The following is a 56,507-nucleotide window of genomic DNA, read 5'->3' as shown; positions in this document are numbered from 1 at the left end:
CGCTGGAAATAGCCGGGCAGCACGCGGGCGAGCGGCACTTTTTTCGTGAAAAAGATGACGCCGCCGATACACAGTGTCCGGTAGCCTTCCGCCGCAAGTCCCGACACGAGATCCGGCGTGTCGAACAGCCACGTATGCGGATGCGTCTTCAGGCCGGTGTTGCGGGAATGGAACAGCCGGATATGCGAAGCTTTGTCCGGATCGGCGGGCGTCGGAAGAAATCCGCCGAAGAAAGCGTGATGCGCCGCGTACGTGAAGCTGCCGGGCGAATGGCGTTTCTCCCACGAACCGCTGCCGCACAGATTGGGGCAGTTGGCTTCTTCCAGCACGGCGGCGTCGTAGCGCAGCGTGTCGAGCGTAATCATTAACAGGTCGTGCGTGCCGACGACTTCGTTCATATTGACGGAACGCCGGGAAGCGGAGTCCCGGGCGTCAATGTCGACGGCATGGGGGTCGTGATTCATCGGAATTCTCCTCTCGGCGCGGCGCCGCTTGCCGCCGCAGCCCGCCGGCTCCACAGCTGCATCTGCCAGGCGTACGGATCGAGCCCGTCAACTTCGACGCGGCGCAGCAGGTCGCCGAACGGGTTGACGTCGGCGATATACGGGCGGCCGGTAGTGCGGTCGGTCAGCACGTCGATGCCGGCCGAAGCCGAGCCGGGAAAAGCGCGCAGCGCCGCGAGGGCTTCGCTGCGCGCCGCTGTTAGCGCGTGATCCGGCAGTCCGGACGCGCCGGGCGACAGCCGGCGGCTGCGCAGATGCAGATTGGTCATCGGCGACTCTCCTGCGCGCACGACCGAATGACCCGCTTCGCCGAAAGCGACGAGCTGCCGCAGGTCGAGCGGCCGGCCTTCCAGCGAAGCTTTGGGAATCCAGCGCTCCGCGTGGACGCCGTGGCCGCATAAATAGTCGATCAGCGTCCGGATCCGCTCCGGATCGGTCAGCGTGCGAACCCGCCTGGAGTTGTAAAACACGCCGGGACGCTGGATATACACTTCGGCGTCCAGCGTGGTCGTCGCCCGCTGCGCGCCGGTGCGCGGATTGATCTGGTACGCGATCACGCCCGACGCGGCGGAACCGAACGCAAGCTTGAGGAATACCCGGTGCATGTGCCGGTCCAGCATGAGCTGGCGCACCGCTTCGTAGCTCGTCAGAAGTTCGGGCTGCGCCAGCAGGTCGGGCACCGAGACGCCGGCGTCGGCCAGCTTGCGATGGCAGGCCCGCTTGTCGAACATGACGGCGATCTCCGCCGGATCGTTCCAGAACGACGCCGTCGGCCAGGCGTCGGCCGCTTCCCGGCGCACGCGCGCCAGCAGCCGGCAGAAGCCGCGGAACCACTGCGACGGGTGCATCAGCCGCACGGGACGTTCCGCGAGCGCCAGCGCGTGCGCTTCCGGCATCCGGTACGGATCGCGGCGTTCGCGCAGCGGCAGCAGTTCGTCGCCGTCGTCGCGCTCGGGCGAACCGAGCGCGATCAGCGCGCGTTCGACGCCGAAATGCTCGCCCGGCGCGTCCAGCCGGATCAGCGGCACCGTTTCCGCTGGCAGCCCCGCCCGGGCGGCCGCTTCGCCGAGCGGCATGCCCGAGAGCAGCTCCTCGTACGCAACGACGATCGGCGCCGGCAGCCCGAGCGAGCGCAGGCCCGCCTGCAGGCCTTCGGTACGTTCGCCGTCGGCATGGGCGACCAGCAGCAGCGGGGCAGAGCGCGGATGTGGCAGCCGGAAGTCCCATCCGGCACCGGAGGCGGCGCCCAATCCGGCACCCGCCCCGCCCGAATGCACCGTCCGTTCTTTCATTCCGTCAACGACGGATACCGGTATTCTTCGCCGTCGTACTTCTCCGTCTCCTGGCGGTCGCTGACGTCGGCGTTCGGCAGCTGCGCCGCAACGGTACTCGTCATAGCCGCGGACATGAAATGGTAATGCAGGTCGAGCGCGGGCACGCGGCGGACTTTGTCGCTGGCGAGCAGCGCTTCCGCGCCGGCGTCGCTCAGCGTGCCTTCGGACAGGTCGAGCGTCTCCAGCGTGTCCGGCAGTTCGGACTGCGCCAGGGCGATCGCGATCTCGTCCTGAATCTCGCTGTCTTTGAGGCCGAGATAGACCAGGTTCGGGAACAGTCCCGGCTTGGCGACGGCCAGCACCTGTTCAAGCGACGCGTCGAAGCCGTAGTTTTCCACGCCCAGATACAGTTCAAGCTTGCGCAGGGCCGGCAGTTCGGCTTCAGCGATCGAAGACAGCACCCTGGCCGGCAGGCCGCCGCAGACGATAATCAGTTCTTCGAGCTTCGCGTGCCGGATCGGGTCCAACGCAAGATCCGTGCTGCCTTTGACGGTCAGCGACCGCAGTTCCGGAAAAGCCGCGAACAGCGGACTGAGGTCCGACTGCATGATCCACGACACTTCGCATTCCTCGGAATCCATATCGCCGATATACAGGCTGCGCAGCTGCGGAAAACGGTCTTTCAGCCGCACGAGCGCTTCGACGACCGGCTGCGACGAATTTTCGTACGTGCCGCCCCAGTCGCCGATGACGAGCTTCGTCAGCTGCGCCGCTTCCGGCGTGTCCGCCAATTGTTCCAAAAGAGTGTCCATCGTCTGTCCGGCTTCGTAATCGTCGTACCCGATGCTCAACTTCGTTTCCGTCATGCCGATCCCTCCCGAAGGTATGTAATAGAGAACTTGGATCCAACCTAACACCGGGAAGAGGGAGGCGTCAAGTTAAAAATAGGAACTTGTGTTCTCTTTTTGAAGATGCTTCGTCCGGTGCCGCGTATGAAAAAGCCGTCCGTCCCCGAAAAGGGAACGAACGGCGTGCACGGGATTAACGGCTCGCCCACATCGCCGCCGCGACCGCGGCAAGCGGGAGCAGCACGGAAGCGGACATGACGAGCCAACTGAGCGGACGGGCAAAGTTGAACGTCCAGCCGAGACCGACCCTTTTTTCGACCATGAAGGCGGGGTCCTGCGGGTTGTAGTAGAACGCGCCGCCGCGCCAGTAGCGGTCTTCGCCGTGATGCCGGTTGGTGCCCGCTTCGAGCAGGCCGCGCCGATGCACGTAGAAGAAGAAAGCAACCAGCAGCGCAATAAGCAGCAGCGCGAAAATCAGCGCATACCCGGCCGACAGCGTACCGCGGAAATCGTACGTGCTGCGTGCCTGAATCCAGCCCAGCAGAAGCACGACGACCAGCGACAGGAAGTAGAGCACATAGGCGTTGGCGCCGCGGAACCGATTCTGCTTGCGCAGCGAACCGGCGGGATCCGACGGATCGAGGTTCTGGCGCGTGCGTCCGATCGAGAGGTGGAGGCCGACGAACAGCGCGGTCATAAGCGCCTGCAGCAGATTCAGGGCGAAGACGCTGACGAGCGATTTGGCCGCGTATTGGTCCGGAATGCCGGCGGTATTGAAATGCGTCGGAATCTGCTGCGGAATAGACTCCCAATAGACGGCAGCCAGCACGGCGCAGCCAATCAGAATGACGGCGTGCAGCAGATAGGCCGGGGTCGGCATGCCGGTGGAAGGGCGCTCCGCTCCCGTTCCGATATAGGCGGTCCGTCTGGTCGAGTCGGGAGCCTGCCAGCCCCGCTGCGATTTGAGCTCCAGCGCCCGGCGGCGCGAGAACGTCCAGGCTCCGGCCGCGGCGAGCGCCTGGGGCACCAGCAGCGCCGCCAGCGTCCAGCCTTCGGACCCGCCCGACAGTCGATGCGCGGCGAACGCCAACAGCAGGCCGAGCAGGGCGCCGCACAAGCCGAGGCCGAGAAAAGTGCGGCGGATCCGCCGCACCTGCGGCAGGCCGCGTTCGGCGGGCGGCACGTAGACGCCGAGCAGCATGGCGTTCGTCAGAAACGGCAGGCCGAGCAGACACAGCAGCCAGATCAGGTCGATTACGGCGATAACGAGGACAAAAGCAAGTTCGGCATTCATAGGGAAGAGCCTCCTTCGGGCGGGGGATTTTGGATACTGCGGTAGAGCGTTTGCATAAGCTCGGTCAACTCTTGTTCGTTCAGGCCGCGAGCCGAAGCTTCGGCAGCCAGCGGACGCAGGTCCCGCCTCAGGCGGGCGAGAAACGCTTCGTCGGCGGCAGGAAGCGGACCGGGCTGGACGATGACGCCTTTTTTGCGGTGGATCTCCAGAAAGCCTTCCTGCTTGAGCGTCTGGTACGCTTTGTTGACCGTATGCAGGTTGATGCCGAGATCGGCGGCCAGCGCGCGGACGGACGGAAGCGGCTGTCCGGCCGCAAGCTTGCCCGAGGCGATCCCTTCGATCAGTTGGTCGGCAAGCTGTTTGTAGATCGGCACTTCGGATTGCAGATCGAGTTCGACGAACATGTGAGCACTCCTTTGTCTACTTGTTATATTTATAGTATAACAGATAGAACTAACCGTCAACGCCTTTTGTTTCGAATCGTGCGGCAGACCGGAGCGGGCGGGCCGCTGGAGAAAAATGCGCAAACTCATGGTATGCTAGAAAAGACGGGCCGGCCGGCTCGAAGCGGGAAACGGAAGGATGAACGAGATGAGCGAACAAAAGGCGGACGACGAAACGCGTTTGAACCGTTTACGCGAGCGCGGCGTGCTGGAATCCGGTGAAGCGGAATGGATCGAATATCTGCTGCATCGCCTGGAAGAAGCCGAAGCGCGAAGCCTGAGGCTGCGCGAAGCTCTATTGAAAGCGAACGGGCACAAGCCGACGATGTCGACCAAACTGCGCGACGCGCTGTACGAATAAGCAGGCGGAACCCGAATCAACCCATAAGCAGCAGGAACCCGAATCAACCAACCCCATGACGGAGGGATACAACCTAATGACCATTACATGCGATGTCGCCGTGCTCGGCGGCGGAACAGGCGGATATGTGGCCGCGATCCGCGCGGCGCAGCTCGGCAAGGAAGTCGTAATTATCGAACGCAGCAAGCTGGGCGGCACCTGCCTGCACCGCGGCTGCATCCCGACCAAGTCGCTGCTGCGCAGTGCGGAAGTCTTCTCGCTGTTGAACCAGGCGGAAGCGTACGGCATCGAAAGCGCCGGAGGACGGCTCGTTTTCCCCAAAGTCCAGGCGCGCAAGCGCGAGATCGTGGACAAACTGCACCAGGGCGTACAATATCTGATGCGCAAAAACAAAATCCGCGTCGTTGAAGGCAGCGGGCGGATCATCGGTCCTTCGATCTTCTCGCCCCGCAGCGGCGCAGTGGCGGTAGAGCTGCCGGACGGCGAAATGGAGACGGTCGTCTCCGACCATCTCGTGATCGCCACCGGTTCCCGCCCGCGCGTCATTCCGGGCCTCGAACCGGACGGCGTCTTCATTCTGAGCAGCGACGAAGCGGTCGATCTGGAGAAGCTGCCGGCTTCAATTCTCATCGTCGGCGGCGGCGTGATCGGCGTGGAATGGGCTTCGATGCTGCGCGATTTCGGGGTCGAAGTGACGCTCGTCGAGATGGCGCAGCAGATTTTGCCGGGCGAAGACGAAGAAGCGGCCCGCGAGCTTTCGCGATTGCTGCAAAAGCGCGGCGTGAACATTCTGACCGGCGTCGAACTGCGTCCCGAGACGTATACGTCCGGCGAAGGCGGCGTATCGATCTCGGCCGCGCATCAAGGACAAGACATTACGTTTGAAGCTTCGCAGATGTTCGTCTCGATCGGCCGGACGGCCAACGTCGAAGACATCGGCCTGGAAAATACCGATATTCGCGTCGAAAAAGGCAGCATCGCGGTGAATGCGCATTTCCAGACCGGCGAATCGCATATTTATGCCGTGGGCGACTGCATCGGCGGACTGCAGCTGGCGCATGCCGCCAGCCACGAAGGACTGGCCGCGGTGAACCATCTGGCCGGCCAGCCGGGGCATCGCTACGATCCGCTGTTCGTGCCGAGATGCGTGTACACGCATCCGCAGATCGGCAGCGTCGGCATGACGGAGAGCCGGGCGCGCGAACTTGGCCGCAGCGTGAAATCGGCCAAAGTGCCGTTCTCCGCGATCGCCAAAGCGCTGATCGAAGGCCATTCCGACGGCTTCGCCAAAGTCGTCGTCGATACGCAGACGAACGATCTGGTCGGCGTGCAGATCATCGGGCCGCATGCGACCGAACTGATTGCCGAAGCGTCGCTTGCGGCCGTGCTGGACGCGACGCCGTGGGAAGTCGGCAATGCGGTGCACGCGCATCCGACGTTGTCCGAAGCGCTCGGCGAAGCGATGCTCGCGATCGGCGGCAGCGCGATCCATATCTGATCGGCCTGCCGGGCCCGGCGGATGTTCCACTCGCTTCGCTCCGCACTTGCTGCCGGCGCCGAAGCGGGTTTTCGTCGTCTGTGCTCTGCAGCGGCAGAAGCCGTCTGCGCCCCCCAAGGTGGGCGCACGCGCCGATACGTTTCGACGACATCGCCGCCGCGGGGCTTGCGGGGCTGCGGTAAAGCGCCGCTTTTCTTTTTGGCGGGAAAAGGATTATAATAGGTTCGAGTTCGGAATTAGTACCTGGTTTTAAGACGTCGTGTTAGAAAACGCGAAAAAGCCGTTACGGAGCACCCAGCGTGCCGAACGGGTAATAAAGACCGGGGAAGGCCCCGAAGCAAGCCGGTCGATACGGCCGAACATCGTTTACGACTTTTAAGGAGGTTCAATCCATGAACCAAAAAGCAACGGCCGCTCCGCATCAGCTCCACCGCGAAGTCGGTCTGGACGACAATCGCGCCGTCGATATGTATAAATGCATGCTGCTTGCCCGCAAGTTCGACGAACGCTGCCATCTGCTGCAGCGCGCGGGCAAGATCAATTTCCACGTTTCCGGCATCGGTCAGGAGACGGCGCAGGTCGCTGCGGCGTTCGCGCTCGATACCGGCAAAGATTATTTCCTGCCGTATTACCGCGATTACGGCTTTATGCTCGGCGTCGGCATGACGACGCGCGAGCTGATGCTGTCGGCGTTCGCCAAAGCGGAAGACCCGAACAGCGGCGGCCGCCAGATGCCGGGCCATTTCGGCAGCAAGCGCCTGCGCGTTCTGACCGGATCGAGTCCGGTCACGACCCAGGTTCCGCATGCGGTCGGCGCGGCGCTCGCTTCCAAAATGCGCGGCGAAGGCGCCGTCTCGTTCGTGACGTTCGGCGAAGGGTCGAGCAACCAGGGCGATTTCCACGAAGGCGCGAACTTTGCCGGCGTGCAGAAACTGCCCGTCATCATGATGTGCGAGAACAACCAGTACGCGATCTCGGTGCCGATTGCCAAGCAGTTGGCCGGCAAAGTCAGCGACCGGGCGCTCGGCTACGGTTTCCCGGGACTTCGGGTGGACGGCAACGACGCGCTGGAGATGTTCCGTGCGGTCAACGAAGCGCGGCAGCGCGGCGTAAGCGGCGAAGGCCCGACGCTGATCGAAGCGATGATGTACCGCCTGTCCCCGCACTCGACCTCCGACAACGATCTGGCTTACCGGACGAAGGAAGAAGTGGACGCGAACTGGGAAAAAGACGGCCTGCCGCGCTACAAGCAGTATCTGGTCGAAGCCGGACTGTGGAGCGAAGAACAGGAAGAAGAGTATGTCAAAGAAATCGCCCAGGAGCTGAAAGAAGCGACGGAATACGCGGACAAAGCGCCGTATCCGCGCGCGGAAGACACGCTGCTGCACGTATACGCGGGCGACGGAGACGGAGGAGACAACTGATATGCCGATGATGGAATATATCGACGCGATTCGCCTGGCGATGAAGGAAGAGATGGAGAAAGACCCGTCCGTATTCGTGCTCGGCGAAGACGTGGGCGTCAAAGGCGGCGTCTTCACGACGACCAAAGGGCTGCAGGACCAATTCGGCGAAGACCGCGTGATCGACACGCCGCTGGCGGAATCCGCTATTGCCGGCGTGGCGATCGGCGCGGCTATGGTCGGCATGAAGCCGATCGCCGAAATGCAGTATTCCGACTTCATGCTGCCGGCTACCAACCAGATTATCAGCGAAGCGGCCAAGATCCGCTACCGCTCCAATAACGACTGGGACTGCCCGATCGTCGTGCGCGCACCGATCGGCGGCGGCATCTTCGGCGGCCTGTACCATTCGCAGTGCCCGGAGTCGATCTTTTTCGGCACGCCGGGCCTGAAGATCATCGCTCCTTATTCGGCGTACGATGCCAAAGGGCTGCTCAAAGCGGCGATCCGCGATCCCGATCCGGTGCTCTTTTTCGAGAACAAAAAGTGCTACAAACTGATCAAGGAAGACGTGCCGGACGACGATTATATCGTACCGATCGGCAAAGCGAACCTGCTGCGCGAAGGCGACGACATTACGGTCATCAGCTACAGCCTTCCGCTGCACTTCGCCATGCAGGCGGCCGCGGAACTGGAACAGGAAGGCATTACGAGCCATATTCTCGACCTGCGCACGATCCAGCCGCTTGACCGCGAAGCGATCATCGAAGCGGTGCGCCGCACCGGCAAAGTGCTGATCGTGCACGAAGACAACAAGACCGGAGGCGTGGGCGCCGAAGTGGCCGCCATCATTGCCGAGGAATGTCTGTACGACCTGGACGCGCCGATACGCCGCCTGTGCGGACCGGACGCGCCGGCCATGCCGATCAATCCGCCGCAGGAGAAGTTCTTCATGCTCAGCAAAGACAAACTGCTGCAAGCGATGCGGGAACTGGCTCTTTACTAGTCTTGTACCTATAGAGGAGTGAACGCAATGAGCACAACGAATACGACGCAAAAAGACATCGCGATGCCCCAGCTCGCCGAATCGCTCGTCTCCGCGACGATCGCCAAATGGCTGAAACGTCCGGGCGACACGGTCGATCTGTACGAGCCGATCTGCGAAGTCATTACCGATAAAGTCAACGCCGAGATCCCGTCCACGGAAGAAGGCGTGATGGGCGAGCTGCTCGCCGCCGAAGGCCAGGAGATCGCCGTCGGCGAGATCATCTGCCGCATCGTGACCGCCGGCGCGGCTCCGGCCGAAGCCGCCGCTCCGGCCGCGCAGGCCACGGCTCCAAGCCCGGCTTCGCGTCCGGGCGATACCGCCGCGCCGCAGGCCGCGTCCGCCGGCGAAGCGGGCAGCATGCGCGCCCGCTTCTCGCCGGCCGTACAGGCGCTTGCCGCGCAGCACGGCCTCGATCCGGCCGTCATCCCCGGCACGGGCATGGGCGGCCGGGTCACGCGCAAAGACGTGCTCCAATACGTGGAGCACGGCGGCGCGTCCCGGGCGGCCGCATCGGCCGCTCCCGCGGCGCCGTCCGCGCCGCAGCCCGAAGCGGCCTCATTCGCCGCACCGCAGCCGCCGATGTTCGCTTCGTCGTCGATGACGTCGCAGAACGAAGTCCGGCATTCCGGCCTGCATCTCAGCGAGAATCCGAAGCTGCCGAAGATCGAGATCGAAGAAGGCGGCCGCGGCGCCAACGAGACGTATATCGACATCACGCCGATCCGCAACACGATCGCGACCCGCATGCGCCAGAGCGTATCGGAGATTCCGCACGGCTGGATGATGATCGAAGTCGACATGACCAATCTGGTCAAACTGCGCAACAAGCACAAGGACGAGTTCAAGCGCAGCGAAGGCGTCAACCTGACGTACCCGGCATTCGTCATCAAAGCGGTCGTCAACGCGATCAAGGATTACCCGATCATGAACTCCGTCTGGGCGGTCGACAAAATCATCGTCAAACGCGATATCAACATTTCGCTTGCCGTCGGCACGGAAGATTCGGTCCTGACCCCGGTCATCAAAAAAGCCGATCAGAAAAACATCGCGGGTCTCGCGATGGAAATCGACGATCTGGCCCGCCGCACGCGCGAGCGCACGCTCAAGATCGACGATATGCAGGGCGGCACGTTCACCGTGAACAATACCGGTTCGTTCGGCTCGATCCTGTCGCAGCCGATCATCAACTATCCGCAGGCCGCGCAGCTGACGTTCGAGTCGATCGTCAAGCGTCCGGTCGTGATCAACGACATGGTCGGCGTCCGTTCGATGGCGAACTTCTGCCTGTCGCTGGACCACCGGATTCTCGACGGCCTGATCTGCGGACGGTTCCTGCAGCGCGTCAAAGAAAATCTGGAAAGCTACTCGCCGGATACGAAACTTTATTGAGTTTCGTCGGGCGTTTCAGCGCTTGACGTGTTCGGCGTTTGACGTATTCGATCCTGTTTTTTGGATCGTGTTCCGACACGGAAGCATGCGTTCGGACAATCGGTTTTTTCGACAAAAAAGCTTCGGCCCGCGCGGGTTTTGCGCGCAGCCGAAGCTTTTTTGGTTCGCCGAATGTTCGGAAGTGTCCGAACGGCGCCGTGTCTTGCGACGTTTCGCCTGTTTTTTACACGAAAACCTGAAGCAGTCCGAGAAAGACCGAACCGACCATGGCGATAATCATGAGCCAGATAAAAATTTTGAACCATTTTTTGTTCTGCATGAAGCCGTCAAACCCCTTTTCGTCCATGAATGGGAGCCGGTACGCCGCCGCTTTTTCGCCGCGCCGTCTGTCCCTTTTTGGTTTTTTATACGTTTACTAGTAAGATAGAAGCAGAAGGGGCGGGTTGCCTTCGAGCCGGGCTGCCGCGCAAACCGCTCATGATATTCATTTTAACTTATCGGGAAAGCGGAGGGAAGTTTATATGATCGATACACAACGATTGGTGCACGAATTTCTGGAATTGGTGCAAATCGACAGCGAGACCCGCAGCGAACGGCTGATCGCCGACGTGCTGACGAACAAGTTCAAGCTGCACGGTCTGGAAGTCGTCGAAGACGATTCGGCGTCGCGCTCGGGACACGGGGCGGGCAACCTGATTGCGCGGCTGCCGGCGACCGAAGGCGTAGACGCGCCGAAGCTGTTTTTCACCTGCCATATGGACACGGTCATGCCGGGACTCGGCATCAAGCCGGTCATCGGCGAAGACGGCTGGATTCGCAGTTCGGGCGACACGATTCTCGGCGCCGACGACAAAGCCGGCGTCGCGGCGCTGCTCGAATTGATCCGCGTGTTGCGCGAACAGGAAATTCCGCACGGCCAGATCCAGTTCGTCATTACGGCGGGCGAAGAATCCGGGCTGATGGGCGCGCGCGCGATGGATGCGTCCCTGCTGGACGCCGAACTCGGTTTTGCGGTCGATTCGAACGGCGAAGTGGGCGAGATCGCGGTATCGGCGCCGACCCAGGCCAAGATTACTATGGAAGTCCACGGCAAAGCCGCGCACGCCGGCGTCAACCCGGAAGACGGGATCAGCGCGATCCAGGTCGCCGGCAAAGCGATCGCCCGCATGAAGCTTGGGCGGATCGACAAGGATACGACGGCGAATATCGGCAGCTTCTCCGGCAGCGGCGCGACCAACGTCGTGATCGACTACGCGAAGCTTGAAGCCGAAGCGCGCAGCGTCGTGCAGGAGAAGGTCGATGCGCAGATCGCTTCGATGAAGGAAGCGCTGGAATCCGCCTGCGCGGAATTCGGGGCTACGGCGGGATTCGAGAGCCGGATCGTCTATCCGTCGTTCAACCACGCGGACGATTCCGAAGTGGTGCAGCTCGCGAAAAAAGCGGCGGCGCAGCTCGGGCTCAGCGGCCGGACGTTCCAGTCGGGCGGCGGCAGCGACGCGAACGTGTTCAACGGGTTCGGCGTGCCGACGGTCAATCTGTCGGTTGGCTACGAACATATCCATACGACTTCCGAACGGATCAAAGTCGAAGATCTGGGCAAGCTGGCCGGATTCATCGTCGAGATCGTGCGTCAATCGGTACGGGCTTAACACGGCTTGAAGACTTAACCATCCAACAGACGAGAGGCGGAATGCAGCATGGAACCGGGCAAAGAAAAATTGTGGGAAACAACGGTCGGCAGCGAACCGATTTTTGACGGCAAGATCATCAAGGTCCAGATCGACACGGTCGAACTGTCCGACGGCACGCAGGCCAAGCGCGAGATCGTCAAGCATCCGGGCGCGGTCGCCGTGCTTGCGATCCGGGGCGGCAAGCTGCTCGTCGTCGAGCAGTTCCGCCAGCCGCTCGGCCGCACGGAGATCGAGATTCCGGCGGGCAAGCTCGAACCGGGCGAAGATCCCCGTGAAGCGGCCGCGCGCGAGCTTGAAGAAGAGACCGGCTACCGCGCGCCCGAGCTGCTGCACCTGTCTTCTTTCTATACGTCGCCGGGCTTTGCGGACGAGATCATTCATTTCTACGCCGCCGAGAACCTGACCGAAGGCACGCTGCATCCCGACGAAGACGAGTTTCTGGAATTGACCGAGATTACGCTTGAAGAAGCGTTCGAGCATATTCGGGCGGGCCGGATCAGCGACGCCAAGACGCTTATGGCCGTGTACGCGTGGCAGATCCGGACGCTGACGGGAAACTGGCCGGTCTGAGCGCCTGAAACGTTTGACTTTGAAGCCGGGTAACTTCTATAATAGGGAACGTGAGTTTGACTGGAGAACGGCCGGCAAGAACGGGCATGCTCCGAGGGGGAGGAGAAGCATGGAAGCGCGGATCGACAATATCAAGCAGCAGCTGCAGTCCAAAGGATACAAATTGACGCCCCAGCGGGAAGCCACCGTTCGCGTGTTGCTGGAGAACGAAGAAGACCATCTGAGCGCGGAAGACGTGTTCATGCTGGTCAAGGAAAAAGCACCGGAGATCGGTCTTGCGACCGTATACCGCACGCTCGAACTGCTCAGCGAGATGCATGTGGTGGAGAAGCTGAACTTCGGCGACGGGGTATCCCGTTACGACCTGAGAGGCGAATCGAACAAGCATCACCACCACCATCTGATCTGCGTACAGTGCGGCAGCATGGACGAGATTCGCGAAGACTGGCTGCTTCCGCTCGAAGAGCGTCTGGAAAAAGAATTCCGGTTTACCGTTTTGGATCACAGGCTCGACTTTCAGGGAATCTGCCACCGCTGCAAAGCCAAGGAAGAAGACCAGGCTTAAACGGCAGGCGGACAAGTTTTGTGCACGTGCCCGGGAAGATCGGCGAGCGGGCGCTGCACCCGTTCGGGCGACAGGGTCGCGCGTGCGCCGCAGCGGGCTCCGGAAGATCGAAATCGATCTTCCGGGGTTTTTTTGCGACGAATTTTTTGCCTTTTAAAGGAGTTCCGTACAAGCCGTGGAATCTTTAACAAACGGGATTCGGCAGCCCGCCCAAAAGGGCAGCAAGCGGCTTTCCTGAGGAAGTTTGGAGGAGGTCCATCAGTGAATACGCATTTGGACGCGTTTATAACGTATATGGCGGAGGAAAAACGACGCTCCGCAAGCACGCTCGAATCGTATCGCCGCGATCTGGCACAGTTCCTCGAATTCGCGGGCGGGCGCAGCTTGACGGCCGTGGACGAAGTACGCAAATCGCATATCGCCGCTTATTTGAACGAGATGAAGCGTTCCGGCAAAGCGCCGTCCACCGTGATCCGCGCTTCCGTTTCGATCCGGTCTTTTTTCCATTACCTGATTCGGCAGTCGCTGATCGTCCACGACCCGTCGATGGATCTGGAGACGCCCAAGCCGGAGAAAAGACTGCCGATCGTGCTGACGGTAGGCGAAGTGGAACGGCTGCTCGACGCGCCGGACCGGACGAACGCGCAGGGCGTCCGCGACAAGGCGATGCTGGAAGTGCTGTACGCTACCGGCATCCGGGTGTCGGAGCTGATTGCGCTGAACGTCGGCGATATCGATCTGGAACTTAAATTTCTGCGCTGCGGCGCCGCCGGCAAAGAGCGGATCGTGCCGATCGGGCGCATGACGGCTGCTGCTGTGACGGCTTATATGGGCGCCATGCGCGGCCAGCTGCTCAAGCGCGAAGACGAAGCGGCGCTGTTCCTGAACCAGCTCGGCACCCGGCTGACGCGGCAGGGATTCTGGAAAATTATTAAAAAATACGCAGCGGCGGCAGAGATCGAGACGGACATTACGCCGCATACGCTGCGTCATTCTTTTGCCGCGCATCTGCTGGAGAACGGCGCCGACCTGCGTTCGGTCCAGGAGATGCTCGGCCATTCGGATATTTCGACGACGCAGATCTATACGCACGTCATGAAGCGCAACATGAAGGAAGTGTACGAACTGCATCATCCCCGCGCCTAGGCCGGAAGACTCAACCCTGCAATACACTCAAATATGAACCCTACTCAAATATGAATCAAACGGAGCGTGCACTTTATGACAACTTTGACTACCCATGCAGCAAGCATTCAGGAAGCGGCGGATTACATCCGCTCCAAGACGGAACTGCAGCCGGAAATCGGGCTGATTCTCGGGTCGGGTCTCGGCATTCTCGCCAACCTGATCGAAAATCCCGTCTCGATTCCTTACGAAGACATCCCGCATTTTCCCGTCTCGACGGTCGAAGGCCACGAAGGCGAACTGCTGCTCGGCACGATTCAGGGCCGTCCGGTCATCATGATGAAAGGCCGCTTCCATATGTATGAAGGCTATGGCCCGGAAGTGACGGCGTTCCCTGTCCGCGTCATGAAAAATCTCGGCGTCACCGGCCTGCTCGTCACGAACGCGGCCGGCGGGGTGAACACGTCGTTCACGCCGGGCGACCTCATGCTGCTGTCGGACCATCTCAACCTGACCGGCAAAAGCCCGCTGATCGGACCGAACGATTCGGCGCTCGGCGTCCGCTTCCCGGACATGTCCGAAGCGTACAGCCGCAGACTGCGCGCCGCCGCCCACGACGCCGCAGACAAGCAGGGCTTCACGTTCAAGGAAGGCGTATACGCCGGCCTGCTCGGACCTTCCTACGAGACGCCGGCCGAGATCCGCATGCTGCGTACGCTCGGCGCGGACGCGGTCGGCATGTCCACCGTATCCGAGACGATCGTGGCGCGCCACGCGGGCCTCGAAGTGCTGGGCATTTCCTGCATCACGAACATGGCCGCCGGCATTTTGGACCAGCCGCTGTCGCATGACGAAGTGATGGAAACCGCCGATCTGGTCAAGGAAAAGTTCCTCGGCCTCGTACTGGCCATCATTCCGAATATGTAACGTCGCCCGTCAGGTGACAAAAACACAAATCTCCTGCGCTTTAGTCCATTCAGCGCGTATTCGAGGGTCTGCTATACTGGGTACAAATCCCGGGGCGGGCCCTCTTTCGTTAACGCTGGAGCGGCCGGGCCGGAACACATCGGAGGAATTGACATGTATCTGCACGGAAGTAGCAAGATCAATGCCGCAGGGCATTTGGAAATCGGGGGCTGCGACGTCGTCGAATTGAAGCAGACGTACGGCACGCCTCTGTACATTATGGACGAAGAACTGATCCGCCGCCGCGCGCGCGAATACCGCCAGGCGTTCGAAGCTTCCGGCCTGACGTTCCAGGTTGCCTACGCGAGCAAAGCGTTCAGCACGCTCGCCATGTGCCGCATCGCGGACGAAGAAGGGATGTCGCTCGACGTCGTGTCCGACGGCGAACTGTACACCGCGCTCAAAGCCGGCTTCCCGGCGCACCGTATCCATTTCCACGGCAACAACAAGACGCCGGACGAAATCGAAATGGCGCTGGACGCCAAGATCGGCTGCTTCGTGGCGGACAACTTTATCGAACTGCAAATGCTGCAGGCGATCGCGTCCGACCGCGGCGAGAAAGTGAACGTACTGCTGCGCGTAACGCCGGGCGTCGAAGCGCACACGCACGAATACATTTCGACCGGCCAGACCGATTCGAAGTTCGGCTTCGATATCCAGAACGGTACGGCGATCGAAGCGGTCCGCACGGCGGCGCAGCTTCCGAACCTGGAACTGCTCGGCCTGCACTCGCATATCGGCTCGCAAATTTTCGAGACCGACGGTTTCGAGATGGCGGTCGAGCGCGTCGCCGGCTTTGCCCGCAGCGTCAAAGAGCAGCTGAACGTCGAGTTCAAGGTCGTTAACCTGGGCGGCGGCTTCGGTATCCGCTATACGGAAGGCGATACGCCGCTGGCCGTGGCCGAATATGTCAAAGCGATCACCGACGGCGTGAAAAAGCACTTCGAAGGCATTGCCGCGCAGCTGCCCGAAATCTGGGTCGAGCCGGGCCGCAGCATCGTCGGCGACGCCGGCACGACGCTGTACACGGTAGGCACGAGCAAAGACATCCCGGGCGTACGCAAATACGTTGCCGTCGACGGCGGCATGACCGACAACCCGCGTCCGGCGCTGTACGAATCCAAGTACGAAGCGATGCTCGCCAACCGGGCCGGCGACGCCAACGAAGAGACCGTCTCGATCGCCGGCAAATGCTGCGAGAGCGGCGACATGCTGATCTGGGACGTCGAACTGCCGAAGCCGAATACCGGCGACCTGCTGGCGGTAGCCTGCACCGGCGCGTACAACTACGCGATGGCGAGCAACTACAACCGCATCCGCCGTCCGGCCGTCGTCTTCGTCAAGAACGGCGCGAGCGACCTCGTCGTCCGCCGCGAGAGCCTTGACAACATCACCGGCAACGACGTCATTCCGGCGCGTCTGGAGAAACAGGGCGCGCAGGTCAAATAAAGCGCAAGCAATAACGGGAAGATAACGGGGAGGGGCAGCTTGCGCTGCCTCTTTTCGGTCGGTTCGGCGGCCGTTGAAGCAGACAGGCGAGATTGATTCGCGATTTTTGCGCTTTGCGTCAGATCGGCGAATCGGGCTGCGGGTACGGAAGCAAGCGGCAAATCCGGCGTTTACATTGACAAAAAAGCAGCGTGGCCGAGCAAATTCCGTTTTTGGTCCCTTTACATTGCTTTTTAAGCAGCGTACGTTCCCCTTTTTTGGTTAGACCGCGTTTCGGGTTTTGCTTTGTCCGCTTTTTTCGGGTACACTGGTTAAGGTTGCCGAGGCGCCTTGCGAGGCGGAGTTCGGCCGGATGATACAGACCTCTACAGAAAATTAAGGGAGATGACCATGATGAAAAAAGGATATATCGAGCTTGAAAACGGCGGCAACGTCGAGATCGAATTTTTGCCGGAAGAAGCACCGAACACAGTAGCAAACTTCGAGAAACTGGCAAACTCCGGTTTTTATAACGGCCTGTCTTTCCACCGCGTCATTCCGGGCTTCGTCGCTCAGGGCGGCTGCCCGAACGGCACCGGCACAGGCGGCCCGGGCTGGCAGATCGACTGCGAGACTTCGACGAACGTAACGAAGCATGCCAAAGGCGTTCTGTCGATGGCGCATGCGGGCAAGAACACCGGCGGAAGCCAGTTCTTCGTCTGCTACGGCCCACAGCCGCACCTCGACGGCGTACACACCGTTTTCGGCAAAGTAACCAAAGGCATGGAATTGATCGATGCCGTTAAACCGGGCGACAAGATGAAAGAAGTCAAAGTCGTAACGGAATAGTATCGTCACGGAAAAGTAAATGAACAAACCCAACAGCGATCGGAGGCTTAGGCCTTTTGATCGCTGTTTTTTGTCGTTCGCTTTTACTTGGACTTACAGACGCAGATGTAGAAGACGTTTTTCCAATAAAAAAGCCGCTTCTCCTCAAAATTAACCGTTTTCGCTGAGCATGGTGTATAGTTAAAGCACTTGAATTTTCGCTGCCGCGAACGATAATCGAAAAGGAGTTTTTGATATGCACCGCTTTTTCCAAGTCGGCTACGCCATATTTTTCGTCCTTATTTTATTGATGCTGCTCGTTTTGCCCTGGCCCAACGGCACGGCCATGTATCCGTTTCTGATCCTGGTCATCTGCGCGTGGGGATTTTGGTATTCGGGCAAAAAGCACAAACGCAAGCCCGATCCCAAAGCGCTTCCGAACGCAAGACCGTATGCCGGTTCGAAAGGAAATGCCAAATCGAACGCCAAGTCCAAACCGAATTCCAAATCGAGACGGTAGCGTGCCGATTTTCCAACATCGCGCCTATCGCAGGACTCCAAAAGCTTGTCAGGCCGCGGCCGATAAGCTTTTTTTGGCGTAATTTGCATTTCTTTTCCCGCCATGCTACCATCATAACCAATACCGTATTCCGGTCAGTTGCCGGGTACGCATATACTCTTTCGGGGCGGGGCGAAATTCCCCACCGGCGGTGACGGCGCGCGATTCTTAGGGATCGCCGGCCGAAGTCCGTGACCCGAGCCGTTTGTGTGACGCAGCGGCCCGGTTGACCTGGTGCGATTCCGGGACCGACAGTTACAGTCTGGATGGGAGAAAGAGAAAACGAACCGTCGTATTTGCCTTGCATACGGTTCGGGAACGACGGGCGCAGCCCGGCGATTCTCGAATCCGGCATGGAAACGCGGCACTTCATGTTCGCGCATGAACCGAACGGGCCGATCCGACTTTTTTGTCGCAGGCGCCCGTTGGTTCGTGGTCTGCGCATGCGGGCTGCCGCGTTTGGAATTCGGGCGAATGCAAACGGCAGGATGAAGCCTGTTTGGGCGCACCCTGTTTGTTTGCGTACCGAATTTTCGGCAAATGCAGGATCTTTCGATTTTCAATCCCAAGCCCCGTCCCCGGATCTTTTTGCCGGGTGCGGGGCTTTTTGCATGTGTGATAGCGGCATGTACCGAAAAAGAGCGCTCTGGAGCGGTATGAAGATGTAGAAGATTCAAGAAGATTCAAGCGGAAAAAGAGAAGTCAAGGAGGATCTGCGCATGTTTACCGGACTGATCGAAGAAGTAGGCAGCCTGCGGCGCGCCGAGCGGCGCGGAGAAGCGATGGTATTGACTCTCGGCGCCAAAAAAGTGCTGGAGCACGTCGCGATCGGAGACAGTATCGCCGTGAACGGCGTCTGCCTGACCGTCACGAGCTACGGCAAAGATTCGTTCACCGTCGATGTGATGCCGCAGACGTACCGCAGCAGCAATCTGAGCACGCTCGGCAGCGGCAGCCCGGTCAATCTGGAGCGGGCACTGGCGGCCAACGGACGCTTCGGCGGACATATCGTGCAGGGGCATGTCGACGGAACCGCTTCGATCGTGTCGGTCGAGCAGGACCAGAATGCCGTCGTGTTCACGCTGAAAGCGGACGATCCGCATCTGATGCGCTACGTCATCGGCAAAGGCTCGATCGCGATCGACGGCATCAGCCTGACCGTAATCCATGCGGAGGACGGATATTTCGGCGTCTCGATCATCCCGCACACGCTGGGCGAGACGTCGCTGAGCCGCAAAAAGGCAGGCAGTTCCGTTAACGTCGAATGCGATATTTTGGGCAAATACGTTGAACATCTGCTCGGCTTCGGGCAAAAAGAGAAAGCGGGAGCGAAGACGTTCTCCGCAATCGACGAAAGCTTCCTGTCGCGGCACGGATACTCCTGAACACCCTGCACGGCCGAGAGCTTGAACGAAAGACGGAGGAGGAGACAACATGGACGAACGATTTGCTTTCGACGAGATCGACGACGCGCTGGCGGATCTGAAATCCGGCAAAATCGTGCTGGTCGTCGATGACGAAGACCGCGAGAACGAAGGCGATTTTATCGCGCTGGCCGACCGGGTAACGCCGGAAGTCATCAACTTCATGATTACCGAAGGGCGCGGCCTTGTGTGCCTGCCGATTACACGCGAACGCGCGGTGCTGCTGGAACTCGATCCGATGACGACGCGCAACACGGACTTTCACGGGACGGCGTTCACGGTGTCGGTCGACCATATGGAGACGACGACCGGCATTTCGGCGCATGAGCGCGCCGTGACGGCCCGGGCAATCGCGCGGCTTGAGACGACGGCCGACGATTTCCGGCGTCCGGGGCATATGTTCCCGCTGATCGCCAAAGACGGCGGCGTGCTGCGGCGGGCCGGCCATACGGAAGCGGCGGTCGATCTGGCCCGCTTGAGCGGGGCGGAGCCGGCGGGCGTCATCTGCGAAGTGATCAAGGAAGACGGGACGATGGCCCGGCTGCCGGACCTGGTCGATCTGGCGAAGAAATGGAATATGAAGCTGATCAGTATCAAAGATCTGATCCAGTACCGCAGCGAACGCGAGCAGTTGGTCCGGCGCGAAGTGGAAGTCAAGCTGCCGACGGAGTTCGGCGAATTCCGCGCCGTCGCCTACAGCAACAAGATCGACGACAAGGAACATATCGCGCTCGTCAAAGGGCAGATCGATCCGGATTCCCCGGTGCTCGTCCGCGTGCATTCCGAATGTCTGACCGGCGACGTGTTCCATTCGCAGCGCTGCGACTGCGGACCGCAGTTCGACGCCGCGATGCGCCGGATCGAAGCCGAAGGCTCCGGCGTGCTGCTGTACATGCGCCAGGAAGGCCGCGGCATCGGATTGATCAACAAGCTCAAAGCGTACAAGCTGCAGGAAGAAGGACTGGATACGGTCGACGCGAACCGCGCGCTCGGCTTCGCGGCCGACCTGCGCGAATACGGCATCGGCGCCCAGATCCTGAGCGATCTCGGCGTCAAGCGCATTCGCCTGCTGACGAACAATCCGCGCAAGATCAAAGGGCTGCAGGGACACGGGCTCGGCATCGTGGAGAGAGTACCGATCCAGATGGAGGAGAACGCCGACAATGCCGGCTACCTGCATACGAAGCAAAGCAAATTGGGCCATTTGACCAACTTCGGCCTGAACGGCCCGGGCGGGCACACGGCGCCCGGCGAGCTTGAAGCGCTGGAGCAGAACGAGACGCCGAGCCCGCCGGAGAACGGGGCAAGACTGTAAAGACCGGACGTTTCGCGCAAGCCCGGCTTCGCGGCCGAAGCGGGATGACGGCGTGATTGCGGCACGATTAATGAGGAAATTTGTAAAACGAAGGCTACAAACCGGTCAATCTGGTATACAATAGACAAAGGATGGTTGATGACAAATGGCAAACGTATATGAAGGACACTTGGTTTCGCAGGGATACAAATTCGGGATCGTCGTCGGCAGATTCAACGAGTTCATTACGGCGAAGCTGCTGTCGGGCGCGCTCGACGCGTTGAAGCGCCACGGCGCGGAAGACGACGACGTGGACGTGGCCTGGGTTCCGGGCGCGTTCGAGATTCCGCTCATCGCGCAAAAAATGGCGGAGAGCGGCAAGTACGACGCGATCATTACGCTCGGTACGGTAATCCGCGGATCGACGACGCATTACGATTATGTCTGCAACGAAGTGGCGAAAGGCGTGTCCGCGATCAATTTGAAAACGGGCGTTCCGACGATCTTCGGCCTCGTCACCACCGAAAATATCGAACAGGCGATCGAGCGTGCGGGTACGAAAGCCGGCAACAAAGGCTGGGATTCGGCGCTTGCGGCGCTTGAAATGGCCAGCCTGAGCCGTCAGTTCAAAGGCTGACCGTTCGCAATACAGGCGGAGGGGAAACGGCTTGACTGTACTTTACAAACTGGAATCGTTCGAAGGTCCGCTCGACCTGCTGCTGCATCTGATCGACAAGTCGGAGATCGATATTCAACAGATCTCCATCAGCATGATCACGGAACAGTATATGGGCTACCTGCGCAGCATGCAGGAGCTGGAGCTGGAAGTGACGAGCGAATTCCTCGTGATGGCGGCAACGCTGCTCGCGATCAAGAGCAAACTGCTGCTTCCCAAACCTCCGGTGATGGATATGGACGAATACGATTTCTACGAAGAGGAAGAATCCGATCCGAGGGAAGACCTGATTCGCCGGTTGACCGAATATCGGAAGTATAAGAGCATTGCGGGTCTGCTGCACGAGAAAGAGCACGAGCGGGGCCGCATCTATATTCGCGAGCCCGACGATCTGGCTCCGTTCCTGCCCGCGGAAGACGACAATCCGCTGGAAGGGCTGCATATGTCCGATCTCGTATCGGCGCTGCAGCGCGCCCTGCAGCGGGCCGATCGCAAACCGACGGTTGCCCGTATCCGCCGCGACGAGATTTCGGTCCGGGATCGGATGCGGGAATTGGAAGGGGCGCTTCGCGGAGCGGGACCGGGTGGCAGAATCTTGTTTTCGAGCGTGTTGAACGAACGGATGTACAGACAGGAGATCGTCGTGACGTTCCTCGCCGTACTCGAACTGATGAAGATGAAGCAGGTGAGCTGCTATCAGGATCGGCTGTTCGACGACATCGTAATGGAGTGGAGAGGGGAAACGGCGTCAAATGGATTTGCAGACGTTGAAGTCGATTATTGAAGGCCTCCTGTTTTTGGCGGGGGATGAAGGCTTGACCGTGCGGCAGATAGCCGAGATCACGGAGAACAAACCGGGCGAAGCCCAAAAAGCGGTCGAGAGTCTCCAGCGCGATCTGCGCAAGGCGGGGCGGGGCGTGCGGGTGACGAAGCTTGCCGGCGCGTACCATCTGGCGACGCTGCCGGAACATTCGGAATATTTCGAACGGCTGGCTTATTCGCCGTCGCGCGCGACGCTGTCGCAGGCGGCGCTGGAGACGCTGGCGATCGTCGCTTACCGTCAGCCGATCACGCGGATCGAGATCGAAGAGATCCGCGGGGTCAAGTCCGAACGGGCGATCCATACGCTGACGAACAAAAATTTGATCGTCGAGACCGGGCGAGCCGATGCGATCGGACGTCCGATCCTGTACGGGACGACCAAAGGTTTCCTCGACCACTTCGGGCTCGGCGGACTGGAAGAACTGCCGGACGCTTCGGCGTTCGAAGCGATGATTGCTTCGGAAGACGAAGAACGGCTGCTGTTCGGCGGTCCCGCCGGATCGGCGCAGGCCGAAGCCGAACAAGAAGAACCGCCTGGCCTGCTGTGGGCGGACGGTTCGGAGCGGGAGCCGGAAGAAGAAGGCGGGTAACGGCCGCCTGCCGCGACGTTGTCTTGGGCCCTTCCCGCATCAGGGAAAGGGCCCTGTTTTCGCTGTCTGCCGCGCCCGTTCTCGCAATCCGGTTTTCCGAGGCAGCAGTGTCTTTGCAAGGCGGACAAGCGCCGCAAAAACGCACGGTTGAACTTGTGGTTTCTGAACTCTATAGGTATGATGAAAGATGAGGTGACTGGATGACTATGGAACGATTACAGAAAATTTTGGCCCAGGCGGGCGTGGCTTCGAGACGAAAATGCGAGGAACTCATCCTGGCGGGCAAAGTCGAGGTGAACGGCGAAATCGTAACGACGCTTGGCACAAAAGCCGACCCGAACGTCGACGAGATCACGGTCAGCGGCCGGGCGATCAAAGCGCAGCAGAAGCTGTATTTGATGTTCAACAAGCCCAAAGGCGTCATTACGAGCGCGACCGATCCCGAAGGCCGCAAGGTCGTAACCGATTACATCAAAGGGATCAAGGAACGCGTCTATCCGGTAGGCCGTCTGGACTACGACTCGGAAGGGCTGCTGCTGCTGACGAACGACGGCGATCTGGCCCAGAAGCTGACGCACCCGAGCCATCACGTGCCGAAGACCTACCTGGCTACGGTAGAAGGCATTCCGCACGGCGATTCGCTCGAGAAACTGAGACGGGGCATTCAGCTGGAAGACGGCATGACCGCTCCGGCGCAGCTTGAATATTACGACGTGGACCAGCAGAAAAAGCAGGCGACGATCCGCATCACGATCTATGAAGGCAAGAACCGTCAGGTTCGGCGGATGTTCGACGCGATCTCGCACCCGGTCAAACGGCTCAAGCGGATCTCGATGGGCAACCTGTTTTTGCAAAACCTCAAGCGCGGCCTGCATCGCCCGCTGACGGCAAACGAAATCAACGAGCTGAAGCAGCTTTCGGAAATTACGCACGAGAGAGAAACGCCGGACAAGTAACATTTCCGCGCATACCGTTGACGAAAGGATTGTTGCATCGTGGCTGATCAAAAAGAGCGAATTCTCGTAGTGGACGACGAAGAAAGAATCCGGCGTTTGCTTCGCATGTATTTGGAAAAAGAAGGCTATGAGATCGAAGAAGCGGAGGACGGCGAGAGCGCTCTGCAAAAAGCGACGGAAGGCGATTACACGCTCGTTATTCTCGACGTCATGCTGCCCGGCATCGACGGCGTGGAAGTGTGCGCGCGCCTGCGCCAGGTCAAATCGACGCCCGTGCTGATGCTCACCGCCAAAGGCGAGGAAGTCAACCGGGTGCAGGGCTTCGAAGTCGGCGCCGACGATTACGTCGTCAAGCCGTTCAGCCCGCGCGAAGTGATTTACCGGGTCAAAGCGATTCTGCGCCGTTCTTCGGCGACCGCCTATCTGACCAAAGAAAGCGGAACGAGCAACAACATCGTATTCCCGCACCTGACGATCGAGCACGATGCGCACCGCGTGCTGGCCGGGGGGCACGAAGTGGGACTGACTCCCAAAGAGTACGAACTGCTGCATTATCTGGCCGTGTCGCCGGACAAGGTCTTCTCCCGGGAAGAGCTGCTCAAGGACGTGTGGAACTACGAATTTTTCGGCGATCTGCGCACGGTCGATACCCACGTCAAACGGCTGCGCGAAAAGCTGAACAAAGTGTCGCCCGATTCGGCTTCCATGATTACGACCGTCTGGGGCGTCGGCTACAAACTCGAGGTTCCGAAGTAAGATGATCGGGTGGAGAGAAAGAGTCGGCAAACTGTGGCAGACGCTGGTTGGCAAGCTGTGGCTGACGATCATTGCGCTCGTCGCGTGCGTGCTGCTGACTCTGGGCTTTTTCCTGCTGCCTTACGTCGATATCGCCTTCGCCAACTCGGCGGCCGTCAAGCGGATGCTCATCTACGTGGGCGTGATCGGCTTTTCCATGACGACCGTCTTTGCGTTGTTCCTGCTCAAAAAGATCACGCAGCCGATGCGCCAGCTGATCGACGCGGCGGATTCGATCCGTCAGGGCGATTACGGCACGCGCGTGCATCTGGACGCCCACGACGAGATCGGGGAGCTGGCCAGCACGTTCAACCTGATGGCGGCCCGGCTCGAGGAGAATATTCGCGACCTGAATATCGAAAAAGAACAGTTGGCCGGCGTACTGCGCAGCATGAGCGACGTCGTGATGACGTTCGACCGCGAAGGTACGGTGCAGTTGACCAATCCGGCCGGCGACCGCCTGCTGGAAGACTGGAAAGCGATCAGTTGGCGCGACGACCAGACGGAATCGTCCGAGGCAGTACGCTCCACGATTCCCGAACCGCTGTATCCGCTGTTCGAGCAGGTGCGCAAGACGCTTGAAGACCGCAGCGCCAACGTGCTCGTTCGCCAGAGCGTCTGGGCCGTCAACATGGCGCCGCTGTTTCTGGACAACGAAGTGCGCGGCGTCGTGGCCGTTCTGCGCGACGTGACCCAGGCCGTCAACATGGAGAAAATGCGCAAAGATTTCGTCGCGAACGTGTCGCACGAAATTCGTACGCCGCTGTCCATGATGCAGGGATACAGCGAAGCGCTGCTCGACGGCTTCGCCGACTCGCCGGAAGAGCAGAGCGAACTGCTGCACGTCATCCATGACGAATCGCTGCGAATGGGACGGTTGGTCAAAGACCTGCTGGATCTGGCGCGGATGGAAGCCGGGCATACCGATATGACGCGAACCCGCGTCGAGATCGGCGAACTCGTCGAACGGGTATACCGGAAGTTTGCCGTGCGCGCCAAAGAAGGCGAGCTGGATTTCCGGCTGGAACGGGCCGAAGGCGAGCTGGTGCTCGAACAGGCCGACGAAGACCGGTTGGAGCAGGTCGTGACCAATCTGCTCGATAACGCGTTCCGGCATACGCCGTCCGGGCGCGGCGTGCTGATTGCGGTCAAGCCGACGCTCGCCGATCGGGAAGCGATGACGATCTACGTGGCGGACGAAGGACACGGCATTCCGGCCGAAGACGTGCCGTACATTTTCGACCGGTTCTACAAAGCCGACAAAGCGCGGACGAGAGCTTCTTCCGGCGGGACAGGGCTTGGCCTTGCGATCGTCAAAAACATCGTGGACGCGCACGGAGGAAGCATTCAGGTCGAAAGCGTTCTCGGCGAAGGCACCAAATTTCGCGTCATCCTGCCGAAAAACGGCAAAAGTGGTTGATTTTCGTTCCCGACAAGAGGCGCAAAAAGGTATGAACCCTAACGTGTCCGGAGTCTCCGGCACGTTATTCTTCAATCAAAAAAGGGAAAGCGATTGAAAGGAGGAGCCACGATGAGCGGCACCTATATTTTGGCGTTGGATCAGGGGACGACGAGTTCCCGGGCGATCTTGTTCGATGGGGAAGCGCGTCCGATCGCTTCCGGGCAGCGGACGTTCGAGCAGCATTTCCCGGTACCGGGACAGGTTGAACACGATCCGGAAGCGATCTGGGACAGCCAGCTGGAAGCGGCGCGCGAAGCGATTGCCGTGTCCGGCGTCGAAGCGAAGCATATTGCGGCGATCGGCATCACGAATCAGCGCGAGACGACGCTCGTCTGGGAACGCGCAAGCGGCCGTCCGATCGGCCCGGCTATCGTCTGGCAGGATCGCCGGACGGCGCCCCTGTGCGAAGAACTCAAAAAGCGCGGTCTGGAACACTATATCCGGCAGACGACCGGACTTGTGGTCGACGCGTATTTTTCGGCGACGAAGATCGCCTGGATGCTCGACCATATCCCGGGAGCGAGGCAGCGGGCGGAAGCGGGGGAACTGCTGGCCGGCACGGTCGATACGTGGCTGATCTGGAAATTGACCGGCGGAAAATCGCATGTGACGGACGTGACGAATGCGTCGCGCACGATGCTGTTCGATATCGGCCGCCTCGATTGGGATCAGCGTCTGCTGCAGGAACTGAACATTCCCGTTTCAATGCTGCCGCAGGTGCTGATGTCCGGGGCGGACTTCGGCGTGACGCTGCCTCAATGGTTCGGGGGCGCCGAAATTCCGATCGCTTCCGTGCTCGGCGATCAGCAGGCCGCCCTGTTCGGGCATGCGTGCGTGGAAGCCGGACATGCCAAAAACACGTACGGAACCGGCTGCTTCATTCTGCTCAACACGGGCAGCGAGCGGGTGGAATCGACGCACGGCCTGTTATCGACCATCGCATGGGGCTGGAGAGACGAACTGCATTACGCGCTCGAAGGCAGCGTGTTCGTGGCCGGAGCGGCCGTGGAATGGCTGCGCGACGGGCTGAACCTGATCGAAGATCCGGCGGAGTCCGAAACGCTGGCGGCCGGTGTGCCGGACTCGGGCGGCGTCGTGATCGTGCCGGCGTTTACCGGGCTGGGTGCCCCGTACTGGGACATGTACGCGCGCGGCGCGATCTTCGGGTTGACGCGGGGGACGCGTCCGGGGCATATCGCCCGGGCGACGCTGGAGTCGCTTGCGCTTCAGACGCGGGACGTGACCCAGGCGATGGAAAAAGACTCGGGCATTCCGCTGCGCGAACTGCGCGTCGACGGCGGGGCGGTCCGCAACAACATTCTGATGCAGTACCAGGCCGACGTGCTGGGGCTGGAAGTCGTCCGCACCGAGCAGTCGGAGACGACGGCGCTCGGCGCCGCGATGCTCGCCGGTTTGCAGTGCGGCATCTGGGAGCGCAGCCAGTTCCGCTCGTTCAATCCGCCCGGTGCCCATTTTCGTCCGAGGATGGACGCGAAAAAGCGGGAAAGCATCTACAGACGCTGGCAAAACGCGATCGAGCGCACGCGCGGTTGGGAAGAAGAGGAAGACTGAGCGTTCGTCCAGGCGCAAGCCAGAACATTTCAAACCGAAAAGCAGCCCCCGCCGGATTCGGCAGGGGCTGTTTTTTTTAACTGACAAGTGTTCGTTCAAAAGATATTCCGTCCGACGCTTCAAGCCTGCCTTCCGTTCGGGAGCGCAGGGAAAGCGTCGTCGGCCGCGGAACGTTAGAGGGAGATCTCCTGAGCCGAGTTGATCGCTTCCAGACCGACGAGTTCGGTCAGCACGTTCTTCGGCACTTCTTTGTCGACGCTCAGCAGCATGACCGCTTCGCCGCCGACCACTTTGCGTCCGACCTGCATCGTCGCGATATTGACTTCGTTGCGGCCGAGCAGCGTACCGACGTTGCCGATGATGCCCGGTTGGTCATTGTGCGAGATCAGGATCTGATGGTTGTCCGGCGCCGAGTCGATCGGGAATTCGTTGACCTGCACGATCCGTTCGCCGTAGCCGTACAGCAGCGTGCCCGCGACGGAACGTTCCGCGTTGGTCTGCTCGACGAGCGTGACCGTGATCAGGTTCGTGAAGCCTTTGGTGGCGGACGAGCTGCTCACCTGCACGTTCAGGTCGCGGATCTTGGTCAGGTGCAGCGAGTTGACGATATTGACTTCGCTGCCCAGGTGGCGCGACAGCACGCCTTTGACGATATAACGGGTCAGCGGCTGCGTATCGACTTCCGACAGTTCGCCGGCGTATTCGATCACGATCGATTTGACCGGTTCGGCTGTCAGCTGCGAAGCGAAGCTGCCGAGCTTTTCGCCTAGAGAGAAGTAAGGCTGAAGTTTGTTCATGACGCTGCTTGCGACCGGAGGCATGTTCACGGCGTTCTTGAACGGCTCGTCGCGCAAAATGTGCAGCACCTGCTCGGAGACGTCGATCGCCACGTTTTCCTGCGCTTCGACGGTCGACGCGCCCAGGTGAGGCGTCACGATGACTTTCGGATTGTGCAGGAACGGGTGGTCCGGCGCCGGCGGCTCGTGTTCGAACACGTCGAACGCGGCTCCCGCCACGATGCCTTCGTCGAGCGCTGCCACGAGAGCGGCTTCGTCCACGACTCCGCCGCGGGCACAGTTGATGATGCGCATGCCTTTTTTCATGACGGCGAACTGGGCGGTGGAGATCATGTGCTTCGTTTCCGGCGTCAGCGGCGTATGCACCGTGATGAAGTCGGCGTTTTTGACGATATCGTCGACGCTGGACAGCTTCACGCCGAGCTTCTCCGCGCGCTCTTCGGTCAGGAACGGATCGTATCCGAGAATGTCCATGCCGAACGCTTTGGCGCGCTTGGCCACTTCGCTGCCGATCCGGCCCATGCCGAGCACGCCGAGCTTTTTGTTGCGCAGTTCGACGCCGAGGAACTTGCGATCCCATTGGCCGCTGATCGTTTTGGCGTACGCCTGCGGAATATGCCGCGCCAGAGCCATCATCATGGCAAAAGCGTGCTCGCACGTCGTGATCGTGTTGCCGTCCGGCGCGTTGATGACGATGATGCCGCGTCCGGTAGCGGCAGGCAGGTCGATATTATCGACGCCCACGCCCGCCCGGCCTACTACTTTGAGGCGGGAACCCGCCTTCATGATGCCCTCGGTCACCTTGGTCTGGCTGCGCACGAGCAGTGCGTCGTAATCGCCGATGATCTCGATCAGTTCGGCCTCGGACAGACCCGTTTTTTTGTCCACCTGTACGTCGGCCGCTTCCACCAGCTGTTGAATGCCCAGATCGCTGATCGGGTCGGATACCAATACTTTAAACATCGTCTTATTTCCTCCCTTATTCGGTTCGCTGTACGCTGCAAGTCAAATATGTTCCAGAACGGCGCCGCGGCTGCGGGTCGTCCGAAAAACCGGTGAATCGGTGAAACTTGCTTGGCTGCAATGACGGAAAGACGCGTTGATGGAGCAGAGGGGAATCCTGAATCGAATAGGCGGCGCGTCCAAAACGTTCCCGCAAAAAAGACTCCCGTCCTCATACCGCTGGCGCGGTAAAGGGACGAGAGTCTCGCGGTGCCACCCTAATTCGCCGGGCCCTTGCGGGCTTCGGCCTTAGCGGGTCGGAGAAACCGACCCTTCACGGTAACGGCGTGACACCGGCTGCGCCTACTCCGCGGCATGCGGGGTCGGACAGACGCTCGGGAGCGCTCGGGACGGGAACGCATAACCGGTTCGCACCTTCCACCGGCTCTCTGATATGCGTACTCCCACCGTTCTCCTTCAAAGCGTTTCGCTCAAGTTGAATTTTTCATACTTTAACACAAGGTTACACAGAGTGTCAACGCATAAAATAAATTCGGGTTTAATAAAGCGACAAACGCATATTTTGCCACGATAGCGAAAAAATAAGCCTTATTTCCGATCAATCCGATAAATTGGCAGGAAATGCGTACGTCTTTTCCGAACAATCTTATAAACGGTCACATACGCTTCCCGTACCGCTAAAACCGATGAAAAGAAAGCGGAAAACTTGATTACAGAGTCTCTTTTCGTTATCATTTGATTAGCATTCCGCTTTTTGAAAAGCAGTAACAACGGGATATGGGCGGGCGGAACTCAGGTTTGGGTCCATGTCCCCGAAGGAACCAAACCCATGACAAATAAAAAAGGAAACAAAATTCGGCGCAAAGCCGTACAATTAACGGACCGGCTGCTTTTGATCAATCTTTATCTGACGCAGGGATTGACGCTGCTGATCGGCACGGTCTGGATTCTGCTGCAGGGACGCAATCCGCTGGACCTGCTGACGCTGCCGGGCGACCTACGCTTTCTGTACTGGGGAGCCGGCCTTGCGGTCGCGTTGTTCGCGGTCGATCTGCTGATGACGCTTTGGGGCCGCGAAGAAGACCTGGACGACGGCGGGATCAACGCGATGCTGTTTCGCAAACGTCCGCTGTGGCATATTTTCGTCATCGCGGCCGTCGTATCGGTGTGCGAAGAGCTGTTGTTCCGGGGAGCGATCCAGTATCATCTGGGTCCTTACTGGACCAGCATCCTGTTCGCGCTGATCCATATCCGGTACTTGAAGCATTGGCTGCCGACGGCATGGGTGTTTGCCAGCAGCTACGGGCTCGGTTGGATCTACGTGCAATCGGGTACGCTGTGGGCGCCGATCGTTTGTCATTTCTTGATCGATTTTATCTCGGGCATCATGATCAAACGGAGGGAACAGAAGGAACAATGAGCGAACGTTTAAGCCGCATGGATCGGCATCCGAGTACGAGGAAGAAGCGCCGTAAGCGCCCGACGTTCAAGCAGGAATGGCAAAGCAATCATATGAAGCTGACGGATACGACCGTCATGCGGCTGTCCGACCTGGACGATCGGGCGGCGCTCGCGGAATCGATCGAGCCGCCGCCGTCCGTCGAACCTGCCGCCCAGGCCGCGCCGACGAGAGCGGAGCGGATCAAAAACGCGGGGGCCGCACCGGCGCCCGCCGCGCCGTCTCAGGAAGCGGAAGAAGATCCCGACGCGGAACTTCCTCCGCGCAGCGTGATGTACCCGTCAAGCCGGATCAGGCTGACCAAATGGTTCTACGAAACGCTGTTATTGCTGTTCTTGATACTGCTCGGGACGCTGCTATGGTGGGGCACCCAGATGACAGGAGTGAAATTGCCATGGCAATAAAATGGGGTTGGAAACAAGCGCTCGCCGCCGCGGCAGGTGCCGCGGCCGGTCTGGGCGTGCATATGGTCAAGGAAGCGATGGCGTTTCGGGTGCTGCACGAAGACGTGCATATCCCGGGACTGCCGGCCGCGTTCGACGGATACCGCGTCTATTTCATCTCCGATATCCATCGCCGGCTGCTGCCCGAGGCGGAAGTGGCCGCTCTGGAAGGCAAAGCGGACATCGTCTGGATCGGCGGGGACCTGACCGACCGTGGCGTGCCGGAAGAGCGCACGCTCGCCAATATGCGGATGCTGCGCAAGATCGGACCGTCTTATGCCGTCTACGGCAATCACGACTACGAAGCCTACATGCCGAATATGGAAAATCTCGACACGCTGCTGGAAGCGTCCGGCGTCAAGCCGCTCGGCAGCAAGAACGTGCCGCTGCACCGGGGCGGAAGCACGATCTGGCTCGCGGGGATCGACGATCTCGGACCCGCGGGCCTGTGGAGGGGCGATCCGCGTATCCGCCGCGAAGACTGCGTGCTCGTGCTGATGCACGATCCCAAATGGGTCGTGGCGCTGCGGCGCACGTCGGCCAACTACGCGTTCGCCGGACATACGCACGGCGGGCAGATCAGCCTGCCGCTCGTGGGACCGGCCGCGTCCAAGCCGTTTTACAAAACGTATCTCGACGGCACGCACTTTATCGAATCCGAAGACGGCGGCACGACCGGGCTGCGGATCAGCCGCGGCATCGGCACCAGCCATTTTCCGCTGCGGCTCGGTTCGCCGGCGGAGACCCATCTGCTGACGCTGCGCAGCGCGCCGCCGCTGCAGGGCTGACGCCATCCGCGAAGATTACAGCCGCGGGCGTCGCTGTCGCGCACACCAAAAAGGCCATCCCCCGGGGGATGGCCTTTTTGTGAACCGTGCCGTCTTATGAACTCTGCGCATGCCGGCCGCGGAAAGCTTTCCCACAGGGGAAAGCCATCATCCGCCGCCGGCAGTCGATCAAGGCTGTTTCGTCGTATCGATGCTGCGCGGATCGACGAAGCTGTAGCCTTTGGCTTCAAGCTTGGTCAGCAGCTCGTCGAGCGCTTCGACCGTCCACGGCAGTTCGTGCATCAGGATGTTGCTGCCGGAGTGGAGCTGGTCGAACACGTTGTCGATGACCGCCTGCGAATCGTCCTGGTTGACCCAGTCAAGCGATCCGACGGACCACGTCATGGACAGCATGCCGTTGTCTTTGGCCACTTTTTCGGTGTAATCGTTGCCTGCGCCGTTCGGCGGGCGGAAGAAGGTCGGCGATTTGCCGATCGTTTTTTTGACGATTGCCTGCGTATCTTCCAGCTGCTTTTTAATTTCGGCATCGCTTTCCTTGCGCAGGATGATGTGATCGTAGCTGTGGTTGCCGACGATGCCGCCGCGTTCGTCGATCAGCTTCAGCAGGTCCGGATTCGCTTTGACCCGGTAGCCGTTCACGAAAAAGATCGCTTTGGCATTATGCTTGTCGAGCGTGTCGAACATGCTGTTGATCATTTTGGCTTCTTTCGGACCGTCGTCGAACGTCAGCAGCACGATCTTCTTCGGAGCGCCGCTGCCTTCGTTCGGCACGATGTCGTAGTTCGCGTTCATATGGTACTCGAGCGCGACTTTTTCGGTAGCTGCCGCGTTATCCGCGTCCGGAGTATCCGTTTGTTCGCCGGCTGCCGTGCCCGGAGCTGCGTCGCCGCTGCCTGCCGGTGCGTCTGTTTCGGTGCCCGCTGCCGGAGCGGTCTCTTCGGGAGCCGCGGCATCCGGAGTCTGCGTGCCTTCGGCCGCGTCGGGGGTTTGCTGCGCCGGAGCCGTCTGCGCGCTTTCCGCAGGCTTCCCGGCATCCGTCGTCTGTGTTTCCGTCGTCTGGGCGGAACCGTTCGGTTCAGCCTCTTCGGCGGCGTTCCCGCAGGCGCCGAGCACGAGGCCCGCAGCCAGCCAGAACAGGGCCGTCTTTTTCCACATCTGTTATCCATCTCGCTTTCTTTGCATGTTCTGTGGTGCCTCTGCGCCCGGCCTGCCGGCTGTCGCCCGCCGTTCGAGCGCGAAGTCCGGCATCCGCCGGACGCATGCGTTTCATAGCTATTCGGTACAGCTTATGTAACTTTTAAAGCTTAGCATAATCGACTGCGCAGTTGCGGCACGTAACGGGATTGTAACCTTTTCATACCGACCTGAAACCTTTCATGAATTTTGATATCCGGACGTGCATTTGGCGAAAAGAAGTGATAACATAAATATGTGGTTATATATAAATATCGAATAAACCGCTCCGTGCGTCGGCCGAGTGCAATTTGTCGTTCGAGAAGCTATTCCCTTCGTGGCAGCCGGCCAGCAAGGAAGCCGGTACGCCGAACGTTCGGCGCGGCCGACGCGCAAGGAAGACCCTTTCCAAAAATCGACTCCTAAAGGAGGGTCCTGTCGTGAAAATTGAACGATTAGCCCAGGATAAAATTCGTATCTTCCTTACGTCCGATGATCTCAACGAACGCGGCATTCAGCGGGAAGATATGTGGCAGGAGATTCCGAGAGTCCACGAACTGTTCACCGAAATGATGGATCAGGCTTACACCGAGCTAGGCTTCGACGCAACCGGCCCTCTGGCCGTCGAAGTGTTTGCGCTTCCCGCGCAGGGCATGGTCGTCGTCGTGACGAAAGGCAAGTACGATCCGCTTCATTCGGACACGGGAGACGAGGAAATGCCGGATGAAGTTTACGAAATGGAAGTGACTATGGAGGCAAGCGATACGATCGTTTACTCTTTCAACGATATCGAGCCCCTGATCGAAGCGGCCCATGTGCTGCGCGATCGGGTAACCGAAACAGGATCGCTGTACCATTATAAGAATGCGTGGTTCCTGCATTTTTCGGCGGAGGAGCTTGACGATTCGCTGCACAACCCTTTGATCGCCGTGCTTGCCGAGTTCGGCAGCTCGTCGCCGGTCACAACCGCCGTTCTTCAGGAGTACGGCAAGACCGTGATGGCGGAACGGGCGGTCGCCCAGATCTGCACGCACTTCGACCGCCGGGCTTGACGCCCGGGAGAAACGCCGCCGTCCCGAGCGATCGGGGCGGCCGTTTCCGTTTGTACGGCTTGCACGGCGTGGACAGATCCGGAATTTCGTCGCGGACGAGGCGGGAAAGGGGAACAATTTGCTAGCGTTGACGGTGTTTGTCGCGGCGATTACGCCGGGAGTCGCTTTGTTGTTTTATTTCTATCTAAAAGACAAGTACGATGCCGAGCCGCTGCATATGGTTGCTCGGATGTTTTTGCTCGGCTTTTTGGTCGTGCTGCCGATCATGGTCGTCCAGCAGGGGCTGCTGCGGGCGTTCGGCGATAATCCGTACCTGTTCGCTTTCGGCATCTCGGCTGGCGTGGAAGAGATGTTCAAGTGGTTCGTGCTGTTTCACTTCATCTACAACCATACCGAGTTCGACGAACCGTACGACGGCATTTTGTACGCCGTGGCCGTATCGCTCGGATTCGCGACGCTTGAGAATATCATGTACGCGTTCACGCTCAAAGCTTCGTTCGGCGCGCTGCTGCTGCGCGGCCTGCTGCCGGTGTCCGGGCATGCGATGTTCGGCGTCGTCATGGGATACTATATGGGCCGCGCCAAATTCGCGGGCGCGTCGCAGCGCAAAAAGTTCCTGATTTTGTCGCTGCTCATGCCGCTTGTGTGGCACGGCATCTACGACATGATCCTGAACCTGTCCGGCCATTACTGGATCTGGTACATCGTGCCGTTCATGGTGCTGATGTGGTACGGGGGCATGGACAAAGTCGGCAAAGCCAACAACCGTTCCCCGTTCCGCTTTCTGAAAAAGGACGACTCGCTGCCGGGCTCTTCGCCCAAGCGCGCGCCGAAGCCGGCCTCCGTTTCCGACAAAAAGGAAGCCTGACCCACGGAGTGCTGACCCAGGGAGCGCTGACCCCCGGAACGCTGATCCAACGAGTTCCAATCCGAGGGACACGGGTCTGAAAGGCCCTGTTTTCCAACCGCATACCCGAACGCACTCCAAGGCAAAGCCCGCACCCCCGGGCTTTGCCTTTGTTTTTTGGAGAATTGGGCTTACAAGCCTATGTCCGCATGCTATACTGATGAAGCCGAAGGCAGGCTCTGACCGCGAGCGGAAGAGCAGGGCCTTGACGAGTATGTACAAAGGCGGGCGATTAAAAAATGTATCCGAAAACCAACGATATGCTGTTCATGCAGCCCGTATCCATGGAAGCCAAACCCGAAAACGAACACCGATCGAGAATTTCCGAAATCGAGGAGAATTCGCTGCTGACCGAACTCCCGCTTCGTGCCGGACGGATGAGCCGGCTTCGCCTGGGCGAAGAACTGTCGGTCTATCATATGACGGAAGACGGAGTGAAGTATTACTTCACGTCACACGTGCTGGGCTATCAGGACGATTCCATTCCGCTCATGCGGATCAGCAAGCCGCTGCCGGAAGACATTTCCAAAGTGCAGCGAAGACATTACCTGCGCGTTCCGGCCAAAGTCGAAATCGCCGTGCAGGCGCCGCAGTTCCATTTTACCGCCGTAACTTCGGACCTGAGCGGGGGCGGACTGTCATTCGTCGATGCGGGTGCTTACCCGATCGAGACGGAGCAGGAAGTGGACGGCTGGATCCTGCTGGCCTACAAAAGCGGCAGCGTCGACCACGTTCCGTTCGGCGGCGAAGTGCTGCGCGTCAAAGAACCGGGCACGGGGCGCAACACGGTCAGCGTTCGGTTCACGCGTATCGCCGACACCGAGCGGCAAAAAGTAATCCGGTACTGTTTCGAGCGCCAGCTCGATTTCCGCAACCGCTAACGCACGGGGCGCGCCGAACGTTCGGTTTGTCGGCGCGCCGCGGCTTTTTTTCTTTTCGTGTGCGGACGTTTTGCAAATTGGCGTGCCTTATGCTATAATTTTATTGTCGCAGGCACAGCCTGTTTTTTTATTGATTGAGAAGCCTGCCCACTAACCGGGGCGGCGGTTTTGAGGAGGAGTGCCCCTTTGTCCAGCTTGAACGGGGAACGGGAGTTCAGAATCAACATCGCAATCGACGGACCTGCGGGAGCGGGAAAGAGCACGGTTGCGCGCAAGGTGGCCAAAGCGCTCTCCTATGTCTATGTGGATACCGGTGCGATGTACCGGGCCGTCACATGGGATATGCTGAATCTCGGCATTGAAGCGGAGAACGAGCAGGAGGTTCTGGCACGTATGGAATCCCTCGAGATCGAGCTGATACCGGGAGAAGACGGCCAGCGCGTGAGACTTTCCGGGCAGGACGTGACGGACGATATTCGTTCGCTCGCCGTGACCCGTACCGTTTCCCGATATGCGCAAATCGAGGGGCTGCGGGCGGAATTGTCTTCCGCCCAGCGGCAAATGGCTTTACGCAAAGGCGTCGTGATGGACGGACGCGATATCGGAACGACCGTGCTCCCCGACGCGGAGGTCAAGATTTTTATGACCGCAACCGTCGAGGAACGCGCCCGGCGCCGATTCCGGGAACTGCCGGAATCCGGCGAATCCATTACGCTTGAACAGCTTGAACGCGAGATTGCGGACCGGGACGAACTCGACCGCAATCGCGAAGTGTCGCCGCTCGTATGTGCGGAAGATGCGACGGTGCTCGATACGACGCGGATGACCATCGAAGAGGTGTCGGACGCGATCGTGCGCCTGGCCGAACGCCAGCTGACCCGACAGGGCTAGAACGGCGTCGGCCGAAGAAGTTTGTTTTGAACTCTGCGCACCGCGGGTTTAAATATGAGGGTTTTGAATCGAGGAGGGTATTTAACATGTCGGAAGAAACAAGAAACCAAAATGAAGAAGCAGTAAACCAGGAAGTAAACGAAGAAACGGCTACGCAGGATCAGCTGGAGCAGGTCGTCAGCGTCAAAAAAGGCGACACCGTTACCGGTACAATCGTGAAATTGGACGATGACCAAGCGTACGTCAGCATCGGTTATAAATACGACGGCGTAATCGCGACAAGCGAGCTTGAAGAAGGCGCTGAAATCGGCCAAGAAGTCGTTGCCAAAGTTGTCAGCCTGAACGACAACAAAGAGCAAATGGTTCTGTCGAAAAAAGCGATTCAAGGCGCAAAAGCATGGGAAGAACTCGACGCGAAATCCGCAAGCAAAGAGATCTTCGAAGTTAAAATCACGGACGTCGTAAAAGGCGGAATCGTGACGGACGTAAGCGGCGTTCGCGCTTTCATCCCGGCTTCGATGGTTGAGCGTCATTTCGTCGAAGACTTCAGCGATTACAAAGGCCGCACCATCCGTGTTCGCGTCAAAGAACTGGATCGCGAAAACAACAAAGTAATCCTGTCCGCCAAAGACGTGCTTGAAGAAGAGTTCGAAGCCAACAAGCACAAAGTGATGGCCGATCTCAAAGAAGGACAAATCATCGAAGGCAAAGTGCAACGTCTGACGCAGTTCGGCGCATTTGTCGACGTAGGCGGCGTGGACGGACTCGTTCACGTATCCGAAATGGCTTGGCATCACGTAGCCAAACCTTCCGATGCCGTATCCGAAGGCGAGAGCGTCAAAGTCAAAGTGCTCAAAGTCGATCCGGAAAAAGGCAAAATCAGCCTGAGCATCAAAGCGGCAACTCCGGGTCCTTGGGAAACGGCTTCCGAGAAGTTCAGCCAAGGCGAAATCATCAGCGGCGAAGTGAAACGTCTCGTGCCTTTCGGCGCATTCGTAGAAATCGCTCCTGGCGTAGAAGGCCTGGTTCACATCTCGCAAATCTCGCATAAGCACATCGGAACGCCTCAGGAAGTGCTGGAAGAAGGACAAACGGTTCAAGTGAAAGTTCTGGACGTAAACCCTTCCGAAAAACGCATCAGCCTGAGCATCAAAGAAACCGAAGAAGCTCCTGCTGGCGAAGCGCGCAGCGAGAGACCGGAAAGATCTGACAGACCGGAAAGATCCGGATCGAGCAGAGGCCGCGATAAAGGCCCGCGCGTCGATAAAATCGACAACCCTAACGTTTCCCTGAGCAACCAAGGCATGAACGTTTCGCTCGGCGAACGTTTCGATCTGGCTGCCCTGAAAGAAAAACTGGGTCAATCGGAAGAATAATGGCAGCACAAGCATAGCTACGAGCAAACGGCGGACCCGCTGCGGGTTCGCCGTTTGTGCAATATAAGGATGAATCGGCTGCAACGACGGCTGTAATCCCAATCTTTATATGCCGAATATGCCGACGGGAAACGGGGGCCGATCCGAATGGATCGGTTTGGCCGTTTCTTGTCGTGTAACGGGAAATTTCAGCTGCGGCTGACAAGGAGGAATGTTCAAATGGCAAGAGCGGTAGTCGCGATCGTAGGACGCCCGAACGTGGGCAAATCGACGATCTTCAATCGAATCATCGGCGACCGTCTGTCCATCGTCGAAGATAAACCGGGCGTCACACGCGACCGGATTTATGGAGTCGGCGAATGGAACGGCAGGTCGTTCAGCATTATCGACACAGGAGGGATCGAGCTCAACGACGAGCAAATCCTGAAATCGATCAAGGCTCAAGCGGAGCTGGCGATCGAGGAAGCGGACGTGATCGTCCTGATGTGCGATGCCAAAGCGGGACTGACACAGTCGGACTCGGAAGTGGCGGAGATGCTGTACCGGTCGAAAAAACCGATCATTTTGGCGGTCAACAAAGTCGACAATATGACCCGGATGGACGACACGTACGAGTTTTACAATCTGGGCCTCGGCGATCCGATCGGCGTATCGGGCGCGCACGGCAGCGGCGTAGGCGATCTGCTTGACGTTATCGTGGAGAAACTGCCGGATACGACAGACGAAGAGTACGACGAAGACGTGATTCGCGTCGCGTTGATCGGACGTCCGAACGTCGGTAAATCTTCGCTCGTGAACGCCCTGCTCGGCGAGCAGCGCGTTATCGTCAGCGACGTGGCCGGCACGACGCGCGACGCGATCGATACCGAATTCGAGCGCGACGGTCAGCGGTACGTGCTGATCGATACCGCCGGCATGCGCAAACGCGGCAAAGTGTACGAAAACCTTGAGAAATACAGCGTCATGCGCGCTATGCGGGCGATCGAACGCGCGGACGTGGTCGCCGTCGTCATCAACGGCGAAGAAGGCATCATCGAGCAGGACAAACATATTGCCGGCTATGCGATCGAAGCGGGCAAAGCTTCGGTATTCGTCGTCAACAAATGGGACGTGGTCGAAAAAGACGACAAAACGATGCAGCATTTCGAGAACAGTATCCGCAATCATTTCCTGTTCATGACGTATGCGCCGGTCGTTTTCCTGTCCGCATTGACCGGCCAACGCGTGCAAAAGCTGCTGCCGGTCGTAAACCGCGCCGCCGAACAGCATTCCCGCCGGATCGCGACCGGTCTGCTGAACGACGTCATCTCCGATGCGGTCGCGATCAATCCGCCGCCTACGGACAAAGGACGCCGCATGCGGATCAACTACGCGACCCAGGTCGCGGTCAAGCCTCCGACGATCGTCGTGTTCGTCAACGCGCCGGAGCTGATGCACTTCTCTTACGAACGCTATCTGGAGAACAAAATCCGGGCCGCTTTCGATTTCGAAGGCACCCCGATCCGGATCTTTACCCGACGCAAATCGGAAGATAAAGATTAAGCCAAGCATTAGAGAACGCACAAGTTCAGCTGCGCGAAGGAGAGCGAATAATGATAGAATCGGTAATCGCAATCGCAGCCGCTTATTTACTCGGCTCGGTCAGCTTTAGCGTATTATTTGCAAAACTGCTCAAAGGAATCGATATCCGCAATCACGGCAGCGGCAATGCGGGCGCGACCAACACGCTGCGCGTGCTCGGCAAAGGCCCGGCCATACTCGTGCTGGTGCTCGATATTTGCAAAGGCATTCTCGCCGTATGGCTCGGCCGCTGGATCGCGCCGGACTACGACTGGACGCCGGCACTGGCCGGACTTGCCGCGGTCGTCGGGCATAACTGGCCGCTGTACTTCCATTTCAAAGGCGGCAAAGGGATCGCGACGACGATCGGCATGCTGGCGACGCTCTGCTTTTTGCCGGCGCTGTTTGCCGGCATTATTGCGATCGTGGTCATCGTGCTGACGCGCTACGTCTCGCTCGGTTCGCTGCTGTTCGTCACACTGACGCCGGTCTTTCTCGTCGTCTACGACGCCGCGGGCTGGCACGATTACGGCATGCCGGTGTTGATCGTCAGCCTCGTCATTTGGGCTCTCGCCGTCTGGCGCCACCGGGGCAACCTGGTGAAGCTCAAAAACGGAACGGAGAACAAGCTGGGCTCGAAGTCCGGCGGGAAGGAGCACAGCCTTGGCTAAAAAAGTGTGCGTATTGGTAGCCGGCAGCTGGGGTACGGCCCTGGCGATGGTATTGGCCGATAACGGCCATGACGTGAGACTGTGGGCGCGAAGCGAAGAGCATGTGCAGGAGATTAACGAGACGCGCGAGAACTCGCGGTTTCTGCCGGGCGTCAAGCTTCCGGACGGTCTTCGCGCAACAAGCGACATGCAAGACGCATTAAGCGAAGCCGAGGCGGTCATCATCGCTTCGCCTTCCAAAGCGATGCGCGAAGTGGCGCGTGCGCTCAAGCCGTTCTGGCACGAAGACATGCTGTGCGTGCATGCGACCAAAGGCATGGAGACCGGCACGTTGAAGCGGATGTCGACGATCATCGCCGAAGAACTCGGCTGTGAAGAATCGAAGATCGGCGTCATCTGCGGACCGAGCCACGCCGAAGAAGTGGCCCGGCGGCGTCCGACGACGATCGTTGTCGCTTCGGCCAACGAAGGCGAAGCCCAGCGGGCGCAGAATCTGCTCATGAACGCTTATTTCCGTGTCTACACGAACCGGGACGTGCTCGGGGCCGAGCTTGCGGGGGCGTTCAAGAACATTATCGCGCTCGGTGCGGGCATGTCCGACGGCCTCGAATACGGAGACAACGCCAAAGCGGCGCTGCTGACGCGCGGCCTGGCCGAGATCACGCGGATCGGCACCGAGATGGGCGCCAATCCGTTGACGTTTTCCGGTCTAGCCGGCGTAGGCGATCTCGTCGTTACGGCGACGAGCAAGCACAGCCGGAACTGGCGTGCCGGCTACATGATCGGGCAGGGCAAGCCGCTGCAGGAAGTGCTCGACTCGATGGGCATGGTCGTGGAAGGCATCCGAACGACGGAAGCCGCCCATTTCATTTCGCAAAAGTACAAAGTTCAAATGCCGATCGCGGAGCAGTTGTACCGGGTACTGTTCGAAGACCTGGACCCGAAAACGGCTGTCGAAGCGCTGATGGGCCGGGGACCGAAGACCGAGATGGAGATGATTTCGCAGGAAACTTGGGAGCAGTGGCATACGTGAAAGCGCACACCGGCATAGCTTGAAGCGGATCGCCGGCTCCCGATGATCGACAGCGATTGCGAGAGGAGGCGAACCGATGCCGACAGATCGACATACCGTATCGTTTAGTCCCGACGGCAAAAGCGTCACCGTCAAGGCGGGAACGACGCTGCTGACCGCCGCGCGTGCGGCCGGGGTGCGTATTCCCGTGCGCTGCGAAGGCAAAATGGGCTGCCTCATGTGCAAAGTCACGCTGGAGTCGCCGCAGGACGGCGTTCTGCCGCCCGCCGAAGGCGAACGCCGCAAGCTCGGCGGAAGTCTCGACACAGGCACCCGGCTGGCCTGCCAGGCGAAAGTGTGCGGGGACGTCTCCGTCACGACGCCCGAAGATCCGCTGAAGCGGGCGGTGCGCCTTCAGTTGGAGCGGCAAAGCGGGGAAGACGACGATTTTTGGCGGTAACGCCCAGGATCGGACGCGTCCCCATCTATGGCTTCATCCATGAAAAGCTTGAAATTATAAGGCCGGTGTATTACTATATGGATGTTGCCTACAGAACGCAAGTTCTGGCAGTTTGAGAATTCCGGCCTTATCTACCGCGTTTTACGTTTGGTTAGCAGGTAATCGGAAAGACCAAATACGCCTTTTGGCGGGCACTCGGACGAGTGCCGGGTATGATTGTAACAGGAGGTGAAACGCATGAACAAATCTGACCTGATCAGCCACGTTGCAGAAGCATCGGAGCTTGGCAAGAAAGAAGCAACCAAAGCGGTTGACTCCGTTTTCGAAGCCATCGCGACCGCTCTGCAAAACGGCGAGAAAGTACAGCTCGTCGGATTCGGAAACTTCGAGATTCGCGAACGTTCCGCCCGTAAAGGACGCAACCCGCAAACCGGCGAAGAGATCGAAATCCCGGCAAGCAAGATTCCTGCTTTCAAACCGGGCAAAGCCCTGAAAGACGGAATTAAATAAAATCTACATAATCCCCAGGGGTTGAAGATTTTGCATCGCTTCGGATCGTGCGAAGCGATGGGGAAGAAGCCGTGAATGCATATTCACGGCCTTTTTCTTTTTGTGCGCAAGCTGGGGAGACGGACCGAAGCGAAGCGGGCGTTCCAAGGTGTTGACAACACGGCCCGGCATTTGCCATCATGAATAGCATGCATTGAAAGATTCAATCGAAGATTCAGCGGGAAGGAGCAGCGATTATGGAACATCCAAAAAGTATGGAAAATTCGGAAAAAGCCGACTATATCGTGATCAAGGCTCACGAGAACGGCGTTCATGTTATCGGGCTGACGCGCGGTCAGGATACGCGTTTTCATCACACGGAAAAGCTGGACAAAGGCGAAGTGCTGATCGCGCAGTTCACCGATCATACGTCGGCGATCAAGGTGCGCGGCAAAGCGACCGTGTTCACCAAACACGGCAATATCGACGCCGAAACCTGAGCGTTTGCGTTAGTTGTTTGAAAAAGCTTATGCTATAATAGAAAAGATTGTGACAAAAATAGCGTTGAACGTTGTAAAAAGTCGGAGGCCTATAGATGAAACCCTACTGCGTACCGGAAAAGACCGAAAAATACACCGGATATGACATGATCCGGAATCATACGGAGATTCCGGCGCTGCCGGATGCGCGGCTTCGGCTGCTGCACGCTTTTCTTGAAGCTTCCGATTCGGCGGACAAGACCGAGGTTTACGGCATGGTCACGGGACTGCTCCAGATCGGCCTCGATATCCACGACCGGGTCGCGCCGGGAGACGACAGCGAAGAAGAACAGGCGATGCGCTCCAGGCAGCTTAAAGTGCTGGCGGGCGATTATTACAGCAGCCGCTTCTACCAACTGCTGGCCGCGGCAGGCGAAGTGGACATGGTCGCCGAGCTGAGCCGGGCGATTGCGGACGTGAACCGCCGCAAAATGGAGCTGTACCTGCGCATGCAGGGAACTTCCGCGCCGGAACTGCGCGAATATGTGGAAGAGGCGGCCGCGATCAAGGCACGCCTGTTCGTGGGCTTCGACGTTTCGCTGAGCGGCCCGCTGCTGCCGGATTGGCAGAGCCTGCTGAAGCTCGTCGCCCTGTGCGAAGCGGCGGTCGAAGAGCTGGAAGCCGCGACGCACGGCGAGGCGCTGCATTACGGCATGCACCCGGTCGGCGAAGCGGAAGCGGCCGAATTGAAGCAACTGCTGCTTGGGTTCGCGGATCGGCTCGAAGCGGGCATCGCGGCGCTGCCGGCGCAAGTGAACCGCGAGGTGCTGGGCGCCTTGGCGGACGGATTCCGCGGCGCGGCCGAAACGAAAGGCAAGGTGAACCGATAATGGCGAATTCGACCAAACCGAAAGAAGAGTTCGTCCACGACGTTTTTCAGCAGATTGCGCCGAAATACGACCGGATGAACGATATTTTGAGCTTTAACCGCCACAAAGCGTGGCGCAAGTTTGCCATGCGCAAAATGGCCGTCTCCCAAGGCGACAGCGCTGTCGACCTGTGCTGCGGCACGTGCGACTGGACGATCAGCCTGGCCGAAGCAAGCGGCAGCGGTCCGGTCAAGGGACTCGATTTCAGTCCGGCGATGCTGGACGTGGGCCGGGGCAAGATCGCGCGCAATACGCACGGCGGACAGATCGAGCTGTTCCAGGGCAACGCGATGGAACTGCCGTTTGCCGACAATTCGTTTGATTACGCGACGATCGGATTCGGCCTGCGCAACGTGCCCGATCCGGTGCGCGTGCTGAACGAAATGCGCCGCGTCGTCAAGCCGGGCGGCATGGTCGTTTGTCTGGAATTGTCCAAGCCGACGAGCCAGCCGTTCAAAGGGCTGTACTATTTTTATTTCGAACGGATGCTGCCGAAGATGGGCAAGCTGTTCGCAAAAAGCTACGAGCAGTACAAGTGGCTCCCGGATTCGTTAAAACTGTTCCCGGGCCGCGAAGAATTGGCGAATATTTTCCGTGAAGTGGGTCTCAAAGACGTGGAAGCTTACGCGCTGACCGGCGGAATCGCCGCGCTGCACATCGGAATTAAGGAGAAATAAAATGTTCGGGAAAATCCGTGTCTTTTTGGAAATGATCAAGATTGAACATACGTTATTCGCGCTTCCCTTCGCGTTCATGGGGATGCTGCTCGGCTCGGTCGTCATTAACGGGCATCTGCCTTCGTGGGGACAGGCCGGCTGGATTTTGCTGGCCATGATCGGGGCGCGCAGCGCCGCGATGGGCATGAACCGTCTGATCGACCGCTACATCGACGCCAAAAACCCGCGCACCGAAAAGCGGGCCATTCCTGCGGGACTTCTCAAAACGCGCGAAGTGGCGATTTTTGTCGTCGTGTTTCTCGGTCTTTTCCTGTGGGCGACGTTCGAACTGTCGCGCTTCGCGCTGACGCTGTTCCCGATCGCCCTCGTGCTGCTGATCGCCTATTCGTACACGAAGCGCTTCACGTGGCTCTGCCACGTCGTGCTCGGCGCGACGATCGCGCTTGCGCCGCTCGGCGGTTGGGCGGCCGTGACCGACAGCTTCAGCTGGTCGTCGCTCGTCTTCTACATCGCGATCGCGTTCTGGACAGCCGGGTTTGACGTGATCTATGCGTGCGACGATATCGAATTCGACCGGCGGGAAGGCATTTATTCCATTCCGAGCCGGTTCGGCCTGCACAAAGCGCTCAAGATCGCCCAGGGCTTCCATGCCGTGACGGCGCTCGGACTGATTGCGCTTGCGTTTATTACGCCGCTCGGCTGGTGGTACGTGGCCGGCGTCGTCATTGCGTGCTCGATCTTGTTCTATCAGCACCGCATCGTGAAGCCGAACGATCTTCGCCGCGTACAGACTGCCTTTTTCACGATGAACAGCTGGCTCAGCAGTATTGTTTTCGTATTCACTCTGATCGATTTGGTGGTGAAGTTTTGGTAAACGAACTCGCGGGCGCCGGCAGGCACTGGGTCGTCGGAATTACCGGTGCCAGCGGCAGCGTTTACGGCATCCGGCTGACCGAAGAACTGCTGGATCTCGGTTTTACCGTGCATCTGGTCGTCTCGAACGCCGGCTGGCGCGTATTTAAGGAAGAAATGGATTTCGACGCGTCGAAACGCGAGCAGGAACTGGAGCACCGCTTCGGCGGCCGTGCCGGACGGCTGGTCTATCATCCGGTGGCGGATATCGGAGCTTCGATCGCCAGCGGTTCATTCCGGGCCGAAGGGATGATCGTCATGCCGTGTTCGATGGGGACGCTGTCTTCGATCGCGCACGGTTCGTCCGACAACCTGATGACGCGGGCGGCGGACGTCATGCTCAAGGAAGGGCGTCCGCTCGTGCTCGTGCCGAGGGAAACGCCGCTGCATGCCATCCATTTGGAGAACATGCTGAAGCTTGCGCGCCTGGGCGTCAAAATGGTGCCGGCGATGCCGGCTTTTTATCATCGTCCCCGCACGCTCGAAGAAATCGTCGATTTTCTGGTCGGCAAAGTGCTGGACAGTGTTGGAATCGATCACAATCTGTTTAAAAGATGGGGGGAGGAAACGTGAAGGAGAGCGGCATGCTGCGCCTGGGGCGCATCCTCTACACCAACGTTTGGCCGGTCTACCATTACTTCGACGACTCGGCGCTGAGTTTTCCGGCGACGACCCGGACGGAGCTTCCGGCCGTGCTGAACCGCCTGCTGCTCGAAGGAGAGCTGGACATGAGCCCGGTCTCTTCTTTTGCCTACGGCATGGCGACGGACCGTTTTCTGCTGCTCCCGGATTTGTCGGTGAGCGCGGACGGGCCGGTTCGCTCGATCCTTTGTTTTTCCAAAAAGCCGTTCGCCGAAGCGGTGCACGGACGGATCGCGCTGACGAACACGTCCGCGACTTCCGTCAATCTGCTGAAGATCGTCGCGGAAAAAGCGTACGGCGCCAAGCCGGAGTACGTCACCTGCGAACCGAATCTCGAAGAGATGCTGGAACATGCCGACGTCGCGCTGCTGATCGGCGACCACGCGATTCGGGCCGATTGGGACAACGCCGGCTACACGGTGACCGATCTCGGCGCGGAATGGAAAGACTGGACCGGCAAAAGTATGACTTTCGCGGTCTGGACCGTCTCCAAAGCGGCGGCCGCACGCAATCCGGAACGTATCGGCGAACTGGCCGACGCTTTGGCCGACAGCAAGCGCCGGAGCCTGGCCGATGTGCGGCCGGTCGCGGAAAAAGCGCAGGCCGAACTCGGCGGGGAACTGGCTTACTGGCAGGGATATTTCGAAAATTTGCGTTACGACTTGACCCGGGAACGGCTGGAAGGTCTCGACCTTTACTTCCGTTACGCCCGGGAGATGGGACTGCTGCCGCAGGAAGCGCACATTGAAATTTGGACCGACAATACGCGGATACGGGTGAACGAATGAAACGAATGGAAATCTTCGGAACGTTAAAAAAAGATATGGACGCCGTGGAACGCTCGCTCTACGCCTGCATCGAAGTGGAGAACGAAGCGCTCGGGGAAGCGGCCATGCATCTGCTGAAAGCGGGCGGCAAGCGTCTGCGTCCGGCGTTCGTGCTGCTGAGCGGCAAGTTTGGCACGTATGAGCTGGACCGGTTGAAGCTGGTCGCCGTCCCGCTGGAACTTATCCATATGGCTTCGCTCGTGCACGACGACGTGATCGACAATGCGCAGACGCGCCGCGGCCAACTGACGGTCAAAGCGAAATGGGACAACCGGATCGCGATGTATACGGGCGATTATATTTACGCCAAGGCGCTGGAGATGGTCGCGGGACTGGAAGATCCGCGGATTCACCGGATTCTCGCCAAAGCGATGGTCGAGATGTCGATCGGCGAAATGGAACAGATCCGCGACTTTTTCAATTCGGGTCAGAGCATCCGCCGGTACCTGCTGCGCATTCGCCGCAAAACGGCGCTGTTGATCGCGGTCAGCTGCCAACTGGGCGCTCTTGCCGCCGGCGCTTCGACGGAAGTCGCGCGCGAGCTGTACAATTACGGCTATAACGTCGGCATGGCGTTCCAGATCCGGGACGACCTGCTCGATCTGTGCGGAACGGAGAAGCAGATCGGCAAGCCGCCGGGCAGCGATATCCGCCAGGGCAACATCACCATTCCGGTGCTGTACGCGCTGCAGGAAGACCGGCTGCGCGATCCGCTGCTGGGCGAGATCGGCCGCATTCACGAAGCGAACGGCCGCACGGACGTGAACGCCGCCGTGGCCATGATTACCGGCAGCGAAGGCATCGCGCGCGCCGAGGAACTGGCCGACCGCTATACGCAAAAAGCGCTGCAGGCGCTCGACCGGCTGCCCGATATCCGGGCGCGCCGCCATCTGCGCGATATCGCGCATTTTGTGTCGAGACGCACGTACTGAACCATTTTCATACCGGCACGGCGAAGGGAGATTCCGACGAATCTCCCTTTTTTCGCAGGCTCAGGCAGGAATTTGGGTGTAAAACGTTTAACTCTATAAAAAGCAAGCGTCTCAGCCGATAATAAATCATATGCCGAAAGTGGGAGATTGCGATGGAACGCACTTTTTTGATGGTCAAACCCGATGGAGTACAACGCGGACTGGTCGGACGGATCGTAAGCCGATTCGAAGACAAAGGATTCAAGCTGGTGGCGGGGAAATTCATGCACATATCCGAGGAACAGGCCAAGCGTCATTACGCCGAGCACGAAGGCAAGCCGTTTTTCGGAAAATTGGTTGAATTCATCACGTCCGGTCCGGTGTTCGCAATGGTATGGGAAGGCGACGACGTAATCGCGCTGGCCCGGATCGCCATGGGCAAGACCCAAGTCACGGAAGCGCTGCCGGGCACGATTCGCGGGGATTTTGCGGCGCATACGCCGTTTAACCTGATTCACGGATCGGACGGTCCCGACAGTGCCAAGCGCGAGATCGCCAATTTCTTCACAGAAGCGGAACAGCTCGATTATGACAAGGCGGTGGCGCGATGGATCTGATCAGAAGCGGAGCGGGGCGCGAAGAAGTATCTGCCCCGGGAAGCGACCCGGACTACAGCGGGTTTATCAAAAGCATAAATGCAAGCACGGGAATCGACCTGTCCCAATACAAGGAAGCGCAGATGAAACGTCGCCTGACGACGCTGCGCACCAAGCACGGCTACAGCACGTTCGCCCAGTTTTTCGAAGCGATGAAAAAGGACAAAAACCTGTTCTTCGAATTCCTCGACCGGATGACGATCAACGTGTCGGAATTTTGGCGCAACCCGAACCGTTGGGAAGTGCTGCGCGACACGATCATTCCGGAACTGCGCGCAGGCGGCAAAAAAGGACTCAAAGTATGGAGCGCGGCCTGCTCGACCGGCGAAGAACCGTATACGCTGGCGATGATTCTCGACGGGCACGGCATTCTCGGCGATTCCAAGCTGAACGCGGCCGATCTCGACGAAGGCGCACTGGCCAAAGCCAAGCAGGGCCAATATCTGGAACGCTCGCTGAAGGACGTTCCTCCCAAAGTGGCGGAAAAGTATTTCAAAGCGGAAGGCCTCATGTACAAAGTCGACGACAAGCTCAAGCGGGCGGTCAATTTCCACAAAGCGAACCTGCTGACGGACAAGTTCGACGACGGTTACGACCTGATCGTCTGCCGCAACGTCATGATCTACTTTACGGAAGAAGCCAAAGCGACGCTGTACCACAAATTTGCGTCCAGTCTGCGCAAAGGCGGCGTATTGTTCGTAGGCAGCACCGAGCAGATCTTCTCGCCGGGGCAGTACGGACTTGAACCGTGCGACACGTTTTTCTACAAAAAAATCTAACCGTTCCCCGTGTTCCGGGGTTCGCCCGAAGTCGCTTCGTTCCCGCCCAACCGCGGAACGGAGCGGCTTTTTCGGCTTGAACGGACAGGAGTCTGACGCAAAAGGTAAAGGTCTTGGACAAGTAGCGGGCAGATGTTATAATGGGCGAAGACATTTAAGGATTTTAGCCGTTTACAGTTTAAAAGTTTAAAGGGGGAACGCATCATGAGTTTACGTTACTTGACCGCCGGGGAGACCCACGGACCGCAGCTGACCGCGATCGTCGAGGGGATGCCGAGCAATCTGCGGATTGATTTCGAGGCTTTGAACTTCCAACTGCTGCGCAGACAAAAAGGATACGGCCGAGGCCGCCGCATGCAAATCGAGCAGGATCAGGCGGATATCGTAGGCGGCGTTCGCCACGGACAAACGACAGGCGCGCCGATCGCGCTGGTCGTCGTCAACAACGACTGGAAGCATTGGACGAAGATCATGAACGTCGAACCGATGGAAGGCACCGACGAAGAGAAGCGCCGGGTCCACCGTCCGCGTCCGGGTCATGCCGACCTCAACGGCGGACTCAAATACGATCTCAAAGACCTGCGCAACGTGCTGGAACGTTCCAGCGCCCGCGAAACGGCTGTTCGCGTCGCCGTCGGCGCGCTGGCCCGCCAGCTGCTCGAAGTGTTCGGCATCCGCATCGGCGGACAGGTGCTGCGGATCGGCGAGATCGTCGCCCCGGCCAACAACCTGCCGCTCGACGAATTGGTCGCCCGCACCGAAGCGTCTTCGGTCCGCGTCGCGGACGAAGACACCGAGAAGAAGATGGAAGCGTATATCGACCTGATCAAAAAAGAAGGCGATTCGGTCGGCGGGGTCGTCGAATGTATCGTCGAAGGGCTTCCCATCGGTCTCGGCAGCTACGTGCAGTACGACCGCAAGCTCGACGCGCGTATCGCGCAGGCCGTCATGTCGATCAACGCGTTCAAGGGCGTCGAGATCGGTATCGGCTTCGAAGCCGGCGAACTTCGCGGCTCGCAGGTGCACGACGAGATTCTGCACAGCGAAGCGACAGGCTACACGCGCGCTTCGAACCGCCTCGGCGGCTTCGAAGGCGGCATCACGAACGGTATGCCGATCGTCGTCCGCGGCGTCATGAAGCCGATTCCGACGCTGTACAAGCCGCTGCGCAGCGTGGACATCGATACGAAAGAGCCGTTCAACGCCCAGGTGGAGCGTTCCGATGCCTGCGCCGTGCCGGCCGCGAGCGTCGTGATGGAGAGCGTGGTTGCCTGGGAAGTCGCCAAAGCGTTCCTCGAAAAATTCGGCGGGGATTCGATGGAGGAAATCAAGGCGAACTACGACAACTACAAACGTCAGCTGGAGAATTACTGATATGGCGGAGACGCCCAAGACGCTGACGGTAGAGCTTGGCGAACGTTCGTATCCGATCGTGATCGGAGAAGGACTGCTCGCGAACGCGGCGGAGTATTTGCGCCTGGCCGGCGTGCCGGACAAAAGTCCGCTGCTGATCGTGACCGACGACAATGCGGGGCCGCTGTATCTCGACAAGTTGACGGAGGCGCTGACGGCGGGCGGCTACCGCGCCCTGAGCGCGGTCGTGCCGCACGGCGAACCTTCCAAGTCGCTTGACGTCTACAACGACCTGATTACGCGCGCTATCGAAGAAGGGCTGGACCGCTCTTCGGCGATACTGGCGCTCGGAGGGGGCGTCATCGGCGACCTGGCCGGATTCGTGGCCGGTACGTACATGCGCGGTATCCGCTTCGTGCAGGTGCCGACGACCATTTTGGCGCACGACAGCAGCGTGGGCGGCAAAGTGGCGGTCAATCATCCGCTTGCCAAAAACATGATCGGCGTGTTCCACCAGCCGGAGCTCGTGCTCTACGATGTGGAGACGCTCAAAAGTCTGCCTCCGCGCGAAGTGCGCGCGGGCTTGGCGGAAATGGTCAAGCACGGGCTGATCTGGGACAAAGCATTCGCCGAATGGTGTAGGGACAATGCCGGACGCCTGCTGGCGCTCGATTCCGAAGCGCTGGCGTACGGTCTGGAGCAAGGCTGCGCGATCAAAGCGCGGATCGTGTCGCGCGACGAGCGGGAGAACGATCTGCGGGCGATTCTGAATCTGGGGCATACGCTCGGCCACGCGATCGAAGCGGTCGCGGGGTACGGCCGTTTCCTGCACGGCGAAGCGATCTCGGTCGGCATGGCCGCGGCGGCGCTGATCGGCGAAGAACGCGGCGCCGCGGGGCTGTACGCCGAGACGGTATCGATGCTGGAAGCGCTGGAACTGCCGGTTACGCTGCCGGCCGATATCGGGACCGAAGCGCTGATGGACGCCATGCAGCGCGACAAAAAGTTCAGGGAAGGCCGGATGATCTTCATCGTGCCCCTGGCGGTCGGACGCGTCGAGATTGCAAGCGACGTCGACGCCGATACGGTGCGAAGCGTCATCGAGCGCCTCAAAAGGAGTGGAGAACCATCGTGATCTATAACCGCGGCATTCGCGGAGCGACAACGGTCGAACATAACGACAGGGAAGAGATTTACACGGCGACGCAGGAACTGGTCGCGGAGATGATCGACCGGAACGGTATACAGCCCGAGACGGTCAGCAATATCTGGATCACGGTGACGCACGATTTGGATGCCGCTTTTCCCGCGGTTGCCGTACGCCGCCAATCCGGCTGGGATTTCGTGCCGCTTATGTGCGCGCTGGAAATTCCGGTCGAAGGCAGCCTGCCGCGCTGTATCCGGCTGATGATTCAGGTCAACACGGAAAAAGGGCAGCGCGAGATCAACCACGTGTACCAGCGCGGCGCGACGGTGCTGCGGCCGGATCTGGCCCGCCGTTCGTAAATTTCCGGCAAGCCGGATGCGGGTGCGCTTGCTATCCGCTTGGCGATCCGGTATAGTAGGGAACAAAGTTAAGGATTCACGCTGCCGCGCCGGGAACAGGAGTGTTCGCGGGCGGAAGCGGGGAATCGTGAGGCCCGTAGGGGCCGAGGCGGTACAGACCGCCAGACCGAGCAGAGTCAGGCTGAGCAGAGTTTACGTATGGAACGAGAGATTCGAGGCGGAAGCGCCACGGTTTTTTTACCATACATCGACGAATGCACCCTAGCGGGTATCGGACCTTTTTCGGCGATCTTTGAAGAGATCGCCGAAAAAGGCCGAATACCGAAGACCTCTGCTGCGAAGCGGGGGTCTTTTTTATAACCTCCGCCCGCCGATTCCGTTCTCCCTCCGCGCGGCGGGAATTCGGACGGAGCTCGCGGCAGCAGGATCGGTGTCCCGAAGGAGCGGTCTCGAGGCGCTCGAACCCATTCGACCTCGAAGGAGAGATAGTCATGCATACTTCCCGTACATCCGAACCGACCGATAACCTGTATCCGATTCAACCGAGCCTGAGCGCCAAAGAAGCGCTTGCGCTCGCTTCCGAAGGATCTTCGCTGACCCGGGAGCAGGCCCGGCACGCGATGGAAAGCATTATGACCGGTGCGGCGACGCCGGCGCAGATCGGCGGCCTGCTGCTGGCACTGCGCATGAAAGGCGAGACGACCGAAGAAATTACCGGATTCGCCGAAGCGATGCGCAGCTTCTCCGGCACGGTCGGCACGTCCCGCGAGCATCTGCTCGATACGTGCGGCACCGGCGGCTCCGGCATTCACAAGTTCAATATCTCGACCGCGTCCGCCCTCATCGCCGCGTCCGCGTCTGTCCGGGTTGCCAAGCACGGCAACCGTTCGGCCAGCGGCCGGGCCGGCAGCGCCGACGTGCTGGAAGCGCTCGGCGTCAATATCGGCCTCAGCGGCAGCCAGGCCGCGGAATGCCTGGACCGGATCGGCATCTGCTTTCTGTTCGCGCAGACGTACCATCCGTCGATGAAGCACGCGGCGGGACCTCGCCGCGAACTGGGCGTCCGCACGGTATTCAATCTGCTGGGCCCGCTGACCAACCCGGCCGGCGCCGACCGGCAGCTGCTCGGCCTGTACGACGCCGGCCGCACCGAACAGATCGCCCGCGTGCTCGGCAATCTGGGCGCACGGCGCGCGATGGTCGTCGCGGGACTCGACGGGCTGGACGAGATCAGCGTCTCCGGTCCGACCCGGGTGTCGGAACTTGAGGACGGCCTCGTCCGCACGTACGAGATCACTCCGGAACAACTCGGCTTGTCGCGCTATCCGCTCGAAGACATCCTCGGCGGAGACGCCGCGGATAACGCGCGGATCATTCGCGGCGTGCTGTCCGGCGAACGCGGCGCGCGGCGCGATATCGTGCTGGCGAACGCGGGCGCGTGCATCTATACGGCCGGAGAAGCGGCCGATCTGGCGGAAGGCGTGCGCATGGCCGCGCAGATCGTGGACTCGGGCCAGGCGCTGGACAAATTGGAGCAGCTTATACGGATAACGGAGGAATGCGGATATGTATCTTGATCGAATCGTGGAGACCAAACGCCGGGAAGTCCGGCTTCTCAAGGAAACGCTGAATATGGCGGAAGCGGAGCGGCGCATCGCCGACATGCCGCCTACGCTCGGCTTCGAAGCGGCGCTGCGCAGCCCGAAGCGCCAAGGGATGGCGCTGATCGCGGAAGTGAAAAAAGCGTCCCCGTCCAAAGGACTAATCCGGGCAGATTTCGATCCGGTACGGCTGGCGCAAGCGTACGAAGCGGCGGGCGCCGATTGTTTGTCGGTGCTGACCGACAACGAGTATTTTCAGGGCAGCGCGGACTATTTGACTGCAATTCGCGCGGCGGTCAAGCTGCCTTTGCTGCGCAAAGACTTCGTGATCGACGAGTCGCAGATCTACGAAGCGCGTCTGATCGGCGCCGACGCGGTGCTGCTGATCGCGGCCATTTTGCCGGTCGCGCGCCTGCGGGAATTGAAGGCGGCGGCGGAGTCGCTCGGCCTCGATACGCTGATCGAAGTGCATAATGCGGACGAACTCGACGCGGTGCTTCAGGTAACGGACCGCGGGCTGATCGGGGTGAACAACCGGAACCTGCACACGTTCGAGACGAGTCTGGACGTCACGGCGGAGCTTGCGCCGCGCATGCCGAAGCGGGCGCTGCTTATTAGCGAAAGCGCGATTCGGACAAAAGAAGACGTCGCCTACGTCGGTTCGGGCGGAGCCGGCGGCGTGCTGATCGGCGAGACGTTTATGCGCCGCGCGGACATCGGCGAAGCGGTGGCGGAAGTGATGGGGCCGGTATCCGGCGCCCCGGCGTCCGACGCTGCGCGGGCATCGGCCGATACCGGCGCCGAAGCTGCCGATTCGGGGACTTCGAGATGAAGGCCGAACGGGACGGACGGCTTTCGGAAGCGGCGTTGAGCGGCGGCGAGGCAGCCGAAGGACGGGCGAAAACAGGGCCCGCGATCAAAGGACCTGCGATCAAAATATGCGGCATCCGGACGCCGGAAGCGCTGCTGGCGGCGGCGGAACTCGGGGTCGATTATATCGGCCTCGTGTTCGCGCCGAGCCGGCGGCAGGTCGACGGCGCCGCCGCGGCCGCGTTGATCGGCGAACTGGACGCCTGGTCGAACAGCGCTTTGATTGAAACTAATGAAGCCAATAAAGCCAATGAGGCCAAGCGGCCGAAAGTCGCCGGGGTGTTCGTCAATCCGACGCTCGACGAATTGAAAGCGACGCTGTCCGCGGCTCCGCTGAACGTGATCCAGCTGCACGGGCAGGAGAGCCCGGGCTTTTGCCGGGAAGTGCGCGAACGGTTTAACACCGAAGTGTTCAAATCGATCTCGATCGGCGGCGAAGATACCGGCGAGAGCCATGCGGAGCGCGCGGAGAGAATGTCCGAAGCGTACCGGGGCACGGTCGATGCGCTGCTGCTCGATACGCATGATCCGCTCTATGGCGGCGGGTCGGGGCGCACGTTCAACTGGGAGATTCTCCCGCTGTACCGTCAAGCGGCCGCAGCATGCGGACTTCAACTGTTCGTGGCCGGCGGCTTGACGGAGAGCAATGCGGGGGAATTGGTGCGACATTACGCGCCGGACGGCATCGACGTCTCAAGCGGCGTCGAGACCGACGGGCATAAAGATATACGCAAAATGACTTTATTCGTAGAAAGGGCGGTTTTATCATGATCGGACAAGTACCGGACGCAAAAGGACGCTACGGCGAATTCGGGGGACGCTTCGTTCCCGAGACGCTGATGAACGCGCTGATCGAACTAGAAGAATCTTATTTGAAATTTTCGGCGGACGAAGAGTTTAACGCGGAATTGAACGACCTGCTCAAGCAGTATTCCGGACGCGAGACGCCGCTGTATTACGCGAAACGCCTGACCGAACATTTCGGCGGCGCCAAAGTGTACCTCAAGCGCGAAGACCTCAACCATACCGGAGCGCACAAGATCAACAACGCGCTCGGCCAGGGACTGCTTGCCGTGCGCATGGGCAAGAAGAAAGTCATCGCCGAGACAGGCGCCGGCCAGCACGGCGTGGCGACCGCGACCGTAGCGGCGCTGCTCGGCCTCGAATGCAAAGTGTTCATGGGCGAAGAAGACATGCACCGCCAACAGCTTAACGTGTTCCGCATGCGCCTGCTCGGCGCCGAAGTGGTGCCGGTCGTATCGGGCACGAAGACGCTCAAGGACGCGGGCAACGAAGCGCTGCGCTACTGGGTCAGCCATGTCCAGGATACGTTCTATATTCTCGGTTCGGCCGTGGGGCCGCACCCTTATCCGCTGATCGTGCGCAACTTCCAGCGCGTTATCGGCGACGAGACGCGCCGCCAGATTCTGGAGAGCGAAGGACGCCTGCCGGACACGATCGTCGCGGCGGTCGGCGGCGGCAGCAACGCGATCGGCATGTTCTATCCGTTCGTCGGGGACGCGGACGTCGAATTCATCGGCGTCGAAGCGGCCGGCAAAGGCATCGATACGCCGCTGCACGCGGCCACGATGAGCCTCGGCACCAAAGGCGTGTTCCAGGGCTCCATGAGCTATCTGCTGCAGGACGAATACGGCCAGGTACAGCCGGCGCATTCGATCTCGGCCGGTCTGGATTATCCGGGCGTCGGTCCCGAACACTCGTATCTCAAAGACGTCGGCCGGGCCAAATACGTGCCGATTACCGACGAAGAAGCCATTACGGCGCTCAAGCTGCTCTGCCGTACCGAAGGCATCATTCCGGCGCTGGAATCGGCGCACGCCGTCGCGCATGCCGCCAAGATCGCACCGGAAATGGGTGCGGACCGCATTCTGGTCATCTGCCTGTCGGGACGGGGAGACAAAGACGTCGAATCGATCATGGCGTACGAGAACGAGAACGAAGGAGGACATGCCCAATGAAGACGAACGCCTCTACGGCCCGCCTGACGATGATGAGCCATTCCGCCGAAAGCGGGCTGGCCGGCGGAGCTGCGCAAGAA

General features: G+C 59.7%; 60 protein-coding genes and 1 riboswitch (2 of these 61 cut by a window edge). Of the genes, 52 read left to right on the top strand and 8 right to left on the bottom strand.

The genetic code is table 11. The features are described from left to right. The 5 genes from FTE24_RS20255 to FTE24_RS20235 all read right to left on the bottom strand — a co-directional run. Positions 1-398 carry the 5' portion of an STM4013/SEN3800 family hydrolase gene (locus FTE24_RS20255; protein ID WP_237401867.1) on the bottom strand. The gene continues 379 nt to the left of window position 1, outside the view, so 398 of the gene's 777 nt are visible here — the first part of the coding sequence; the start codon lies at positions 396-398; its stop codon lies beyond the left edge, outside the window. A gap of 62 nt (positions 399-460) precedes the next feature. Beyond that, positions 461-1,795 carry an STM4014 family protein gene (locus tag FTE24_RS20250; RefSeq protein ID WP_202111936.1) on the bottom strand — a complete coding sequence of 445 codons (1,335 nt, stop codon included), beginning with the start codon at positions 1,793-1,795 and terminating at the stop codon, positions 461-463. Further along, positions 1,792-2,643 (bottom strand): STM4015 family protein, encoded by an 852-nt coding sequence (locus FTE24_RS20245; RefSeq protein WP_150229755.1) that lies wholly within the window; start codon positions 2,641-2,643, stop codon positions 1,792-1,794. The genes FTE24_RS20250 and FTE24_RS20245 overlap by 4 nt, the downstream gene beginning before the upstream one ends. 175 nt (positions 2,644-2,818) lie before the next feature. After that, a complete protein-coding gene (locus FTE24_RS20240; protein ID WP_150229753.1) occupies positions 2,819-3,919 on the bottom strand; it encodes a DUF5808 domain-containing protein in 1,101 nt (366 codons plus the stop codon). After that, positions 3,916-4,323: a GntR family transcriptional regulator gene (locus FTE24_RS20235; protein ID WP_141445962.1), complete on the bottom strand. Its 408-nt coding sequence runs from the start codon at positions 4,321-4,323 to the stop codon at positions 3,916-3,918. Before FTE24_RS20235 ends, FTE24_RS20240 begins: the two co-directional genes overlap by 4 nt. 187 nt (positions 4,324-4,510) lie before the next feature. Between FTE24_RS20235 and FTE24_RS20230 the strand changes: the two genes are divergently transcribed. The 5 genes from FTE24_RS20230 (at position 4,511) to FTE24_RS20210 (ending at position 10,061) form a co-directional block, all read left to right on the top strand. Next, positions 4,511-4,723 (top strand): hypothetical protein, encoded by a 213-nt coding sequence (locus tag FTE24_RS20230; RefSeq protein WP_150229751.1) that lies wholly within the window; start codon positions 4,511-4,513, stop codon positions 4,721-4,723. 76 nt (positions 4,724-4,799) lie between these two features. Next, positions 4,800-6,221, top strand: coding sequence for a dihydrolipoyl dehydrogenase (gene lpdA / locus FTE24_RS20225; RefSeq protein WP_150229749.1), 1,422 nt, complete (start codon positions 4,800-4,802; stop codon positions 6,219-6,221). A gap of 392 nt (positions 6,222-6,613) precedes the next feature. After that, positions 6,614-7,645 carry a thiamine pyrophosphate-dependent dehydrogenase E1 component subunit alpha gene (locus tag FTE24_RS20220; protein ID WP_141445959.1) on the top strand — a complete coding sequence of 344 codons (1,032 nt, stop codon included), beginning with the start codon at positions 6,614-6,616 and terminating at the stop codon, positions 7,643-7,645. Between the two features lies 1 nt (position 7,646). After that, positions 7,647-8,630: an alpha-ketoacid dehydrogenase subunit beta gene (locus FTE24_RS20215; protein WP_141445958.1), complete on the top strand. Its 984-nt coding sequence runs from the start codon at positions 7,647-7,649 to the stop codon at positions 8,628-8,630. 27 nt (positions 8,631-8,657) lie between these two features. Further along, positions 8,658-10,061, top strand: coding sequence for a dihydrolipoamide acetyltransferase family protein (locus FTE24_RS20210; protein ID WP_150229747.1), 1,404 nt, complete (start codon positions 8,658-8,660; stop codon positions 10,059-10,061). A gap of 223 nt (positions 10,062-10,284) precedes the next feature. Here FTE24_RS20210 and prli42 read toward each other — a convergent pair whose 3' ends face one another. Beyond that, entirely contained in the window at positions 10,285-10,380 is a 96-nt protein-coding gene (gene prli42, locus FTE24_RS20205) for a stressosome-associated protein Prli42 (protein ID WP_141445956.1), read from the bottom strand. Between the two features lie 202 nt (positions 10,381-10,582). On the opposite strand from prli42, the gene FTE24_RS20200 reads away from it, so the two are divergent. The 17 genes from FTE24_RS20200 to glpK all read left to right on the top strand — a co-directional run bounded on the left by FTE24_RS20200 (position 10,583) and on the right by glpK (position 27,384). Continuing rightward, entirely contained in the window at positions 10,583-11,710 is a 1,128-nt protein-coding gene (locus FTE24_RS20200; protein ID WP_141445955.1) for a M20/M25/M40 family metallo-hydrolase, read from the top strand. 48 nt (positions 11,711-11,758) lie between these two features. Further along, entirely contained in the window at positions 11,759-12,322 is a 564-nt protein-coding gene (locus tag FTE24_RS20195) for an NUDIX domain-containing protein (protein ID WP_150229745.1), read from the top strand. 109 nt (positions 12,323-12,431) lie between these two features. Further along, positions 12,432-12,887, top strand: coding sequence for a ferric iron uptake transcriptional regulator (gene fur, locus FTE24_RS20190; RefSeq protein WP_141445953.1), 456 nt, complete (start codon positions 12,432-12,434; stop codon positions 12,885-12,887). A gap of 261 nt (positions 12,888-13,148) precedes the next feature. Beyond that, a complete protein-coding gene (gene xerD, locus FTE24_RS20185) occupies positions 13,149-14,033 on the top strand; it encodes a site-specific tyrosine recombinase XerD (RefSeq protein ID WP_150229743.1) in 885 nt (294 codons plus the stop codon). Positions 14,034-14,108: 75 nt separating this feature from the next. Then, positions 14,109-14,939 (top strand): purine-nucleoside phosphorylase, encoded by an 831-nt coding sequence (locus FTE24_RS20180; RefSeq protein WP_150229741.1) that lies wholly within the window; start codon positions 14,109-14,111, stop codon positions 14,937-14,939. 153 nt (positions 14,940-15,092) lie between these two features. Then, entirely contained in the window at positions 15,093-16,427 is a 1,335-nt protein-coding gene (gene lysA / locus FTE24_RS20175; RefSeq protein WP_141445950.1) for a diaminopimelate decarboxylase, read from the top strand. A 393-nt stretch (positions 16,428-16,820) separates the two neighbouring features. Then, complete coding sequence (locus FTE24_RS20170) at positions 16,821-17,255, top strand: peptidylprolyl isomerase (protein ID WP_141450258.1); 435 nt, start codon at positions 16,821-16,823, stop codon at positions 17,253-17,255. A 235-nt stretch (positions 17,256-17,490) separates the two neighbouring features. Beyond that, complete coding sequence (locus tag FTE24_RS20165; RefSeq protein WP_141445925.1) at positions 17,491-17,754, top strand: hypothetical protein; 264 nt, start codon at positions 17,491-17,493, stop codon at positions 17,752-17,754. Positions 17,755-17,907: 153 nt separating this feature from the next. After that, positions 17,908-18,075: riboswitch (FMN riboswitch) on the top strand. A 437-nt stretch (positions 18,076-18,512) separates the two neighbouring features. Continuing rightward, positions 18,513-19,178, top strand: a complete 666-nt coding sequence (gene ribE / locus FTE24_RS20160; RefSeq protein WP_150229739.1) for a riboflavin synthase — start codon at positions 18,513-18,515, stop codon at positions 19,176-19,178. 49 nt (positions 19,179-19,227) lie between these two features. Next, a complete protein-coding gene (locus tag FTE24_RS20155; RefSeq protein WP_150229737.1) occupies positions 19,228-20,532 on the top strand; it encodes a bifunctional 3,4-dihydroxy-2-butanone-4-phosphate synthase/GTP cyclohydrolase II in 1,305 nt (434 codons plus the stop codon). Positions 20,533-20,677: 145 nt separating this feature from the next. Then, a complete protein-coding gene (gene ribH / locus FTE24_RS20150; RefSeq protein ID WP_150229735.1) occupies positions 20,678-21,148 on the top strand; it encodes a 6,7-dimethyl-8-ribityllumazine synthase in 471 nt (156 codons plus the stop codon). A gap of 31 nt (positions 21,149-21,179) precedes the next feature. Beyond that, positions 21,180-21,971: a segregation and condensation protein A gene (locus tag FTE24_RS20145; RefSeq protein WP_150229733.1), complete on the top strand. Its 792-nt coding sequence runs from the start codon at positions 21,180-21,182 to the stop codon at positions 21,969-21,971. After that, positions 21,940-22,599 carry an SMC-Scp complex subunit ScpB gene (scpB, locus tag FTE24_RS20140; RefSeq protein ID WP_237401860.1) on the top strand — a complete coding sequence of 220 codons (660 nt, stop codon included), beginning with the start codon at positions 21,940-21,942 and terminating at the stop codon, positions 22,597-22,599. The genes FTE24_RS20145 and scpB overlap by 32 nt, the downstream gene beginning before the upstream one ends. Positions 22,600-22,805: 206 nt before the next feature. Next, the gene (locus tag FTE24_RS20135) at positions 22,806-23,555 is read left to right on the top strand and encodes a pseudouridine synthase (protein ID WP_150229731.1); all 750 of its coding nucleotides are present in this window, start codon (positions 22,806-22,808) and stop codon (positions 23,553-23,555) included. A gap of 39 nt (positions 23,556-23,594) precedes the next feature. Beyond that, entirely contained in the window at positions 23,595-24,311 is a 717-nt protein-coding gene (locus FTE24_RS20130) for a response regulator transcription factor (protein ID WP_141445919.1), read from the top strand. A 1-nt stretch (position 24,312) separates the two neighbouring features. Continuing rightward, a complete protein-coding gene (locus FTE24_RS20125; RefSeq protein WP_150229729.1) occupies positions 24,313-25,770 on the top strand; it encodes a HAMP domain-containing sensor histidine kinase in 1,458 nt (485 codons plus the stop codon). 111 nt (positions 25,771-25,881) lie between these two features. Then, positions 25,882-27,384: a glycerol kinase GlpK gene (glpK, locus tag FTE24_RS20120; RefSeq protein ID WP_150229727.1), complete on the top strand. Its 1,503-nt coding sequence runs from the start codon at positions 25,882-25,884 to the stop codon at positions 27,382-27,384. A 173-nt stretch (positions 27,385-27,557) separates the two neighbouring features. Here the strand turns inward: glpK and serA are convergent, their stop codons facing one another. After that, positions 27,558-29,144 carry a phosphoglycerate dehydrogenase gene (gene serA / locus FTE24_RS20115; RefSeq protein ID WP_141445916.1) on the bottom strand — a complete coding sequence of 529 codons (1,587 nt, stop codon included), beginning with the start codon at positions 29,142-29,144 and terminating at the stop codon, positions 27,558-27,560. 829 nt (positions 29,145-29,973) lie between these two features. On the opposite strand from serA, the gene FTE24_RS20110 reads away from it, so the two are divergent. The 3 genes from FTE24_RS20110 to FTE24_RS20100 are packed head-to-tail and all read left to right on the top strand — an operon-like array spanning position 29,974 to position 31,834. After that, positions 29,974-30,564: a CPBP family intramembrane glutamic endopeptidase gene (locus FTE24_RS20110; protein ID WP_150229725.1), complete on the top strand. Its 591-nt coding sequence runs from the start codon at positions 29,974-29,976 to the stop codon at positions 30,562-30,564. Beyond that, complete coding sequence (locus tag FTE24_RS20105; RefSeq protein ID WP_150229723.1) at positions 30,561-31,007, top strand: hypothetical protein; 447 nt, start codon at positions 30,561-30,563, stop codon at positions 31,005-31,007. Before FTE24_RS20110 ends, FTE24_RS20105 begins: the two co-directional genes overlap by 4 nt. Next, positions 30,998-31,834 carry a metallophosphoesterase gene (locus FTE24_RS20100; RefSeq protein ID WP_160441845.1) on the top strand — a complete coding sequence of 279 codons (837 nt, stop codon included), beginning with the start codon at positions 30,998-31,000 and terminating at the stop codon, positions 31,832-31,834. Before FTE24_RS20105 ends, FTE24_RS20100 begins: the two co-directional genes overlap by 10 nt. Before the next feature lie 168 nt (positions 31,835-32,002). Here the strand turns inward: FTE24_RS20100 and FTE24_RS20095 are convergent, their stop codons facing one another. Next, positions 32,003-32,989 (bottom strand): polysaccharide deacetylase family protein, encoded by a 987-nt coding sequence (locus tag FTE24_RS20095; RefSeq protein WP_150229720.1) that lies wholly within the window; start codon positions 32,987-32,989, stop codon positions 32,003-32,005. 458 nt (positions 32,990-33,447) lie between these two features. On the opposite strand from FTE24_RS20095, the gene FTE24_RS20090 reads away from it, so the two are divergent. The 27 genes from FTE24_RS20090 to trpA form a co-directional block, all read left to right on the top strand. Next, the gene (locus FTE24_RS20090; protein ID WP_150229718.1) at positions 33,448-34,059 is read left to right on the top strand and encodes a genetic competence negative regulator; all 612 of its coding nucleotides are present in this window, start codon (positions 33,448-33,450) and stop codon (positions 34,057-34,059) included. 118 nt (positions 34,060-34,177) lie between these two features. Continuing rightward, positions 34,178-34,927, top strand: a complete 750-nt coding sequence (prsW, locus tag FTE24_RS20085) for a glutamic-type intramembrane protease PrsW (RefSeq protein WP_150229716.1) — start codon at positions 34,178-34,180, stop codon at positions 34,925-34,927. A 278-nt stretch (positions 34,928-35,205) separates the two neighbouring features. After that, the gene (locus FTE24_RS20080) at positions 35,206-35,847 is read left to right on the top strand and encodes a flagellar brake protein (protein ID WP_141450256.1); all 642 of its coding nucleotides are present in this window, start codon (positions 35,206-35,208) and stop codon (positions 35,845-35,847) included. Positions 35,848-36,033: 186 nt separating this feature from the next. Beyond that, positions 36,034-36,738, top strand: a complete 705-nt coding sequence (cmk, locus tag FTE24_RS20075) for a (d)CMP kinase (RefSeq protein WP_150229714.1) — start codon at positions 36,034-36,036, stop codon at positions 36,736-36,738. Positions 36,739-36,824: 86 nt separating this feature from the next. Then, positions 36,825-38,114, top strand: coding sequence for a 30S ribosomal protein S1 (rpsA, locus tag FTE24_RS20070; protein ID WP_150229712.1), 1,290 nt, complete (start codon positions 36,825-36,827; stop codon positions 38,112-38,114). A gap of 219 nt (positions 38,115-38,333) precedes the next feature. Beyond that, a complete protein-coding gene (gene der / locus FTE24_RS20065; RefSeq protein WP_141445908.1) occupies positions 38,334-39,656 on the top strand; it encodes a ribosome biogenesis GTPase Der in 1,323 nt (440 codons plus the stop codon). A 50-nt stretch (positions 39,657-39,706) separates the two neighbouring features. Continuing rightward, entirely contained in the window at positions 39,707-40,345 is a 639-nt protein-coding gene (gene plsY, locus FTE24_RS20060; RefSeq protein ID WP_150229710.1) for a glycerol-3-phosphate 1-O-acyltransferase PlsY, read from the top strand. Next, complete coding sequence (locus FTE24_RS20055) at positions 40,338-41,378, top strand: NAD(P)H-dependent glycerol-3-phosphate dehydrogenase (RefSeq protein ID WP_150229708.1); 1,041 nt, start codon at positions 40,338-40,340, stop codon at positions 41,376-41,378. The genes plsY and FTE24_RS20055 overlap by 8 nt, the downstream gene beginning before the upstream one ends. 76 nt (positions 41,379-41,454) lie before the next feature. Continuing rightward, entirely contained in the window at positions 41,455-41,817 is a 363-nt protein-coding gene (locus FTE24_RS20050) for a 2Fe-2S iron-sulfur cluster-binding protein (RefSeq protein ID WP_150229706.1), read from the top strand. A gap of 237 nt (positions 41,818-42,054) precedes the next feature. After that, positions 42,055-42,327, top strand: a complete 273-nt coding sequence (locus tag FTE24_RS20045) for an HU family DNA-binding protein (protein WP_141445904.1) — start codon at positions 42,055-42,057, stop codon at positions 42,325-42,327. 254 nt (positions 42,328-42,581) lie between these two features. Next, entirely contained in the window at positions 42,582-42,806 is a 225-nt protein-coding gene (gene mtrB, locus FTE24_RS20040) for a trp RNA-binding attenuation protein MtrB (protein WP_150230708.1), read from the top strand. 95 nt (positions 42,807-42,901) lie between these two features. Continuing rightward, positions 42,902-43,675 (top strand): heptaprenyl diphosphate synthase component 1, encoded by a 774-nt coding sequence (locus FTE24_RS20035; protein ID WP_150229704.1) that lies wholly within the window; start codon positions 42,902-42,904, stop codon positions 43,673-43,675. Next, positions 43,675-44,391, top strand: a complete 717-nt coding sequence (locus FTE24_RS20030) for a demethylmenaquinone methyltransferase (RefSeq protein WP_202111935.1) — start codon at positions 43,675-43,677, stop codon at positions 44,389-44,391. Before FTE24_RS20035 ends, FTE24_RS20030 begins: the two co-directional genes overlap by 1 nt. 1 nt (position 44,392) lies before the next feature. After that, a complete protein-coding gene (locus FTE24_RS20025) occupies positions 44,393-45,265 on the top strand; it encodes a UbiA-like polyprenyltransferase (protein ID WP_141445901.1) in 873 nt (290 codons plus the stop codon). After that, the gene (locus tag FTE24_RS20020; RefSeq protein WP_141445900.1) at positions 45,259-45,876 is read left to right on the top strand and encodes a UbiX family flavin prenyltransferase; all 618 of its coding nucleotides are present in this window, start codon (positions 45,259-45,261) and stop codon (positions 45,874-45,876) included. The genes FTE24_RS20025 and FTE24_RS20020 overlap by 7 nt, the downstream gene beginning before the upstream one ends. 11 nt (positions 45,877-45,887) lie before the next feature. Continuing rightward, entirely contained in the window at positions 45,888-46,733 is an 846-nt protein-coding gene (locus tag FTE24_RS20015) for a menaquinone biosynthetic enzyme MqnA/MqnD family protein (RefSeq protein WP_415663133.1), read from the top strand. After that, positions 46,730-47,704 (top strand): polyprenyl synthetase family protein, encoded by a 975-nt coding sequence (locus FTE24_RS20010; RefSeq protein WP_141445898.1) that lies wholly within the window; start codon positions 46,730-46,732, stop codon positions 47,702-47,704. Before FTE24_RS20015 ends, FTE24_RS20010 begins: the two co-directional genes overlap by 4 nt. 152 nt (positions 47,705-47,856) lie before the next feature. Continuing rightward, on the top strand, positions 47,857-48,300 hold the full coding sequence (gene ndk, locus FTE24_RS20005; protein WP_141445897.1) for a nucleoside-diphosphate kinase: 444 nt from the start codon (positions 47,857-47,859) through the stop codon (positions 48,298-48,300). Beyond that, complete coding sequence (locus FTE24_RS20000) at positions 48,291-49,118, top strand: CheR family methyltransferase (RefSeq protein ID WP_141445896.1); 828 nt, start codon at positions 48,291-48,293, stop codon at positions 49,116-49,118. The genes ndk and FTE24_RS20000 overlap by 10 nt, the downstream gene beginning before the upstream one ends. Positions 49,119-49,322: 204 nt before the next feature. Further along, positions 49,323-50,492, top strand: coding sequence for a chorismate synthase (gene aroC / locus FTE24_RS19995; protein ID WP_150229700.1), 1,170 nt, complete (start codon positions 49,323-49,325; stop codon positions 50,490-50,492). A 1-nt stretch (position 50,493) separates the two neighbouring features. Continuing rightward, the gene (aroB, locus tag FTE24_RS19990) at positions 50,494-51,606 is read left to right on the top strand and encodes a 3-dehydroquinate synthase (RefSeq protein WP_150229698.1); all 1,113 of its coding nucleotides are present in this window, start codon (positions 50,494-50,496) and stop codon (positions 51,604-51,606) included. Continuing rightward, the gene (gene aroH / locus FTE24_RS19985; protein ID WP_150230704.1) at positions 51,606-51,977 is read left to right on the top strand and encodes a chorismate mutase; all 372 of its coding nucleotides are present in this window, start codon (positions 51,606-51,608) and stop codon (positions 51,975-51,977) included. Before aroB ends, aroH begins: the two co-directional genes overlap by 1 nt. A 491-nt stretch (positions 51,978-52,468) precedes the next feature. Continuing rightward, the gene (gene trpD / locus FTE24_RS19980) at positions 52,469-53,554 is read left to right on the top strand and encodes an anthranilate phosphoribosyltransferase (RefSeq protein ID WP_150229696.1); all 1,086 of its coding nucleotides are present in this window, start codon (positions 52,469-52,471) and stop codon (positions 53,552-53,554) included. Next, positions 53,544-54,410, top strand: a complete 867-nt coding sequence (trpC, locus tag FTE24_RS19975; RefSeq protein ID WP_150229694.1) for an indole-3-glycerol phosphate synthase TrpC — start codon at positions 53,544-53,546, stop codon at positions 54,408-54,410. The genes trpD and trpC overlap by 11 nt, the downstream gene beginning before the upstream one ends. Continuing rightward, complete coding sequence (locus FTE24_RS19970) at positions 54,407-55,219, top strand: phosphoribosylanthranilate isomerase (RefSeq protein ID WP_150229692.1); 813 nt, start codon at positions 54,407-54,409, stop codon at positions 55,217-55,219. The genes trpC and FTE24_RS19970 overlap by 4 nt, the downstream gene beginning before the upstream one ends. Continuing rightward, complete coding sequence (gene trpB / locus FTE24_RS19965; RefSeq protein WP_150230702.1) at positions 55,219-56,427, top strand: tryptophan synthase subunit beta; 1,209 nt, start codon at positions 55,219-55,221, stop codon at positions 56,425-56,427. Before FTE24_RS19970 ends, trpB begins: the two co-directional genes overlap by 1 nt. After that, positions 56,424-56,507: the beginning of a tryptophan synthase subunit alpha gene (gene trpA / locus FTE24_RS19960; RefSeq protein ID WP_237401859.1), read on the top strand. Its footprint extends 834 nt past the window's final position; the window shows 84 of its 918 coding nt (coding positions 1-84); the start codon lies at positions 56,424-56,426; its stop codon lies off the right edge, out of view. Before trpB ends, trpA begins: the two co-directional genes overlap by 4 nt.

The sequence above is a fragment of the Saccharibacillus sp. WB 17 genome, from assembly GCF_008634075.2.
GTDB classification, from domain to species: domain Bacteria; phylum Bacillota; class Bacilli; order Paenibacillales; family Paenibacillaceae; genus Saccharibacillus; species Saccharibacillus brassicae.
Note: the sequence above shows the minus strand (reverse complement) of the source record. Positions and strands in the feature narration are given on the sequence as shown.

Bases quoted from the DNA above. Each gene is read 5' to 3' on its own strand.
- trpC (WP_150229694.1), top strand. From the start codon at position 53,544: ATGTATCTTGATCGAATCGTGGAGACCAAACGCCGGGAAGTCCGGCTT.
- FTE24_RS20170 (WP_141450258.1), top strand. From the start codon at position 16,821: ATGAAAAAAGGATATATCGAGCTTGAAAACGGCGGCAACGTCGAGATC.
- FTE24_RS20250 (WP_202111936.1), bottom strand. From the start codon at position 1,795: ATGAAAGAACGGACGGTGCATTCGGGCGGGGCGGGTGCCGGATTGGGC.
- FTE24_RS20000 (WP_141445896.1), top strand. From the start codon at position 48,291: ATGGATCTGATCAGAAGCGGAGCGGGGCGCGAAGAAGTATCTGCCCCG.
- FTE24_RS20200 (WP_141445955.1), top strand. From the start codon at position 10,583: ATGATCGATACACAACGATTGGTGCACGAATTTCTGGAATTGGTGCAA.
- der (WP_141445908.1), top strand. From the start codon at position 38,334: ATGGCAAGAGCGGTAGTCGCGATCGTAGGACGCCCGAACGTGGGCAAA.
- prli42 (WP_141445956.1), bottom strand. From the start codon at position 10,380: ATGCAGAACAAAAAATGGTTCAAAATTTTTATCTGGCTCATGATTATC.
- FTE24_RS20110 (WP_150229725.1), top strand. From the start codon at position 29,974: ATGACAAATAAAAAAGGAAACAAAATTCGGCGCAAAGCCGTACAATTA.
- FTE24_RS20030 (WP_202111935.1), top strand. From the start codon at position 43,675: ATGGCGAATTCGACCAAACCGAAAGAAGAGTTCGTCCACGACGTTTTT.
- FTE24_RS20135 (WP_150229731.1), top strand. From the start codon at position 22,806: ATGGAACGATTACAGAAAATTTTGGCCCAGGCGGGCGTGGCTTCGAGA.
- ribH (WP_150229735.1), top strand. From the start codon at position 20,678: ATGGCAAACGTATATGAAGGACACTTGGTTTCGCAGGGATACAAATTC.
- FTE24_RS20010 (WP_141445898.1), top strand. From the start codon at position 46,730: ATGAAACGAATGGAAATCTTCGGAACGTTAAAAAAAGATATGGACGCC.
- lpdA (WP_150229749.1), top strand. From the start codon at position 4,800: ATGACCATTACATGCGATGTCGCCGTGCTCGGCGGCGGAACAGGCGGA.
- fur (WP_141445953.1), top strand. From the start codon at position 12,432: ATGGAAGCGCGGATCGACAATATCAAGCAGCAGCTGCAGTCCAAAGGA.
- FTE24_RS20080 (WP_141450256.1), top strand. From the start codon at position 35,206: ATGTATCCGAAAACCAACGATATGCTGTTCATGCAGCCCGTATCCATG.
- FTE24_RS20155 (WP_150229737.1), top strand. From the start codon at position 19,228: ATGGACGAACGATTTGCTTTCGACGAGATCGACGACGCGCTGGCGGAT.
- FTE24_RS20095 (WP_150229720.1), bottom strand. From the start codon at position 32,989: ATGTGGAAAAAGACGGCCCTGTTCTGGCTGGCTGCGGGCCTCGTGCTC.
- serA (WP_141445916.1), bottom strand. From the start codon at position 29,144: ATGTTTAAAGTATTGGTATCCGACCCGATCAGCGATCTGGGCATTCAA.
- FTE24_RS20025 (WP_141445901.1), top strand. From the start codon at position 44,393: ATGTTCGGGAAAATCCGTGTCTTTTTGGAAATGATCAAGATTGAACAT.
- mtrB (WP_150230708.1), top strand. From the start codon at position 42,582: ATGGAAAATTCGGAAAAAGCCGACTATATCGTGATCAAGGCTCACGAG.
- FTE24_RS20220 (WP_141445959.1), top strand. From the start codon at position 6,614: ATGAACCAAAAAGCAACGGCCGCTCCGCATCAGCTCCACCGCGAAGTC.
- ndk (WP_141445897.1), top strand. From the start codon at position 47,857: ATGGAACGCACTTTTTTGATGGTCAAACCCGATGGAGTACAACGCGGA.
- FTE24_RS20105 (WP_150229723.1), top strand. From the start codon at position 30,561: ATGAGCGAACGTTTAAGCCGCATGGATCGGCATCCGAGTACGAGGAAG.
- aroB (WP_150229698.1), top strand. From the start codon at position 50,494: ATGGCGGAGACGCCCAAGACGCTGACGGTAGAGCTTGGCGAACGTTCG.
- FTE24_RS20015 (WP_415663133.1), top strand. From the start codon at position 45,888: ATGCTGCGCCTGGGGCGCATCCTCTACACCAACGTTTGGCCGGTCTAC.
- FTE24_RS20035 (WP_150229704.1), top strand. From the start codon at position 42,902: ATGAAACCCTACTGCGTACCGGAAAAGACCGAAAAATACACCGGATAT.
- FTE24_RS20245 (WP_150229755.1), bottom strand. From the start codon at position 2,643: ATGACGGAAACGAAGTTGAGCATCGGGTACGACGATTACGAAGCCGGA.
- ribE (WP_150229739.1), top strand. From the start codon at position 18,513: ATGTTTACCGGACTGATCGAAGAAGTAGGCAGCCTGCGGCGCGCCGAG.
- FTE24_RS20210 (WP_150229747.1), top strand. From the start codon at position 8,658: ATGAGCACAACGAATACGACGCAAAAAGACATCGCGATGCCCCAGCTC.
- glpK (WP_150229727.1), top strand. From the start codon at position 25,882: ATGAGCGGCACCTATATTTTGGCGTTGGATCAGGGGACGACGAGTTCC.
- FTE24_RS20180 (WP_150229741.1), top strand. From the start codon at position 14,109: ATGACAACTTTGACTACCCATGCAGCAAGCATTCAGGAAGCGGCGGAT.
- FTE24_RS20045 (WP_141445904.1), top strand. From the start codon at position 42,055: ATGAACAAATCTGACCTGATCAGCCACGTTGCAGAAGCATCGGAGCTT.
- FTE24_RS20050 (WP_150229706.1), top strand. From the start codon at position 41,455: ATGCCGACAGATCGACATACCGTATCGTTTAGTCCCGACGGCAAAAGC.
- scpB (WP_237401860.1), top strand. From the start codon at position 21,940: ATGGATTTGCAGACGTTGAAGTCGATTATTGAAGGCCTCCTGTTTTTG.
- rpsA (WP_150229712.1), top strand. From the start codon at position 36,825: ATGTCGGAAGAAACAAGAAACCAAAATGAAGAAGCAGTAAACCAGGAA.
- FTE24_RS20235 (WP_141445962.1), bottom strand. From the start codon at position 4,323: ATGTTCGTCGAACTCGATCTGCAATCCGAAGTGCCGATCTACAAACAG.
- FTE24_RS19970 (WP_150229692.1), top strand. From the start codon at position 54,407: ATGAAGGCCGAACGGGACGGACGGCTTTCGGAAGCGGCGTTGAGCGGC.
- aroC (WP_150229700.1), top strand. From the start codon at position 49,323: ATGAGTTTACGTTACTTGACCGCCGGGGAGACCCACGGACCGCAGCTG.
- FTE24_RS20125 (WP_150229729.1), top strand. From the start codon at position 24,313: ATGATCGGGTGGAGAGAAAGAGTCGGCAAACTGTGGCAGACGCTGGTT.
- FTE24_RS20240 (WP_150229753.1), bottom strand. From the start codon at position 3,919: ATGAATGCCGAACTTGCTTTTGTCCTCGTTATCGCCGTAATCGACCTG.
- lysA (WP_141445950.1), top strand. From the start codon at position 15,093: ATGTATCTGCACGGAAGTAGCAAGATCAATGCCGCAGGGCATTTGGAA.
- FTE24_RS20165 (WP_141445925.1), top strand. From the start codon at position 17,491: ATGCACCGCTTTTTCCAAGTCGGCTACGCCATATTTTTCGTCCTTATT.
- FTE24_RS20195 (WP_150229745.1), top strand. From the start codon at position 11,759: ATGGAACCGGGCAAAGAAAAATTGTGGGAAACAACGGTCGGCAGCGAA.
- plsY (WP_150229710.1), top strand. From the start codon at position 39,707: ATGATAGAATCGGTAATCGCAATCGCAGCCGCTTATTTACTCGGCTCG.
- FTE24_RS20100 (WP_160441845.1), top strand. From the start codon at position 30,998: ATGGCAATAAAATGGGGTTGGAAACAAGCGCTCGCCGCCGCGGCAGGT.
- FTE24_RS20230 (WP_150229751.1), top strand. From the start codon at position 4,511: ATGAGCGAACAAAAGGCGGACGACGAAACGCGTTTGAACCGTTTACGC.
- FTE24_RS20215 (WP_141445958.1), top strand. From the start codon at position 7,647: ATGCCGATGATGGAATATATCGACGCGATTCGCCTGGCGATGAAGGAA.
- trpD (WP_150229696.1), top strand. From the start codon at position 52,469: ATGCATACTTCCCGTACATCCGAACCGACCGATAACCTGTATCCGATT.